Here is a 55,835-nt window from a genome sequence, read left to right as displayed (position 1 = left end):
GGCACCAGTTGGAACAAGGGCAAGCGTCACCCGACCCTGGAAGATGGGGTGGTGGTGGGTGCTGGTGCCAAGGTGCTGGGCCCGTTCACTGTCGGGGCTGGGGCTAAGATCGGCTCCAACGCGGTGGTGACCAAGGCGGTGCCGGCCGGGGCGACGGCAGTTGGCATTCCCGGCAAGATCATCGTCAAGTCAGATGACGAGCAGGAAGCCAAGCGCCAGGCCATGGCCGAGAAGATCGGCTTCGACGCCTACGGCGTGGGTCAGGACATGCCTGACCCGGTTGCCCGTGCCATCGGCCAGTTGCTCGATCACCTGCATGCGGTCGATGGTCGTCTGGAGGGGATGTGCAAGGCGCTGACGGCGCTCGGCAGTGATTATTGCGCCAAGGATCTGCCGACCCTGCGCGACGAGGACTTCGCCGACGTGTGCAAGGATCAGCAGCAGGGCGACAAGCCGGCTGCCTGATGCAGCGGGAGGCGGGCTTTGCTATGATGCCGCCTCCTTTTGTGCGCAAACCTGAGTAAATCAATAGGTCTTATAGTTGACTTAAATACTCGGGAATCGCATACTTCGCGGCACTTCAGTGATTCGTGGTAGAGCCATGCGACTGACTACCAAAGGCCGTTACGCCGTTACCGCCATGCTCGATCTGGCGCTGCACGCGCAGCACGGTCCCGTTTCCCTGGCCGATATTTCCGAGCGGCAGGGCATTTCCCTGTCTTATCTCGAGCAACTGTTCGCCAAGCTGCGCCGTGGCAGCCTGGTTTCCAGTGTGCGCGGGCCGGGCGGCGGCTATCAGCTGTCACGCGACATGCGCGGCATTCAGGTGGCTCAGGTGATCGATGCGGTCAACGAGTCGGTGGATGCCACGCGTTGCCAGGGGCAGGGTGATTGCCATGCCGGCGACACCTGTCTGACCCACCATCTGTGGTGCGACCTCAGCCAGCAGATTCATGAATTCCTCAGTGGCATCAGCCTGGCCGACCTGGTCGCGCGTCATGAGGTGCAGGAAGTGGCCTTGCGTCAGGATCAGCGTCGCTGCTCTGGCAAGGCGCCACGCCTGGATAAGATTGAAGCGTCCGCCGTCGAATGAGCGGTGCGCTTGCCGATAGGAGAAGTCTGATGAAATTGCCTATTTACCTCGATTATTCCGCTACCACGCCGGTCGATCCGCGTGTGGCGCAGAAAATGAGCGAGTGCCTGCTGGTCGATGGTAACTTCGGCAACCCGGCTTCGCGCTCGCATGTGTTTGGCTGGAAGGCCGAAGAAGCGGTGGAAAATGCCCGCCGTCAGGTCGCCGAACTGGTCAATGCCGACCCGCGCGAAATCGTCTGGACCAGCGGTGCAACCGAGTCCAACAACCTGGCGATCAAGGGTGTTGCGCACTTCTACACCAGCAAGGGCAAGCACATCATCACCTCGAAGATCGAGCACAAGGCGGTGTTGGATACGACCCGCCAGCTCGAGCGCGAAGGCTTCGAGGTGACTTATCTGGAGCCAGGCGAAGATGGCCTGATCACCCCGGCCATGATCGAGGCTGCGCTGCGTGAGGACACCGTGCTGGTGTCGGTCATGCACGTCAACAACGAAATCGGCACCATCAACGACATCGCTGCCATTGGTGAGCTGACCCGCTCGCGTGGCGTGTTGCTGCACGTCGATGCCGCGCAGTCCACCGGCAAGGTGGAGATCGACCTGGAGAAGATGAAGGTCGACCTGATGTCCTTCTCGGCGCACAAGACCTACGGCCCCAAGGGTGTCGGTGCCCTGTACGTACGCCGCAAGCCGCGTGTGCGTCTGGAGGCGCAGACCCACGGTGGTGGTCATGAGCGCGGCATGCGTTCCGGCACCCTGGCCACCCACCAGTGCGTCGGCATGGGTGAGGCCTTCCGTATCGCCAAGCAGGAGATGGCGGCGGAAAACCAGCGCATCACTGCGCTGCGTGATCGCTTCTACCGCCAGCTCGAAGGCATGGAAGAGTTGTACGTCAACGGCAGCCTGACGGCGCGTGTGCCGCACAACCTCAACCTGAGTTTCAACTACGTCGAGGGCGAGTCGCTGATCATGGCGCTCAAGGACCTCGCCGTATCGTCCGGTTCGGCGTGCACTTCGGCTTCCCTGGAGCCGTCCTACGTGCTGCGTGCCCTGGGCCGCAACGACGAGCTGGCGCACAGCTCGATTCGCTTCACCTTCGGTCGTTTCACCACTGAAGAAGAGGTCGATTACGCTGCCGCCAAGGTTCGTGAGGCTGTGGATAAGCTGCGCGAACTGTCGCCCCTGTGGGATATGTTCAAAGAAGGTGTCGACCTTTCCACCGTGGAATGGGCAGCACACTGATAGCTGCCTGAAGAGCGGCACCTGATGAGAGAGGAAGTACAGCATGGCTTACAGTGACAAGGTCATCGACCACTACGAAAATCCGCGCAACGTCGGCAAGCTCAATGCCGAAGATCCCGATGTCGGCACCGGTATGGTCGGCGCGCCGGCTTGCGGCGACGTCATGCGTCTGCAGATCAAGGTCAACGAAAGCGGCGTGATCGAAGACGCCAAGTTCAAGACCTATGGCTGCGGTTCGGCTATTGCCTCCAGCTCCCTCGCCACCGAGTGGATGAAGGGCAAGACCCTGGATGAAGCCGAGAGCATCAAGAACACCCAGCTCGCCGAAGAACTGGCACTGCCGCCGGTGAAAATTCACTGCTCCGTGCTCGCCGAGGATGCCATCAAGGCCGCCGTGCGCGACTACAAGCAGAAGAAAGGCTTGCTCTGATACGAGGTTTGTAATGGCCATCACCATGTCTGAAGCAGCCGCTCGTCATGTGCAGCGCTCCCTCGAGGGGCGCGGCAAGGGCGAGGGTATTCGCCTCGGTGTGCGTACTACCGGTTGTTCCGGCCTGGCCTATGTGCTCGAGTTCGTTGATGAACTGGCGGCCGAGGATCAGGTATTCGAAAGCCATGGCGTCAAGGTGATCATCGATCCCAAGAGCCTGGTCTATCTCGATGGCACCGAGTTGGACTTCGTCAAGGAAGGCCTCAACGAGGGCTTCAAGTTCAACAACCCCAACGTGCGCGGCGAATGCGGTTGCGGCGAAAGCTTCAATGTCTGAGGCCATGAATGGGTAATCCCTGCCATTTCGCTCTGTTCGACCTGCAGCCGAGTTTTCGTCTGGATCTGGATCAGCTGGCTGCGCGTTACCGCGAGCTGGCGCGTCAGGTTCATCCTGACCGTTTCGCCGATGCCGGCGAGCGTGAGCAGCGCCTGGCGCTGGAGCGCTCGGCCTGTCTCAACGAGGCGTATCAGATTCTGAAAACGCCATCGCAGCGTGCCCGTTACCTGCTGGCCATGCGTGGGCCGGAGCTTCCGCTGGAAGTGACGGTGCAGGACCCGGATTTTCTCCTGCAGCAGATGCAGCTGCGCGAAGAGCTGGAAGAGCTGCAGGACGACGCCGACCTGGCTGGTGTCGCAGCCTTCAAGCGTCGCCTGAAGACCGCTCAGGAGGCGCTCAATGAGCGCTTCGCGGCATGCTGGGACGACGATGCTCGTCGCGAAGAGGCTGAGCGCCTGATGCGGCGGATGCAGTTTCTCGACAAGCTCTCCCATGAAGTGCGCCAACTAGAAGAGCGCCTCGACGATTAACCTGTGGGTTGCCTCGGCAGCCTGCCTGATGATTTCAAGAAGACCATGGCCTTATTGCAGATCGCCGAGCCAGGACAGAGCCCGCAACCGCACCAGCGTCGGCTGGCAGTGGGTATTGACCTGGGCACCACCAATTCACTGGTCGCTGCCGTGCGCAGTGGTCTGGCCGAGCCTCTGGCCGATGCTGCCGGCAAGGTCATCCTGCCTTCGGCGGTGCGTTATCACGCTGCCAGCATCGAGGTCGGCGAGTCGGCCAAGTCGGCTGCTGCCAGTGATCCGTTGAACACCGTGTTGTCGGTCAAGCGCCTGATGGGGCGCGGTATCGCCGATGTGCATCAGCTTGGCGAGCAATTGCCCTATCGCTTCGTGGCGGGCGAGTCGCACATGCCCTTCATCGAGACCGTGCAGGGTGCCAAGAGCCCGGTGGAAGTCTCGGCGGAAATTCTCAAGACTCTGCGTTTGCGTGCCGAGCAAACGCTGGGTGGCGAGCTGGTGGGCGCGGTGATTACCGTGCCGGCCTACTTCGATGACGCGCAGCGTCAGGCCACCAAGGATGCCGCGCGTCTTGCCGGCCTTAGCGTGCTACGTCTGCTCAACGAACCCACTGCTGCCGCTGTCGCTTATGGTCTGGATCAGAAGGCCGAAGGCGTGGTTGCTATCTATGACCTGGGCGGCGGCACCTTTGATATTTCCATCCTGCGCCTGACCGGCGGTGTTTTCGAGGTACTGGCCACCGGTGGCGACAGCGCCCTGGGTGGCGACGACTTCGATCATGCCATTGCCGACTGGATCATCCAGCAGGCCGGGATTTCCAGCGATCTCGATCCGGCAACCCAGCGCAGCCTGCTACAGGCTGCCTGTGCCGCGAAAGAGGCGCTGACCGAGGCGGACAGCACCGAACTGAGCCATGGCGACTGGCGCGCTGTGTTGAGCCGCGAGCAGTTCGAGACGCTGATCGAGCCGATGGTGGCGCGCAGCCTCAAGACTTGCCGGCGCGCGGTGCGTGATTCGGGTGTCGAGCTGGAAGAGGTCAGTGCCGTGGTCATGGTGGGTGGCTCGACCCGTGTGCCGCGTGTGCGCGAGGCGGTAGGCGAGCTGTTCGGTCGTGCGCCGCTGACCAATATCGATCCGGATCAGGTGGTGGCCATCGGTGCAGCAATCCAGGCCGATGCCCTGGCGGGTAATCAGCGTGACGATGGCGAGGAGTTGCTGCTGCTGGATGTGATTCCACTGTCGCTCGGCCTGGAAACCATGGGCGGGCTGATGGAAAAGGTGATTCCGCGCAATACCACCATCCCGGTGGCGCGTGCGCAGGAATTCACCACCTACAAGGATGGCCAGACGGCCATGATGATTCATGTGCTGCAGGGCGAGCGCGAGCTGATCGCCGACTGCCGTTCGCTGGCGCGCTTCGAGCTGCGCGGCATTCCGCCGATGGTCGCGGGTGCAGCGAAGATTCGCGTGACCTTCCAGGTCGATGCTGATGGCCTGCTCAGTGTCGCGGCGCGGGAGCTGAGTTCCGGCATCGAGTCGAGCATCCAGGTCAAGCCGTCCTATGGTCTGACTGATGGCGAGATCGCGCGCATGCTGCAGGACTCCTTCCAGAACGCCGGCGACGACAAGGCCGCGCGCGTGCTGCGTGAGCAGCAGGTCGATGCCCAGCGCCTGATCGAGGCGGTCGAAGGCGCCCTGGAGGCCGATGGCGAGCGTTTGCTGGACGCCGAGGAGCGCGAGGTCATCGAGCTGCAGGTGCAGGAGTTGCGCGATCTGCTGGCCGGCAGCGACGGTCTGGCCATCGAGCGACAGACCAAACGCCTGTCGCAGGTCACCGACGCATTCGCTGCCAGGCGCCTGGATTCGACGGTTAAAGCCGCGCTTGCCGGGCGCAATCTGAACGAGATCGAGGAATAATTGATGCCGCAGGTAATTTTTCTGCCCCACGAGCGCTTCTGCCCGGATGGCCTGGTGGTCGAGGCTGAGCCTGGTATTTCCATCCTCGAGCTGGCCCATGAGCACCATATCGAGATGGAAAGCGCCTGCGGTGGCGTGTGCGCCTGCACCACCTGTCACTGCATCGTGCGCGAGGGCTTCGACTCGCTGAACGAGGCCGACGAGCTGGAAGAGGACTATCTGGACAAGGCGTGGGGGCTTGAGGCTCACTCGCGCCTGGCCTGTCAGGCTATCGTCGGTGAAGAAGATCTCACCATCGAGATTCCCAAGTATTCGCTTAATCACGCGGCCGAAGCGCCGCACTGATCCAGGAAACATGATCATGAGTCTGAAGTGGGCCGATGTACTGGACATCGCCATCGAGCTGAGCGAACAAAAGCCGGATGTCGATCCGCGCTACGTGAACTTCGTCGATCTGCACCGCTGGGTCGTGGCTTTGCCGCAGTTTTCCGATGACCCGCAGCGCGGGGGTGAGAAGGTGCTGGAGGCGATACAGGCCGCCTGGATCGAAGAGCTTGACTGAAACAGGCGCTTACGGCGCCTGGCCTACGCTTTTAACCTGAACCCGCGTATAATTCGCGGGTTTAATTTTTCGCTTTAACCCTAAAGTTTCTGGAGCTTCACATGGCTGTTCAACGTACTTTCTCCATCATCAAGCCTGACGCCGTTGCCAAGAACGTCATCGGTGAGATCACCACCCGTTTCGAAAAGGCCGGTCTGCGCGTCGTCGCTTCGAAGATGGTGCAACTGTCCGAGCGCGAAGCTGCCGGTTTCTACGCTGAGCACAGCGAGCGCGGCTTCTTCAAGGATCTGGTCGCCTTCATGACCTCCGGCCCGGTCATCGTTCAGGTTCTGGAAGGCGAGAACGCCGTTGCCAAGAACCGCGAGCTGATGGGCGCTACCAACCCGAAAGAAGCTGCTCCGGGCACCATTCGTGCCGATTTCGCCGTTTCCATCGACGAAAACGCCGTTCACGGTTCGGACTCCGAAGCTTCCGCTGCGCGCGAGATCGCTTACTTCTTCTCCGCTACCGAGCTGTGCGCGCGCATTCGCTGATTGGCGAATGAAGCGAGGGTGAAGCCATGACCAATACCTCCGGCAAGATCAACCTGCTGGGCCTGACCCAGCCGGAAATGGAGCAGTTCTTCGAGTCCATCGGCGAGAAGCGCTTCCGTGCCGGCCAGGTAATGAAGTGGATTCACCACTTTGGCGTCGATGATTTCGCCGCCATGACCAATGTCGGCAAGGCCTTGCGCGAGAAGCTCGAGGCCTCTGCCGAGATTCGCGGCCCGGAAGTGGTCAGCGAGAATATTTCCGCCGATGGCACGCGCAAGTGGGTGGTGCGTGTGGCGTCGGGCAGCTGCGTGGAAACCGTGTATATCCCGCAGAACGGCCGCGGCACCCTGTGCGTGTCGTCGCAGGCCGGTTGCGCCCTGGACTGCAGCTTCTGCTCCACCGGCAAACAGGGCTTCAACAGCGACCTGACCAGCGCCGAGATCATCGGCCAGGTGTGGATCGCCAACAAATCCTTCGGCACCGTGCCGGCGAAGATCGATCGCGCCATCACCAACGTGGTGATGATGGGCATGGGCGAGCCGCTGCTGAATTTCGACAACGTCGTCTCCGCCATGCAGATCATGATGGACGACCTCGGTTACGGCATCTCCAAACGCAAGGTGACGCTGTCCACCTCCGGCGTGGTGCCGATGATCGACAAGCTGGCTGAAGTCATCGACGTGTCCCTGGCCCTGTCGCTGCACGCGCCCAATGACGAGCTGCGTAACCAACTGGTGCCGATCAACAAGAAGTACCCGCTGGACATGCTGCTGGCAGCTTGCAAGCGCTACGTCTCCAAGCTGGGCGAGAAGCGCGTGCTGACCATCGAGTACACCCTGCTCAAGGGCGTCAACGATCAGCCTGAGCATGCTGAGCAGATGATCGCACTTCTGGCCGATGTGCCTTGCAAGATCAACCTAATTCCGTTTAATCCCTTCCCCTTCTCGGGGTACGAGCGGCCCAGCAATAATGCCATTCGCCGCTTCCAGGATCTGTTGCACAAGGCCGGGCACAACGTCACGGTGCGCACCACGCGCGGTGACGATATCGATGCGGCGTGCGGCCAGCTGGTTGGTCAGGTCATGGATCGTACTCGGCGCAGCGAGCGTTACATTGCCGTGCGCCAGCTGGGCAACGAGGCACAAGAGCCTCATGCTGCCGCCAATCGAAATTGAAGAGAGGATGTCCATGACCCTGCGCCCTACGCTGCTATTGCTTGTTGCCAGTTTGCTCGGTGGTTGCGTGACCACGGGCGATGTCGACCCCATGCGTACGGCGAAAGGGCGTGACGAAGCACGCGATGCCTATGTGCAACTCGGTATCGCCTATATCCAGCAGGGCGATACCCAGCGTGCCAAGGTGCCGCTGAAGAATGCGTTGGAGCTGGACTCCTCGAACGCGGATGCCCATGCCGCGCTGGCCATGGCCTTCCAGCTGGAGATGGAGTCGAAGCTGGCTGACGAGCATTTTCGCAAGGCGCTGTCGCAGCGCCCGAACGACGCGCGCTTGCTGAATAACTACGGTGGTTTCCTGTTCGAGCAGCAGCGTTATCAGGACGCCATGAACACCTACCTCAAGGCCGCAGAAGACAATCTCTACCCGGAGCGCTCCCGGGTGTTCGAGAATCTGGGGCTCACGGCCCTGCAACTGAACCAGCGTGAGCAGGCCAAGCAATACTTTCAGCGTGCCCTGCGCCTGAGCAGTCGCCAGCCGCGTGCGTTGCTGGAAATGGCCGTCATGTCCTACGAGGACAAGGAATACGTACCGGCTCGTCGTTACTACGACAGTTACAGCGATATGGCGCCGCAGAACGCGCGTAGCCTGTTGCTGGGTGCACGCCTGGCCGAAGTGTTCGAGGACCGTGACCGGGCTGCCAGCCTGGGCCTGCAATTACGGCGCCTGTACCCGGCTTCTCGGGAATATCAGCAATATGTTTCGGGGCAACAATGAACGCGGCACATAGCGAAGTGAATCAGCCGATGCCGACCAATCCTGGTGAAAGCCTGCGTCAGGCCCGTGAAATCAAGGGGCTGAGCATTGCCGAGGTGGCGACGCAGCTCAATCTGACGCCGCAGCGTCTTGCCCAGATCGAGGCCGGTGCCTTCGACAAGCTGCCGGGCCACACCTTTGCCCGTGGCTACATCCGGGCCTACGCCAAATTGCTGGAGATGGATCAGAACCGCCTGGCGATGGAGTTCGATCAGTTCACCGGCGCCGATTCCAGCGGCAGCAGCGTGCATGCGCTGGGCCGTATCGAGGAGCCGGTGCGCTATTCGCAGAGCATCCTGCGTCTGGTCAGCTTTTTGTTGCTGCTGGCGTTGATTGGTGGCGGTTTCTTCTGGTGGCAGGATCAGGGCCGCCCGGTTGCCAGCCTGGCCGATCTGGGGCTCGAGCATGTAGAGGTGGAGGGTGCCGACGGTACGACCCAGGTGCACTCCTTGGCCGAGCCGGAAGATCAGGCAGTTGCCGATGTGCAGGGCCGTGAGCCAAGCAGCCCGCTGCTGTTGCCGGTTGAACCGGGACAGGCTCCGGAAGATGCTGGCGCTGCCGAGCAGCCGGCTGCCGAGGTCGCGCCTGAAAACGCTGCCGCACCCATTGCCGAGGCTGCAAATGCAGCGCCGGCAGCGGTTGCAGCGGAACCTGTCGCTGCTCAGGCTGCAGCGCCTGCAGCCACTGCGCCGGCGCCGGTGCCGGCACCATCGCCTGCGCCGGCTGTGGCCGCTGGGCAGGGCGTAGTCAATGTGCAGTTCACCGCCGATTGTTGGACGCAGGTGACCGATGCCGATGGCAAGGTGCTGCTCAGCGCGCTCAAGCGCAGCGGTGAGCGCATTGAACTGGTCGGTAAGGCACCGCTTGAGTTGCGCCTGGGTTTCGCCCGTGGCGCTCAGGTGACCTATAACGGCGAAAGCGTGGACGTTGCGCCGCACACCACAGGCGAAACCGCACGCCTGAAACTGGGGTTGTAAAACATGCATTGCGAATCGCCGATCAAGCGCCGCCTGTCGCGCAAGATTTGGGTTGGCTCGGTACCGGTAGGCGGCGATGCGCCGATTGCCGTGCAGAGCATGACCAATACCGACACCAACGATGTGGCTGCCACTGTGGCACAGATCCGTCGCCTGGAAGATGCCGGTGCCGATATCGTGCGGGTTTCCGTGCCGGACATGGACGCCGCCGAGGCGTTCGGCCGCATCAAGCAGCAGGTGCGTGTACCGCTGGTGGCCGACATTCACTTCGACTACCAGATCGCCCTGCGTGTGGCTGAGCTGGGTGTCGACTGCCTGCGCATCAACCCTGGCAATATCGGTCGTGAAGATCGCGTCAGGGCGGTGGTTGAAGCCGCTCGCGACAAGGGCATCCCGATCCGCATCGGCGTCAACGCCGGCTCACTGGAAAAGGATCTGCAAAAGAAGTACGGCGAGCCGACGCCCGAGGCCTTGGTCGAGTCTGCACTGCGCCATGTGGAGCATCTGGATCGCCTGAACTTCGCTGATTTCAAGGTCAGTGTGAAAGCCTCCGACGTGTTCATGGCCGTCGAGGCTTATCGCCTGCTGGCCAAACAGATCGAGCAGCCGCTGCACCTGGGTATCACCGAAGCTGGCGGCCTGCGTTCCGGTACGGTGAAATCCGCTGTCGGTCTGGGCATGCTGCTGGCTGACGGCATTGGCGATACCATCCGTATCTCGCTGGCTGCCGACCCGGTGGAAGAGATCAAGGTCGGTTTCGACATCCTCAAGTCCCTGCGCCTGCGCTCGCGTGGCATCAACTTCATCGCCTGCCCGAGCTGCTCGCGGCAGAACTTCGATGTGGTCAAGACCATGAACGAGCTGGAAACGCGCGTCGAGGATCTGCTGGTGCCGCTGGACGTGGCCGTGATCGGCTGCGTGGTCAATGGTCCTGGCGAAGCCAAGGAGGCGCATATTGGCCTCACGGGCGGTAGCCCGAACAACCTGGTCTATATCGATGGCAAACCGGCCTCGAAGCTGACCAACGAAAACCTGGTGGACGAGCTGGAAAAGCTCATTCGCGACAAGGCGGCCGAAAAGGCCGCCGCCGATGCTGCCGTGATCGTGCGCGGCTGATCCGTGCGTAAGGAATACATTTGAGCAAGTCCCTGCAAGCCATTCGTGGCATGAACGACATCCTGCCGGAGCAGACGCCTGCCTGGCGTTACCTGGAAAGTACCCTGGTCAACCTGCTCGACGGTTATGGCTACAAGGAAATCCGCCTACCCATCGTCGAATACACCGAGCTGTTCGCTCGCGGTATCGGTGAAGGCACCGACGTGGTCGACAAGGAGATGTACACCTTCCTCGATCGCAACGAAGAATCCCTGACCCTGCGTCCCGAAGGCACCGCCGGTTGCGTGCGTGCCGTGCTTGAGCATGGCCTGGCCGGTGGCGGTCAGGTGCAGAAGCTGTGGTATGCCGGCCCCATGTTCCGTTACGAGAAGCCACAGAAGGGGCGCTATCGCCAGTTTCACCAGATCGGTGTGGAAGCCTTCAACCTGTCCGGGCCGGATGTCGATGCCGAGCTGATCGTGCTCACCTGGCGTCTGTGGAAAAAGCTCGGTCTGGCCGATGCCGTGACCCTGCAGCTCAACAGTCTGGGTTCCAGCGAGGCGCGCGCGGCCTATCGCGATGCGCTGGTGGCGTACCTGCGTGAGCGCTTCGATCAGCTCGACGAAGACAGCCAGCGCCGCCTGACCACCAACCCGCTGCGCATCCTCGACAGCAAGAACGAGGCGACCCAGGCCGTGCTGGTTGATGCGCCGACTCTGGTCGACTACCTCGACGAGGAATCGCGTCTGCACTTCGAGGGCGTCAAGGCGCGCCTGGATGCGGCCGGTATTCGCTATCAGATCAACCACAAGCTGGTGCGTGGCCTGGACTATTACAATCGCACCGTATTCGAGTGGGTCACCGACAAACTCGGTGCCCAGGGTACGGTGTGTGCCGGTGGCCGTTACGACGGCCTGGTTTCCATGCTGGGCGGCAAGGCTACGCCGGGTGTCGGTTTCGCCATGGGCGTCGAGCGTCTGGTGTTGCTGCTGGAGACTCTCGAGCTGCTGCCGGCCGAACTCAATCGTGCGGCTGACGTGTACGTCTGCGCCTTTGGTGAGGCAGCGGAGCTGGCAGCCTTGACCCTGGTCGAGCGTCTGCGTGATGAGTTACCGGGGCTGCGTCTGTTGCTCAACACCGGTGGCGGCAGTTTCAAGAGCCAGTTCAAGAAAGCCGACAAGAGCGGCGCACGTTATGCGCTGATTCTGGGGGACGACGAATTGGCCGGGCGCGTGGTAGGTTGCAAACCGCTGCGCGACGACAGTGAACAACAAAGTGTTGCCTGGGATGCTCTGGCTGAGCATCTGGCTGCCTGCCAGCAGGCCTGAGCAGGTTCTCGATTAGGAGTACGGGGTTAGACATGCAGACCGAAGACGAACAGATCGCGCAACTCAAGGATTGGTGGGATCGCAACGGCAAGCCTTTGCTCGCTGGTGGCGTACTGGCGCTGGTAGCCGTATTCGGCTGGCAGGGCTGGCAGAAGTACCAGGACAATCAGGCGCAGGGTGCTTCGGTGCTCTATCAGCAACTGCTGGAAACGGCGCTGGACCCGGCCGGCAAGCCCGATGCCGCGAAAGTCGCCGAGTTGGCCGGTAAGCTCGATAGCGAGTTCGCCGGTACTCACTATGCTCAGTACGGCAGCCTGTTCGTCGCCAAGGTCGCGGTCGAAGCGGGTCGCCTCGACGATGCCGCAGCCGCGCTGCAAGCTGTAGTCGACAAGCCGGCCGATGCCACGCTGGGCGAGCTGGCACGTCAGCGTCTGGCACTCGTACTGGCGGCGCAGGACAAGGCCGAAGAAGCCTTGAAGTTGCTCGAGGCTAAGGTCGACGACGCCTACCTGGCCAGCCGTGAAGAACTCAAGGGCGACCTGCTGGTGCAGTTGGGCCGCAGCGATGACGCGCACGCCGCCTATCAGAAGGCCAAGGATGCGCTGGCCGAAGACGCCGCTGTTGGCGGTCTGCAGATGAAGCTGGACGACCTGGCAAAAGGGGATGCGTGACGTGATGCGTTGGAAGAATGCCGCACTGCTGGCTCTGGCCGTTCTGGTCGTGGGTTGCAGCAGCAATAGCAAGAAGGAACTGCCGCCCGCTGAACTGACCAAATTCGACGAAGAAGTCGAGCTGCGTACCGAGTGGAGCCGCTCCGTAGGTGATGGTCAGGGTGAAACCTTCAATATGCTGGTACCGGCCATCGATGGCGAGGTGATCTACGCCGCCGATGTCGAAGGTCTGGTCATGGCCATGGACCGCACCAGCGGCAAGGTCATCTGGCGCAAGAAACTCGATATTCCAGTGTCCGGTGCCATCGGTGTCGGTTACGGCCAGGTACTGCTGGGTACGCTCAAGGGTGAAGTGATCGCCCTCGACACCAGCGACGGTGAAGAGCAGTGGCGTTCGCGTGTGACCAGCGAAGTGCTGGCTGCGCCGGCCAGCAACGGCGATGTCGTCGTGGTGCAAACCCAGGACGACCGCCTGATCGCCTTCGATGCCAGCACCGGCAGCCAGCGCTGGATCGTCGAAAATACTCCGGCCGTGCTGACCCTGCGTGGTACTGGTGCGCCGTTGGTGACCAACCGTCTGGTGGTTGCCGGTCTGTCCAGTGGCAAGGTGATTGCGGTCGACGCCCAGCGTGGCCTGCCGGTCTGGGAGCAGCGCGTTGCCATTGCGCAAGGCCGCTCTGAGCTGGAGCGTGTGGTGGATATCGACGGTGGCCTGCTGTTGTCCGGCGGTACCGTCTATGCCGTGAGCTATCAGGGCCGCGTCGCAGCCATGGATCTGGAATCCGGGCGTGTGCTGTGGCAGCGTGAGGCGTCCAGTTCGGTGGGTGTTGCCCAGGGCTTTGGTAACGTCTACGTCAGCCATGCCAGCGGCACCGTCGAAGGCATCGACGAACGCAGCGCCTCGGCTTTGTGGAGCAATGATTCGATGGCGCGCCGTCAGCTCTCGGGCCCGGCGGTGTTCTCCAGTTATGTCGCCGTAGGTGACTTCGAGGGCTATCTGCACCTGCTGAGCCAGGTCGATGGTCGCTTCGTCGGCCGTACCCGTATCGACAGCGACGGCCTGCGTGCCCAACCACTGGTGGTCGGGGACTGGCTGTATGTCTACGGCAACAGCGGTAAGTTGGTGGCACTGACCATCAAGTGAGGACGCTGTCCAGTACGCTCGCGCGATACTGAACGACTTCCTTGACTATGCTGCCGGTATGTCCGGCAGCACGAAACATCCCGGCCGCTGCCCGTGCAGCGGCCTTTGCATTTTCTGAATTAACCAAGTGGAGAGCCTGATGGTTCCCGTAATTGCCCTGGTGGGCCGGCCGAACGTCGGCAAGTCCACCCTGTTCAACCGCCTCACTCGTAGCCGCGACGCCATCGTCGGCGACCTTTCCGGTCTGACCCGCGACCGCCAGTACGGCGAGGCGAAGTGGCAGGGGCGTACCTATATCGTGATCGACACCGGGGGTATTTCCGGTGACGAGGAAGGCATCGATGCGAAGATGGCCGAGCAGTCCCTGCAGGCCATTGAAGAGGCCGATGCCGTGCTGTTCCTGGTGGATGCGCGCGCCGGCATGACCGCCTCGGACCAGATGATCGGCGAGCACCTGCGCCGTCGGAACAAGCAGAGCTTTCTGGTGGTGAACAAGGTCGACAACCTCGATGTCGACCTGGCCCGCGCCGAATTCAGCCCCATGGGCCTGGGCGAGCCACTGGCGATTGCCGGTGCCCATGGCCGCGGCATAACCCAGATGCTCGAAGTGGTGCTTGGCGCCTTCCCCAAAGACGCCGGCGAGCCGGAAGAGGGCGGCGAAGAGGAAGAAGTGCTGGAAGGCCAGGAGGCCAAGCGTATTCCCGGCCCGAGCGAGAAGGACGGTATCAAGCTGGCCATCATCGGCCGTCCCAATGTGGGCAAGTCGACCCTGGTCAACCGTATGCTCGGCGAGGAGCGGGTCATCGTTTATGACCAGGCCGGCACCACGCGCGACAGCATCTACATCCCCTTCGAGCGTGACGACGAGAAATACACCCTGATCGACACCGCCGGTGTGCGCCGTCGCGGCAAGATCTTCGAGGCCGTGGAGAAGTTCTCCGTGGTCAAGACGCTGCAAGCCATCCAGGACTCCAACGTTGTGGTGTTCGTCATGGACGCCCGCGAAGGCGTGGTCGACCACGACCTCAACCTGCTCGGTTTTGTGCTGGAAAGCGGCCGCGCGCTGGTCATCGCCCTGAACAAGTGGGACGGCATGGATCAGGGGCAGAAGGACTACGTGAAGACTGAGCTGGAGCGCCGGCTGTTCTTCGTCGACTTCGCCGATATCCACTTCATCTCCGCCCTGCACGGCACAGGCGTTGGCCATCTGTACAAGTCGGTGCAGGCCTCGTTCAAGTCGGCTATTACCCGCTGGCCGACCAGTCGCCTGACGCAGATTCTCGAAGATGCCGTCAGCGACCATGCACCACCCCTGGTCAACGGTCGCCGTATCAAGCTGCGCTATGCCCACCTGGGTGGCGCCAACCCGCCGTTGATCGTGATCCACGGCAACCAGGTCGACGCCGTGCCGCGCGCCTACACCCGTTACCTGGAGAACACCTTCCGCCGAGTGCTGAAGCTGGTCGGTACGCCGATTCGCATCGAGTACAAGGGCGGTGAAAACCCCTACGAGGGCAACAAGAACAAGCTCACCGATCGCCAGGTGAACAAGAAACGTCGCCTGATGAGCCACCACAAGAAGGCCGAGAAGAAGCGCAAGGACAAGCGCAAGTAAACGTGGCCGCGCCGTGCATGCCGGACTTCATGCGACATGCACGGCATAAGCTTTGGCTTTCTTTTCATAAGGGCTGCGGGTGCCGTCTATGGCGCCCTTCGGCTATCCTCGCGGCTTGCCTTGTTCTTCGTAGGAAGTCGCGATGCTCATCAGCAAACTGCCCAACGTCGGCACCACCATCTTCACGCGGATGTCCCAGCTCGCGCTGGAGACTGGTGCGATCAATCTGTCCCAGGGCTTCCCTGATTTCGATGGGCCGCAGGCGCTGCGCGAAGCCGTGGCGCGCCACGTCATGGAGGGGCGCAACCAGTATTGCCCGATGACCGGCCTGCCCGCGCTACGCCAGCAGGTGGCGGCGCAGATCGTGCGCAGCTATGGCATGCAACGTGATGCCGACAGCGAGATCACCATCACCCCGGGTGCTACCGAGGCGATCTTTTGCGCGGTGCAGGCGCTGATCCGTCCGGGGTATGAAGCCATCGTCCTCGACCCTTGTTACGACAGTTACGAGCCGTCGGTGGAACTGGCCGGTGGACGTTGCGTGCATGTGCCGCTGGCATTGCCGGACTTCGCTGTCGACTGGCAGCGTCTGGCTGATGCCATCACGCCGCGTACCCGGCTGATCTTCCTCAACTCGCCACACAACCCGAGCGGTGCGTTGTTGACCCGTGCCGATCTGGACAGGCTGGCCGAACTGATTCGTGGCCGCGATATCCATGTGATCAGCGATGAGGTCTATGAGCACCTGATCTACGACGGCGCCCGCCATGCCAGTGTGCTGGTCCACGAGGAGCTGTATCAGCGCGCCTTCGTGGTCAGCTCCTTCGGCAAGACCTACCACGTCACCGGCTGGAAGACCGGCTACGTGGTGGCGCCGCCCGCGCTGACTGCCGAGCTGCGCAAGATTCACCAGTACGTTAACTTTTGCGGGGTGACGCCGCTGCAGTTCGCTCTGGCTGACTTCATGGCAGCCTGCCCCGAGCATGTCGAGGAGCTGCCGGCCTTCTACCAGGCCAAGCGTGATCTGTTCTGCGATCTGCTGTCGGGTTCGCGTTTCACCTTCACCCGCGCGCCGGGGACCTACTTCCAGTTGGCCGACTATTCGGCGATTCGCCCGGATCTGGACGACGTGGCCATGGCCGAGTGGCTGACCCGTGAGCATGGCGTGGCGGCGATCCCGGTGTCGGTGTTCTATCAGTCGGCGCCGAAGGACATGCGTCTGGTGCGCTTCTGCTTCGCCAAGCGTGAAGAAACCCTGCGCCAGGCCGCCGAGAAACTATGCGCGGTGTAAGGGGAGGGCGGGGGCAACCCGCCTGCAAGGCGTTGACGATTACGGCAAGCGAGGTACTGCGATGAGCGATAAACCCGATCTCGAACTGGTGCTGATCCAGACCAGCCTGGCCTGGCATGATCCGGCTGCCAATCGCGAGCACTTCCAGAAACTGCTGGAGCAGGCGCGCGGTGCCGATCTGGTGATCCTGCCGGAGATGTTTAGCACCGGCTTTTCCATGGAGTCGGCCGCATTGGCCGAGCCCGAGAATGGCCCGACCACCCACTGGTTGCGTGAGCAGGCGCAGCGTATCCATGCGGTGATCTGCGGCAGCCTGATCATTCAGGCGGCGGACGGCAGTTATCGCAATCGCCTGCTCTGGGCTCGCCCGGATGGCTCGCTGGCGCATTACGACAAGCGCCACCTGTTTCGCATGGCCGGTGAGCACAAGCATTACAGCGCCGGTAGCGAGCAGGTCGTGCTGGAACTCAAGGGCTGGCGCGTGCGCCCGCTGATCTGCTACGACCTACGCTTCCCGGTCTGGAGCCGTGACGCAGGCGGCACCGACCTGCTGCTGTATACCGCCAACTGGCCAGGCGCTCGCCGACACCACTGGAACAGCCTGCTGCCGGCGCGAGCCATCGAGAACCTGTGCTATGTCGCGGCTGTGAACCGCGTCGGCGAGGACGGCAAGGGCCACGGCTATACTGGCGACTCCCAGGTGTTGGACTTCCAGGGCGAGACGTTGATGGCGGCAGGCGAGGGTGATGGTGTGTTCCGCGCCCGGCTGTCGAGCGAGGCGCTGGCCGCCTACCGCGAGCGTTTCCCCGCACATCTGGATGCCGATGCCTTTACCTTGAACTGATCAGGAGCCAGATGAACATGGACGTACCGCAAAATAATCCCTTCCAGCCGCCGCAAGCCGATCTGCAACAGGCCACTAGCACTCAGGCGCCGCTCTACAGCATCGCCGGTGTCGGTCTGGCCACCTTCATCGGTACACCGCTGGCTGGCGCCTGGCTGCTGGCGCATAACCTGCAAGTGCTTGGCAAGGCAGATCGCGTGGCGATGGTCTGGGGGATTGCGGTTGTCTTTCTGGTCGTCACCCTGGGCCTGGCCTTCCTTTTGCCGGAAGAGGTGCCCGGCATGCCGTTCGCCATCGCCCAGTTGATGGCGATGATCATGTTTGCCAAGAGCCTGATGGAAGCCGATCTCAAGCAGCATGCCGAAGCCAGGGGGGCATTTCTGTCCAACTGGCGGGCGCTGGGCATTGGCCTGATGTTCACCCTCGGCCTGGCCGCGTTGATGTTTGCCGTGCTGATGATCTTCGATATCTGAGCGCATGTTCCCGGATTTCATCCGGGCTACGCATGCAAGTACCTGCAAGGCGGCTGTTCGTAGGAGCCTCGCCTCGGGGCGAAGCCTTTCGCGCCGACGGCGCCGGTGTTCGCGGTGGGGCGCCGCTCCTACGGAATTGCGATAACCCTCCCGTATGCATACAAAAACGCCGGGCATTGCCCGGCGTTGTGCGTTCGGCTCAGGGCTCAGGCCGCTTGCGACTCGGCCTGGCTCAGGGCGCGGTTCAGCGCGCTGAACAGGGCGCGGAAGCTCGCGGTGGTGAGGTTCTCGTCGATGCCGATGCCGTGCAGGGCGCGGCCGCCGTTGACGCGCAGCTCGATGTAGGCGGCTGCCTTGGCATTGGTGCCGGCACCGATGGCGTGCTCGCTGTAGTCCATCACCTCGACGGCAACCGGCAGGGCTGCCGCCAGCGCCTCCAGCGGGCCCTTGCCAATGCCGCGCCAGTGGTGTTTTTCAGCACCTTCGATGACTTCGATATCCACTGCGCTGGTGCCGTTCTCTTCCTGCAGGCGATGGCCTTTCAGGGCGTAGGGGCTGCGTGCCTGCAAGTACTCGGTCTCGAGCAATTGGTAGATCTGCGCGGCCGTCATTTCCAGGCCGAGGCGGTCGGTTTCACGCTGCACCACCTGGCTGAACTCGATCTGCATGCGACGCGGCAGGCTGATGCCGTATTCCTGCTCCAGCAGGAAGGTGATGCCGCCCTTGCCCGACTGGCTGTTGACGCGAATCACCGCCTCGTAGTCGCGGCCAATGTCGGCCGGGTCAATCGGCAGATACGGCACTTCCCACAGGGCGTCTGACTTCTGTTGGGCGAAGCCCTTGCGGATGGCGTCCTGGTGCGAGCCGGAGAAGGCGGTGTGGACCAGATCGCCGACATACGGATGGCGCGGGTGCACCGGAATCTGGTTGCAGTCCTCGACCACCTTGCGCACCGCATCGATGTCGGAGAAATCCAGCTGCGGGTCGACGCCCTGGGTGTAGAGGTTCAGCGCCAGGGTCACCAGGCAGACGTTGCCGGTGCGCTCGCCGTTGCCGAACAGGCAGCCTTCGACGCGGTCGGCACCAGCCATGACGGCCAGTTCCGAGGCGGCGACGCCGGTGCCACGGTCGTTATGGGTGTGCACGCTGATCAGCACGCTGTCGCGGCGGTCGACGTGGCGACCGAACCATTCGATCTGGTCGGCATAGTTGTTCGGCGTGGCGCACTCGATGGTGGCCGGCAGGTTGAGGATCAGCTTGTTCGCCGGGGTCGGCTGGAACACGCCAATCACTGCGTTGCACACCTCGACGGCGAAGTCGATTTCGGTGCTGCTGAACACTTCCGGCGAATACTCGAAGCCCCACTGGGTTTCCGGCGCGGCCTCGGCCAGGCGCTTGATGGTGGTGCCAGCGGCCACAGCGATGGCTTTGACGCCGGCCTTGTCCTGATTGAAGACAATCTTGCGGAAGCTCGGCGCGCAGGCGTTGTAGTAGTGAACGATGGCCTTCTTGGCACCTTTGAGCGATTCGAAGGTGCGCTCGATGAGGTCGTCACGGGCCTGGGTGAGTACCTGGATGGTGACGTCGTCCGGGATGTGGCCACCCTCGATCAGCTCGCGGACGAAGTCGAAATCGGTCTGCGAGGCGGACGGGAAGCCCACTTCGATTTCCTTCAGACCCACAGCGACCAGGCACTTGAAGAAGCGCATCTTCTTCTCGGCATCCATCGGCTCGATCAGCGACTGGTTGCCATCGCGCAGGTCGGTGGACAGCCAGATCGGCGCCTTGTCGATGATCTTGTCCGGCCAGGTACGGTCCGGAATCTGGATCTGAGTAAACGGGCGGTACTTCTTCGACGGGTCTTTGAGCATGGTCATGAGCGGGTCCTGCGAAATGGGAGTCGAATACGAGGCCGGGCGGCCATGAAACGGGGTTTCAGGCGGGGCTTCGCAGTCGCGGGCTGACCAGTCGCAGGCATGCGAGCTGGCGGACGAGAAAGAGGACGTTGACGATTTTCATGGGGGAAACCCTATCCATCGTGCGTGGATATGGCAATGCTTGCCGGAAAAACGCCGATTTATTGCGGATAGGTTTTTATCAAGGGATTTTATTGCTCGAAAAGAGGTTTTTTCAGCGAATCGTGTTTGCTGCATCTGGCCGGCGGTGAATCTCTCCGCTGGCCAGACCTGATCCCGGCTCAGTCGGCGTAGTCGTACGCGCCGCCCTTCTCCAGCGCGCGGCGATAGGCCGGGCGGGCGTGGATGCGTTGCAGGAAGTCGTGCAGGCGTGGATGGTTCGCCAGCACGCCACGGGCAGCGGCCGCTTCCAGCGGGAAGCTGAGCTGGATGTCGGCGGCGCTGAAGGCGTCACCAGCGAACCACTCATGCTCGCTCAGCTGGCTTTCCAGGTAATCGAAATGCAGTTTCAGTTGCGGCGTGATGAAGGCCTGGCCGACCTTGTCCGCGATGCCACGGGCGATGGGCTTGATGAAAAAGGGCATGGGTGAGCTGCGCAGCTTGTCAAACACCAGCTTGAGCAGCAGCGGTGGCATCGCCGAACCTTCGGCGTAGTGCAGCCAGTAGCGGCAGCGCAGGCGCTCCGGGCTGCCGGCTGCCGGTAGCAGCCAGTCGCCATAGCGTTCAGCCAGGTATTCGATGATGGCGCCGGATTCGGCCAGGGTCAGCTCGCCGTCGGTGATCAGCGGTGACTTGCCCAGCGGATGCACCTGGCGCAGCTCGGCGGGGGCCAGCAGGGTCTGCGGGTCGCGCTGGTAGTGCTTGATCTGGTAGTCGATGCCGATCTCTTCGAGCATCCACAGAATGCGCTGGGAGCGCGAGTTGTTCAGGTGATGCAGGGTGATCATGGCAAGCTCCGGCCGATTCTGGGGCAGCGTTCTGTAATACGTCGTTCTGGGACGCACCACTAGCGTTTTATTGCATCGCCCTTGGCTGCTCGGCAATGGTGGGTCGCAATTCGCGCATGTCCGCACCGCTCGGGTGCTGGAACACGCGCAGGCCGAACTCGGGGAGAATGGCCAGCAGGTGGTCGAAGATATCCGACTGGATGCCTTCATAGGCATTCCAGGCGATGGTGTTGGTGAAACAGTAGATCTCCAGCGGCAGACCGTCGGCGGTCGGGCTGAGCTGACGCACCAGCAGGGTCATGTTCTGGTGGATGTTTGGGTTGTGCCGCAGGTAGTGCTCGACATATGCGCGGAAGCTGCCGATGTTGGTGATGCGGCGGGTGTTCACCGCTTCCTTGCCGTGTTCGGCCAGCTTGGCGTTCCAGTCCTGCAGTTCCTGATCCTTGCGGTCGAGGTACTCGTCCAGCAGCATGAAGCGGCGCAGGCGGGCGATTTCCTCGTCGGTGAGGAAGTGCACGCTGGTCTGATCCAGAAACAGCGCACGTTTGATCCGTCGGCCACCTGACTCCTGCATGCCGCGCCAGTTCTTGAACGGATCGGTGATGAAGCGCTTGGTCGGGATGGTGGTGATGGTCTTGTCCCAGTTCTGCACCTTGACCGTGTGCAGGGCGATATCGATCACGTCGCCATCGGCGTTGAGCTGCGGCATTTCCACCCAGTCGCCGACGCGGACGATGTCGCTGGAGGAAATCTGTACGCTGGCTACCAGCGACAGCAGGGTGTCCTGGAAGATCAACATCAGCACGGCGGCCATGGCGCCGAGGCCGGAGAGCAGGATCAACGGCGAGCGGTCGATCAGCGCCGCCACCATGAGGATCGCGGCAATAGCGAAGATGGCGATCTTGATTACCTGCAGGTAGCCCTTGATCGGCTTCAGGTGCGCATTGGGCCGGCGCTGGTAAAGGGTGTTGAGAATGTCCAGCAGGGCGCCGATGGCCAAGGCGATGGTCAGCACGATGAAGGCGCCGCAGACGTTCTGCGTGACCGTCACCACGGCCTCGGGCATGCCCGGCACCACGGCTACACCGGAGGACAGCACCAGCGCCGGGACGATGTGCGACAGGCGCTTGATGATGCCGCTTTCCTTGATCTGGCCATGGCGACCCAGGGTGGTCGCGCCGACCACGCGGTAGAGGGCGCGCACCAGGATACGTTTGACGATCCAGTTCGACAGCCAGGCGGCGACTAGCAGGGCACAGGTGGCGGTGAGGGTGAGCAGTTCAGGCTGTTCGTTCAGCCAGCCCATCCAGGTATCGAACTCATTCGGCATTTCCGGCTCCGAAGCAGGCAGGAGGAAAGACCGACGCTCAAAGCCGGCCATCTTGGCCGCCGTACCCTAACAAAAATACGCCATCAACCCAAACCGCAGGTATTGCAGGCAGCGTAGGTTCAGGGCTTGAACGCACCGATGAAGATCGCCGGGTCAACCCGTGCATCGTTGAGGCTGACGTTCCAGTGCAGGTGCGGGCCGGTCGCGCGACCGGTGGCGCCGACCTTGCCGATATGGCCGCCACGGGCGATCTCGTCGCCGAGCTGCACATCGATCTCGGAGAGGTGGCAGAACATGCTGATCAGCCCCTGGCCGTGATCGAGAAACACCGTCTTGCCGTTGAAGAAGTAGTCGCCGATGAGGATGACCTTGCCTGCCGCTGGCGCCTTGATCGGCGTGCCACGGTTGGCGGCGAAATCCAGGCCCGAATGCGGGTTGCGCTCTTCGCCGTTGAAGAAGCGCCGCAAGCCGAAGGGGCTGGACAGCGGGCCGTTCACCGGCCTGTCGAACAGCAGGTTGCTTGGCTGGCGTGGGCTGAACTGCTGGTAGGCGCGGGTCTGCTCGGCCAGTTCGCGTTCGATGCGCTTGAGGTTGGCGGCGTTGGGGGTGACCTGCTGCTGGTTCTTGATGGTGATGCGCTGCTCGGCGTAGTGCTTGGCGCCGACCTGAAAGCTCAGCCTCTGGCCGCCCTCGACCTCTACCTGCTGGGTACCCGGTTTGACGCTGAGCGGGATGCCGACAATGGCGATCCAGCGCTGGCCGTCTTCATGCACGGTCAGCACCGGCTTGCCCTGATAACGCACCCTGGGCGCCTGCGCCGGATTACCCAGGTCGACCACCGCCACGCCGCCCGGCACCGGCTTATTCAGCAGGCGGGTGATGAAACCTTCGGCATGGGCGGGCAGGGCCAGACACAGCGCTAGGACGAACAGGCACAGCTTGTGTAGGAGCGGGCTCTGCCCGCGAAGCTTTTGGGTCATGAATGTTCGCGAGCAGAGCTCGCTCCTACGCAGGGATGTCGGCATTGGCTCAATCCATTTAGAAGGTAGGGTGGGCTTCAGCCCACCAACAGAAGCTGGGTCTTGGTGGGCTGAAGCGGAGCGCCGCCCGGCCCACCCTGCCAAGTGTTAGTCCAGCAGCGACAAGGTCGCCGGTTGTATGTGGTTGTCCTCGACGCGCACGTCTAGTTCACCTTCGCCCAGGCGCGCCTTGAGACGCTGGCCGGGCTGGGTTTGCGCGGCGCTGCGCACCGCCTGGCCGCGCTCGTCGAGAAGGATGCTGTAGCCTCGACCGAGGGTGGCCAAGGGGCTGACGATCTGCAGTTGCGCAGCCAGGGCACCCAGTTGCTGGCGCTGGCTGCGGAGCTGGCTGTGCATGGCGCGCGGCAGGCGCGTGGCCAGGCCATCGAGGCGCTGGCGCAACAGAGCCAGGCTGCGGCCTGGATGCTGGGCGGTGAGGCGTGCGTCGAAGCGGGCTAGGCGTTCGCGCTGATGGGCCAGTTGCTGGTTAAAGGCGCGGCGCAGGCGCATGTCCAGATCATCCAGGCGCTGGGCCTGCTGGCGCAGGCGTTCGCCGGGGTGGCGCAGGCGTCGGCTGGTGCCTTCCAGGCGCAGGCGTTCGCGGGCTAAGCGGCCTTGCATGTGCAGCACCAGGCGCCGTTGCAGGTTGTGCAGGCGCTGCACCAGCTCGCTGCTGTCCGGGGCCAGCAGTTCGGCGGCGGCCGAGGGCGTCGGCGCGCGCACGTCGGCGACGAAGTCGGCGATGGATACATCGGTCTCATGGCCCACGGCGCTGACGATGGGCGTGACGCAGGCGGCCACGGCGCGGGCCACGGCTTCCTCGTTGAAGCACCAGAGGTCTTCCAGCGAACCGCCGCCACGGGCCAGGATCAGTGCGTCGTAACCTTGCGCATCGGCGCGCTGCAGGGCGCGGACGATCTGCGCCGTGGCCTCGCGGCCCTGCACGGCGGTGGGGATCAGGTTCAACTCCACCTGCGGCGCGCGGCGGCGGAACACGCTGATGATGTCGCGGATCACCGCGCCGGTCGGTGAGCTGACGATGCCGATGCGCTTGGGGTGGGCGGGCAGGGCGATCTTGCGTTCGCTGGCGAACAGGCCTTCGCCGCCGAGCTTTTCCTTGAGTGCCTCGAAGGCCAGGCGCAGGGCGCCGTCACCAGCGGGCTCTACGGCATCGAGAATCAACTGGTAGTCGCCGCGGCCCTCGAACAGCGAAACCTTGCCGCGCACCTTCACCGCCAGGCCGTCGCGCAGCGCCTGGCGCACGCGTGCGGCGTTCTGCCGGAACAGCGCGCAGCGCACCTGGGCCTGGCTGTCTTTCAGGGTGAAATAGATGTGGCCGGACGCCGGGCGGGCGAGGTTGGAGATTTCCCCCTCGACCCAGATGCCGGCGAACACGTCCTCCAGCAGCAGGCGGGCGCGGTTGTTCAGTTGGCTGACGCTGAGCACCTCGCGGTCGAGGTTCAGGCGGGCAAAAGGGTCATTGATCATGGGGCGGCATGATAAGCGCAGAGGCGCTCAACTGTCTTCGAGCAGACGCTCGAGCAGCCAGGCTGCCACCGGGCCAAGTTCACGCTGGCGCGACCAGATGGCGTCCACCGTGACCCGCCGTGGCCAGCCATTGCAGGGCAGCTCATGCAGGCTGCCAAAGCCGTAGGCATCGACCAGTTGCCTGGGCAGTTCGGCCCAGCCGAAGCCCAGGCGGGCCATCTCCAGCAGCATCAGGTAGTCCGGCGCGGCCCAGCAGCGGCCGCCGCTACCAGTCAGGTCATCGCTGTTGGCGTCGTCATGGGCGACGCTGCTCAGGCGCAGCAGGCGCCAGTGCGACAGGTCGTGATGGCGTACCTGGGCCAGCGTGCTCAGTGGATGATCCTTGGCGACGAACAGGCCGAATTCACTGCTCATGTTCAGGCGGGCGTGGGCGATATGCGGCGGATAGGCTGGCAGTGCCGCGATCAGGCCCAGCTGTGCCCGGCCCTGGGTAACCAGGTCGAGTACGTCGGCCTGTTCGGCGATCAGGCTCTCGAACTGCAGATCGGCAAAGCGTTGATCCAGCTCCTGCAGGCGCATCTCGTATTGTTTCGGCTGGTAGGCATCGGACAGTGCCAGGGTCAGGCGCGGCTCCTGACCCTTGGCCAAACTGGCGGCATGTCGCGCCAGGCGGTCGCTGGCGTTCAACACCTCTTCGGCATGGGCCAGCAGGCTGGCGCCGGCGTCGGTCAGTTGCAATTGACGCGGGCCGCGCTCGAACAGCGCCACGCCCAGATCGATTTCCAGGCGCGCGACGGCCTCGCTGATGGTCGACTGACTCTTGCCCAGGCGTCGCGCCGCAGCGCTGAGCGAGCCGCAGTTGGCGGCCTGAGCGAAGGCTTGCAGCGATTCAGGTGAAATATTCATATCGGTTTGGCCGATGGCTATTGGCTTTGGGTTGGCTGGTATTCCGATGATCATAGCGCTCGTTGCCACTTATCACGAGGTCCGCTTCATGAGTCAGCCCCTGCCGCGTTCACTGCGTGAGCGCATCGGTCACGCCCTGGCCTTCGAGGGCATCGCCGTGCTCATCTGTGCACCGGCCATGGCCTGGTTCATGGACAAGCCACTGTTGCACCTGGGTGTGCTGACCCTGATGTTCTCAACCGTGGCGATGCTGTGGAACATGCTGTTCAACTACCTCTTCGACCGCGCGCAGAGTCGTCTGGGTTTCGAGCGCGGCTTGTGGGCGCGGGTCAGTCATGCGCTGCTGTTCGAGGTGGGCCTGATCGTCGCACTGGTGCCATTGGCCGCCTGGTGGTTGTCGATTGGCCTGCTCGAGGCGCTGCTGCTGGATATCGTGCTGATTCTGTTTTTTCTGCCCTACACCCTGGCGTTCAACTGGATCTATGACCTGTTGCGTGCGCGTTGGCTGGCCCAACGTCAGGCGCAGCTGGACGAGGCGGTCTGTCGAGGGGCTTGATTGGCTGGCCGCAGCGGCTAAGCTGCCGCCCTTTCCCTGTCAGCTCCGAGCACCATGACCGCGCAACTGATCCTCGTCCCGCAGATATCCACGCTTCCTGCACATGAGCAAAAGGCCCAGGCCATGCTGCGCTGGCTGGTCAAGCGGGACATCGTCGCGGCGCTGCCGACCACCTGCGGTCAGGGCGGCAACGGCATGGCCTATGCCATCGGGCCAGGCGCTCGGCATATTGCCCAACGTCCCGAGTTGCTGCCTTATGGGCAGCCGCACAATGGTTTGGAGATCATCACCAAACGCTGCATTTATGTACCGACCCGCGACTTTCTCGAAGAGGCGGGCTGTGCCGAATGCCGCAGGGAAGTGGGCGTGCCGCTGTTCGACAGCCTTGAGCTGTGGTGGCCAGGGGAGACCGACAACTTCACCTGCCCGGAATGCGGGCACGAAGACGACATCAACGGTTTCCTATTCCTGCAGCCGTGCGGTTTTTCCAACCTGGGGTTCATCTTCAACGGTTGGGCGGAAGCCGGCTTGCGCCCGGCGTTCGTCGAGGAGTTCGGCGCCCGCCTGGGCTTTGCCGTCAGGCAGGTGCAGGTAGACGATCCGGCCTGAGTCAGAACTCGACGCTGGCCGACAGGCGCAACTCGCGTGGCTCGCCCACTGCAACGCGCAGGTTGCCACCGCTGGAGGGGTAATAGCGCTCGTTGAACAGGTTACGTACGTTCAGTTGCAGGCGCGTCTTCTCGCCGAGCAATTGGCTGTCCCAGGTGACGAAGGCGTCGGCCACCGTGTAGCTGTCCAGCCAGAATGTATTGGCGTTGTCACCGGCACGTTCACCGACATAGCGGGCGCCGCCACCCAGTTTCCACTGACCCAGTTCCTGCGGCAGATGCAGGTGATGGACAAGGTACAGACTGCCGACGTTGCGCGCGGCGTTGACCAGTTCGTTGCCTTCATTGGCCGGGTCATCGAGGATTTCCGTATCGGTGTAGGCGTAGCTGCCGAGCAGTTCCCAGCGCTCGCTCAGGCGGCCGCTGATATCCAGCTCCACACCGCGCGAACCGACCTTGCCGGCCGCCTCGGAGACGTTGTTGTTGCTGACGACCACGTTTTCCTTCTCGATATCGAATAGCGCCAGGCTGGCACCGATGCCTTGAGGCAGATCGAGTTTCACGCCCAGCTCGTAGCTGCGCCCCTCTTCGGGATCGAATGCCTGGCCAGTATCGGCGTCCGAGGCATTGGGCGCGAAGGAGCGGCTGTAGTTGCCGTAGAAAGCCAGCTGGTCGTTCAGTTGGAAGACCAGCCCGCCGAAGGGCAAGAAGGTGGTGTCATTACGGTCAGTGGGGCGTTTGTAGGTGGTGCCGCGACCCTGTTCGACCAGTTGTTCGAAACGTTGGTAACGGCCACCCAGTACCAGGATCCACTGATCGTTCAGGTGCCAGTTGTCCTTGGCATAGATTGAGCGCGAGTGCAGTTCGTCGCTACGGTCACTGTCTTTGAGGCTCAGCGTCGAAGGTGCGGCGAGGTTGCCGTATACCGGGTTGTAGATATTGAAGCCACCCACCGCCGGGCCGCGCCAGGTGTCGCCACGGAAGTTGTCGACTCGCTCGGTGTCGGCACCGATCAGCAGATCATGTCGCTGGCTAAACAGGTTGGCGTTGCCGATCAAGTCCCAGGCCAGATATTGAGTCTGGTTGTCATGCTCGCTACCGTCAGAGCGGCGCCGCAATGCACCGGGAGTGGCGTTGAAGCCTATCGGGTCTGGCCTAGCTTCGGCATAGTCGTAGCGCTCGTTGTTCCAGCCATAGGTGAGGCGGGTCGACCAGTCGTCGCTGAGCTGATATTCGGCGGTGGCAGTGAGCAATTCGTCGATGCCCTCTGCCTTCGACCAGCTCTCGCCGAAGCGGTCGTTGTAGGAAACCTTGGCCGGTTTGCCGTTGATGATCACCGTGCCACGATCCACCGGCGTGCTGTATTCCTTGTATTCATAGGCGATGTTCAGGCGTAGGCGTTCGCCTTCCCAGCTCAGCGAGGGGGCAATCAGGCTGTTTTCCTTGGTGCCGAAGTTGCGCCAGTAGTCCTCGTTCTGCCGCTCGGCGATCAGGCGAAAGGCCAGGCCACTGTCGGCAATCGGACCGGTCACGTCGACTGCCAGGCTGCCACCGCCGAAGCTGGAGCTGTCCGCAGTCAGTTGCGTGCCCCATTGGTACTGCGGTTTCTTGCTGATGACGTTGATCAGGCCGCCCGGCTCCAGCGCGCCATACAGCAGTGAGGCCGGCCCCTTGAGCACTTCCACGCGTTCGGTGGTGGCGCTGAAGTTGCGCGACAGGCTGGAGCGAATGCCGTCTCGCAAAATTGAACCATCGGCGTTGCTACCGAAGCCGCGCTTGATGAAGCCGTCCTGGGTACCGGCCAGGGTGTTGCTCTGGGTTATGCCACTGACGAACTTCATCGCATCGTCCAGCGACTTGACCTGAAAGTCTTCGAGGGTCTGGGGTGTCACCACCTGTACCGACTGTGCTTCATCCCTGAGTTCTACGGAAGATTTGCTCGCCGAGCTGGCGTGTCTGGCCTGATAGCCGTCATCTTCCTGGGTGGGCCTGGCCACCACTTCCTGGCTGGGCAGCTGCAACTCTTGAGCGAGTGGTTGGCTGGCGGGCAGCAGGCAAAGGGTCAGCAGGACGGCGCATGGGCTGCCCAGACAAGAGCGGGTGAAGTTCATTTGATACTAGGGTGCATATGTTTTTGAGAATCATTATTTTATTATTTTCAACACAGGCCTGCCTAGAGGCGCACTTTGCATTGAGTGCGGCGAGGTCGCTGGGTATAATGCCGCGCTTCTTATTTTCCCGCTCGGGAGCCCGCCCATGCTGCGCATCAGCCAAGAAGCACTCACTTTCGACGACGTCCTGCTCATTCCCGGTTATTCCGAGGTACTGCCCAAGGACGTCAGCCTCAAGACCCGCCTGACCCGTGGCATCGAGCTGAATATCCCGCTGCTGTCCGCTGCCATGGATACCGTGACCGAGGCCCGTCTGGCCATCGCCATGGCTCAGGAAGGCGGCATCGGCATCATCCACAAGAACATGACCGTCGAGCAGCAGGCTGCCGAAGTACGCAAGGTCAAGCGCTTCGAGTCGGGCGTGGTGAAAGACCCGATCACCATCGAGGCCGATGCCACCGTGGGTGATCTGTTCGACTTGACCCGGCAGAACAATATTTCCGGTGTGCCGGTGCTGCATCATGGTGATCTGGTCGGCATCGTTACCAGTCGGGATGTGCGTTTCGAAAGCAATATGGCTGCCAAGGTGCGCGACGTGATGACGCCCAAAGAGCGTCTGGTCACCGTCAAGGAAGGCGAAGACACCCAGGTGGTGCGCAAGCTGCTGCACAAGCACCGCATCGAGCGCGTGCTGATCGTCGATGATCAGTACCGCCTCAAGGGCATGATGACAGTCAACGACATTGAGAAGGCCAAGGCCTACCCGCTGGCGAGCAAGGATGACCAGGGTCGTCTGCGTGTGGGCGCTGCCGTGGGTACCGGTGCCGATACCGGTGACCGTGTTGCGGCGCTGGTCGCAGCCGGCGTCGATGTGATCATCGTCGATACTGCCCACGGCCACTCCAAGGGCGTGATCGACCGCGTGCGTTGGGTCAAGCAGAACTTCCCGGAAGTCCAGGTGATCGGCGGCAACATCGCCACGGGCGCCGCTGCCAAGGCGCTGGTTGAAGCCGGCGCCGATGGCGTCAAGGTCGGCATCGGCCCGGGCTCCATCTGCACCACCCGTATCGTCGCTGGCGTTGGCGTGCCGCAGATCAGCGCCGTGGCCAACGTCGCCGCTGCTCTGGCCGGCACCGGTGTACCGCTGATCGCCGACGGTGGTATCCGTTTCTCCGGTGACCTGTCCAAGGCCATCGTCGCCGGCGCCTCCGCCGTGATGATCGGCTCCATGCTGGCCGGCACCGAAGAAGCACCGGGCGAAGTCGAACTGTTCCAGGGCCGTTCCTACAAGGCCTACCGCGGCATGGGCTCGCTGGGTGCCATGGCGCAGGCGCAAGGTTCGAGCGACCGTTACTTCCAGGACTCCTCGGCCGGTGCCGAGAAGCTGGTGCCGGAAGGTATCGAAGGCCGCGTACCCTACAAGGGCGCGATGAGTGCCATCGTTCATCAACTGATGGGCGGTCTGCGTGCCTCGATGGGCTACACCGGCTGCGCCACCGTCGAGGAAATGCGCACCAAGCCCGAGTTCGTGCGTATCACTGGCGCCGGTATGGCTGAGTCGCATGTCCATGACGTGCAGATCACTAAAGAGGCTCCCAACTACAGAGTTGGTTGATTCGCCGCACTTTTATGAATAACGGGGCTGTTCGATCAGCCCCGTGTCATTTGTGAACACCTACGAGAGACGGCCATGGCCCACGACATTCACGCCCACCGCATCCTCATTTTGGACTTCGGTTCCCAGTACACCCAGCTGATCGCCCGCCGCGTGCGCGAGATCGGTGTCTATTGCGAACTGCACCCCTGGGACATGAGCGACGAAGATATCCGCGCCTTCGCCCCGCGCGGCATCATCCTCGCAGGTGGCCCGGAGTCGGTGCACGAAGCCAATAGCCCGCGTGCACCGCAAGCCGTGTTCGACCTGAATGTGCCGGTACTGGGCATCTGCTACGGCATGCAGACCATGGCCGAGCAACTCGGCGGCAAGGTGGAAGGTTCCGATCTGCGTGAGTTCGGCTACGCCCGTGTCGACGTGGTCGGCAAGAGCCAGCTGCTGGCCGGCATTGAAGACCATGTCGACGCCGACGGCGTGCTTGGTCTCGACGTGTGGATGAGCCACGGCGACAAGGTCACCCGCCTGCCGGAAGGCTTCCACATTCTCGCCAGCACCCCGAGCTGCCCGATCGCCGCCATGTGCGACGATACCCGCCACTACTACGGCGTGCAGTTCCACCCGGAAGTGACCCACACCAAGCAGGGCGGTCGCATCCTCTCGCGCTTCGTGCTGGAGATCAGCGGCTGCGAAGCCCTGTGGACCCCGGCCAACATCGTCGAAGACGCCATCGCTGCCGTGCGCGCCCAGGTCGGCGACGCCAACGTCCTGCTCGGCCTGTCCGGCGGCGTGGACTCCTCGGTGGTCGCGGCGCTGCTGCACAAGGCCATCGGCGATCAACTGACCTGCGTCTTCGTCGACAACGGCCTGCTGCGCCTGCACGAAGGTGATCAGGTGATGGCCATGTTCGCCGAGAACATGGGCGTCAAGGTCATCCGCGCCAATGCCGAAGAGCAGTTCCTGTCCAACCTGGCCGGCGAAGCCGACCCGGAGAAGAAGCGCAAGATCATCGGTCGTACCTTCATCGACGTGTTCGATGCGCAGGCCAGCAAGCTGGACAACATCCAGTTCCTTGCCCAAGGCACCATCTACCCGGACGTGATCGAGTCGGCTGGCGCCAAGAGTGGCAAGGCCCACGTGATCAAGAGCCACCACAACGTCGGCGGCCTGCCGGAGGAAATGAACCTCAAGCTGGTCGAGCCGCTGCGTGAACTGTTCAAGGACGAAGTGCGCAAGATCGGTCTGGAGCTGGGGCTGCCCTACGACATGGTCTACCGCCACCCGTTCCCAGGCCCGGGCCTGGGCGTGCGCATCCTCGGTGAAGTGAAGAAGGAATACGCCGACCTGCTGCGTCGCGCCGACCACATCTTCATCGAAGAGCTGCGCAAGGCCGACTGGTACCACAAGACCAGCCAGGCGTTCGTGGTGTTCCAGCCGGTGAAATCGGTCGGTGTCGTCGGTGACGGCCGCCGCTACGCCTGGGTCGTCGCCCTGCGCGCCGTGGAAACCGTGGACTTCATGACCGCTCGCTGGGCGCACCTGCCCTACGAACTGCTGGAGACTGTCAGCGGCCGCATCATCAATGAAATCGAAGGCATCTCCCGCGTCACCTACGACGTGTCGAGCAAGCCGCCAGCGACCATCGAGTGGGAGTGATCCCCGGCGCTGTATGAGGAAACCGGCTTAGGCCGGTTTTTTCATGCCTGCAGATCGGTGCTGCGGCAACCCGTCTCTGTTTGCGGACTCGTTTTTCAAGTTATGAAAATGAGAAGATACCGCAATTGAGTATGGCTACAGATTGCCGAGGATGAAAATGTCGTTTACCCGCAGACAAATGCTCGCCGGCCTGGCTGGCCTCGGTGTTGCCGGCCTGGGCGCCGGTGGTGTGCGTTACTGGCTGGGGCGCCCGGAGAATGTGGCGAGTCACGACTATGAGCTGATCGCCGCGCCGCTTGATCTGGAGCTGGTGCCGGGGCAGGTGACGCCGGCCTGGGCTTATGGCGGGCAGGCGCCGGGTGTCGAATTGCGCTGTCGTCAGGGCGAGCGTCTGCGGGTGCGCTTCATCAATAAACTGGATGTGCAGAGCACCATTCACTGGCATGGCATTCGTCTGCCGCTGGAAATGGACGGTGTGCCTTACGTTTCCCAGGCGCCGGTGTTGCCGGGCGAGTATTTTGACTATGACTTCATCTGCCACGATGCCGGCAGCTTCTGGTATCACCCGCATACAACCAGTGCCGAGCAGTTGGGGCGCGGCCTGGTCGGGCCGTTGATCGTCGAGGAGCGTGAGCTGACCGGCTTTGGTCATGAGCGCACGTTGAGTCTGAAGACCTGGCACATTGACGAGCAGGGCGCCTTCACCGAGTTTCTGGTGCCGCGTCAGGCGGCGCGTGAGGGTACGCGTGGGCGCTTGACTACCATCAACGGTGAACCCAATCCGACTCTCGAGTTGCCGGCAGGGCAGGTGGTGCGTCTGCGTCTGATCAATGTCGACAACACCGTGACTTATCGGCTCAATTTGCCGGGTGGAGAGGCGCGCATCTATGCGCTGGACGGTAATCCGGTGCAGCCGCGCCCCTTGGGCAAGGAATACTGGCTGGGGCCGGGCATGCGCGTCGATCTGGCGCTGAGGGTACCGGCAGTCGGTGAAGCGTTGTCGCTGCGCAATGGGCCGCTGCGTCTGGCGACGCTCAAGGGTGTAGCCACTGGCGAAACGACGGGAAGCTGGCCGCCGCCCCTGCCGGTCAACCCGATTGCCGAGCCGGATCTGGCGCGCGCCGAAACGCTGCGTTTCAACTTCGAGTGGGCGGCGATGCTGTCCGGTAACGTCGAGCGTGGCGGCAGTTACAAGTATTGGCAGATCAACGGTCAGGCCTGGGATATTAATGACAAAACCTGTGCCGAGCGCCCGATTGCCACGCTGAAGAAGGATGGCCACTACATCTTCGTGCTCCGCAACATGGCGCAGTATCAGCACCCGATTCACCTGCACGGCATGACCTTCAAGGTGCTGAGCTCGGACCGACGCAAGATCATTCCCTACTTCACCGACACTTACCTGTTGGGCAAGAACGAGACGGCGCGCATCGCCTTCGTTGCCGATAATCCCGGTGTGTGGATGTTCCACTGCCACGTCATCGACCATATGGAAACGGGGCTGATGGCAGCCATCGAAGTGGTGTAGGGTAGGCGCCGTTTTTCGCCGGCGCCCTACGGATTGATGCAATGAAAAGACCGCAGATCATCGACCGCTCGCGTGACGAGCACTTCATGCGCCTGGCGCTGGCGCTGGCGCATCTGGGGGCTGAGCAGGGCGAGGTGCCGGTCGGTGCCGTGCTGGTGCAGGGCGGTGAGGTGGTGGGGCAGGGGTTCAACTGCCCGATTTTGCGTCACGACCCCAGCGCCCATGCTGAGATGGTGGCGATCCGTGCGGCGGCGCAAAGCGTGCAGAACTATCGACTGCCCGGCAGCACCCTGTACGTCACCCTGGAACCCTGCAGCATGTGCGCAGGTTTGATCGTGCATGCGCGGATCGCCCGCGTGGTGTTCGCCGCCAGCGAGCCGCGTGCGGGGGTGGCGATCAGTCAGGGGCAGTTCTTCGATCAGGCTTTTCTCAACCACCGCGTGCAGGTGGAAGGGGGCTTGCTGGCCGAAGAGAGCGGGGCGCTGTTGAAAGCGTTCTTCAAGGCTCGGCGCGCCTGAATGGCGTAGCCCGGATGCAATCCGGGGCGAATGCGGGCTGCTGTCGAACCTCTTTCAGGATTGCGTCTTGCCACTTGGTGCGAGTGGCGCACCCTACAAGGGCGGGGTTTGTTCTTCTTCGGGTTTACGCTTGTCGATGCCGGGCAGGTGAGCGCCGCTTTCAGCCACTTGCGTGCCTTCCAGTTGCGGCTGGGTCACCCAGGTCAGGATGTCGTAGTAGCGGCGGATGTTGCGCACGAAATGCACCGGCTCACCGCCACGCGCATAGCCGTAACGGGTCTTGCTGTACCACTGCTTTTGCGCCAGACGCGGCAGGATCTTCTGCACGTCGGCCCATTTGTTCGGGTCCAGGCCTTCGGCCTCGGTCAGCTTGCGTGCGTCTTCCAGGTGACCACCGCCAACGTTGTAGGCGGCCAGGGCGAACCAGGTGCGATCCGGCTCCTGAATGCCTTCAGGCAGTTGCTGATGAATCTGCACGAAGTAGCGGGCACCACCGTCGATGCTCTGCTTGGGGTCGAGCCGATTGGAGACGCCGACCGACTGCGCGGTGCGTTGAGTGAGCATCATCAGGCCACGCACGCCGGTCTTGGAGGTGGCATTGGGTTGCCACAGCGACTCCTGATAGCCCATGGCAGCCAGCAGGCGCCAGTCCACCTGATTGGCCTGACCGGCCTGGCGGAACATCTTTTCGTAGCGCGGCAAGCGCTGTTGCAGGTGCTGGGCAAAGGTGTAGGCGCCGACATAGCCAAGCACGTCGACATGGCCGTAGTAGCGCTCTTTCAGGCGCTGCAGGGTGCCATTGGCTTCGGCGCGCTCAAGAAAGGCATTGATTTCCTGCAACAGGCTGTCATCTTCGCCAGCGGCCACGGCCCAGCGCATGCTGTTGGTATCGCCCAGGTCGAAGGCTACGCGCACGTTGGGGAAATACACCTGGTTCATCGCCAGCTCGTTGGAGTCGACCAGGGTCAGGTCGATCTGCCCTTCGTCGACCATGCGCAGCAGGTCGACCACTTCCACCGCATCAGATGCCTCGAACGCCAGCTGCGGCTGCTCCAGCTTGAGCGCTTCCAGCTGTTCGGCATGGCTGCTGCCGGCGAGCACCAGAATGCGTTTGCCAATCAGATCTTCAGGCTTGGTCGGGCGGCTTTCGCCCTGGCGATAGATGATCTGCGGAGTCACTTCCAGGTACGGAATCGAGAAACGCGCCTGGCGCAGGCGCTGGGGTGTGTCGACGAGGCCGGCGGCAGCCATGACCGGGCCGTCGCTGCGAGCCAGGCTGGAAAACAGGCTGTCGAGGTTGTCGGCAGTTTCGATCTTCAGTTCCAGGCCCAGATCGGTGGCGAAGCGTTTGGCCAGTTCGTATTCGAAACCGGTGGCGCCGTTGCGGTCCTGGAAGTAGGTGGCGGGACTGTTGCGAGTAACCACGCGCAGCTCACCCTCCGCCTTTACCTGCTCGAGTACGCTGGGCTTGGGGTCTTCGCCACAGCCAGCAAGCATCAGGAGGGTGCCAATCGCCAACAGCCCTGTGGCGCAACGCATGCGTGTCGCAGGTCGTGCAAACATCGGCGCAGTATACGCAAAGCGCAGGCGGCGCCATATCTCGACAGCGCAGCGCTTCTCTGCTAGCGCTCGCCCGTCTCGAAAGCATCCGGTACGGGTGCTGCGAGCGCGGCTTTAGGCTAGAATGCACGGCCTCCAAGTACACACTCTTGCCCAGAGGCTGTCCCGACGATGTTGATTCTGCGCGGCGCTCCCGCCCTTTCCGCTTTCCGCCATGGCAAATTGCTTGAGCAACTGACCAGCAAGGTGCCGGCCGTGACCGGGCTGTACGCCGAGTTCGCGCATTTCGCCGACGTGACGGGCGTGCTCAACGCCGATGAAGAGCAAGTGCTGGCGCGGCTGCTCAAATACGGCCCGAGCGTGCCGGTGCAGGAGCCCAGCGGCAAGCTGTTCCTGACCATCCCGCGTTTCGGCACCATTTCGCCCTGGTCGAGCAAGGCCAGCGACATTGCTCGCAACTGCGGCCTGAGCAAAATCCAGCGCCTGGAGCGCGGTATCGCTTACTACGTCAGTGGTGACCTGAGCGAAGCCGACAGCGCCGCCGTCGCCAGCCTGCTGCACGACCGCATGACCCAGCTTGTTCTGAATGCGCTGGAGGATGCTGCCGCGCTGTTCAGCCACGCCGAGCCCAAGCCGCTGACCGCCGTGGACGTACTCGGCGGTGGCCGCGCCGCGCTGGAGCAGGCCAACCAGGACCTGGGCCTGGCCCTGGCCGAGGACGAAATCGATTACCTGGTCAAGAGCTTCAATGACCTGGGGCGCAACCCGCACGACATCGAGCTGATGATGTTCGCCCAGGCCAACTCCGAGCACTGCCGCCACAAGATCTTCAATGCCAGTTGGGACATCGATGGCGAAAGCCAGGACAAGTCGCTGTTCGGCATGATCAAGAACACCTACCAGATGCACAGCGAAGGCGTGCTGTCCGCTTACAAGGACAACGCCTCCGTCATCGAAGGTTTCACCGCCGGGCGCTTCTTCCCCAACCCTGAGACCCGCCAGTACGGCGCGGTGCAGGAGCCGGTGCACATCCTGATGAAGGTGGAGACGCACAACCACCCGACCGCCATCGCCCCGTTCCCTGGTGCCTCCACCGGCTCCGGCGGCGAGATTCGTGACGAAGGCGCCACCGGTCGTGGTGCCAAGCCCAAGGCCGGTCTGACCGGCTTCTCGGTTTCCAACCTGAACATCCCCGATTTCCTCCAGCCTTGGGAAAAGCCCTACGGCAAGCCTGAGCGCATCGTCAGCGCGCTGGACATCATGATCGAAGGCCCGCTGGGCGGCGCCGCGTTCAACAACGAGTTCGGTCGCCCGGCGCTCAATGGTTACTTCCGTACCTTCGAACAGGCTGTCAGCAGCCCGCGCGGTGAAGAAGTGCGCGGTTACCACAAGCCGATCATGCTCGCCGGTGGCCTCGGCAACATCCGCGAAAACCACGTACAGAAGGGCGAGATCTCGGTCGGCGCCAAGCTGATCGTGCTCGGCGGCCCGGCCATGCTCATCGGTCTGGGTGGCGGCGCCGCTTCCTCGATGGCCACCGGTGCCAGCTCGGCCGACCTGGACTTCGCCTCGGTGCAGCGCGAGAACCCGGAAATGGAGCGCCGCTGCCAGGAGGTCATCGACCGCTGCTGGCAGTTGGGCGAAGCCAACCCGATCAAATTCATCCACGACGTCGGCGCTGGCGGTATCTCCAACGCCCTGCCGGAGTTGATCAACGATGGTGGTCGCGGTGGCCGTTTCGAACTGCGTAACGTGCCCAACGACGAGCCGGGCATGGCCCCGCACGAGATCTGGTGCAACGAGTCGCAGGAACGCTACGTGCTGTCGGTCGATGCGGCCGACTTCGAGCGTTTCCAGGCCATCTGCGAACGCGAGCGTTGCCCCTTCGCCGTGGTCGGCGAGGCCACCGCAGAGCCGCACCTGACCGTGACCGACAGCCATTTCAGCAACACCCCGGTGGACATGCCGCTGGAAGTGCTGCTGGGCAAGCCGCCGCGCATGCACCGCAGCGTCAGCCGCGAAGCGGAACAGGGCGATGACTTCAACGCCGCCAGCGTCGACATCGAAGAAGCGCTGGGCCGCGTGCTGCGTCACCCGGCAGTGGCCAGCAAGAGCTTTTTGATCACCATCGGCGACCGCACCATCACCGGCCTGGTGGCTCGCGACCAGATGGTCGGCCCCTGGCAGGTGCCGGTCGCCGACTGCGCGGTGACCGCCACCAGCTTCGACGTCTACACCGGCGAAGCCATGGCCATGGGCGAGCGCACGCCGCTGGCGCTACTCGACGCACCGGCTTCCGGCCGTATGGCCGTCGGCGAGACCATCACCAACCTGGCCGCCGCGCGTATCGGCAAGCTGTCCGACATCAAACTGTCGGCCAACTGGATGGCTGCCGCCGGCCATCCGGGCGAAGACGCCCGCCTGTACGACACCGTCAAGGCTGTCGGTATGGAGCTGTGCCCGCAGCTTGGCATCACCATCCCGGTCGGCAAGGACTCCATGTCCATGAAGACCCGCTGGCAGGAAGAGGGCGTCGACAAGAGTGTGACCGCGCCGCTGTCGCTGGTCATCTCAGGCTTCGCTCCGGTGCAGGACATCCGCCAGACCCTGACCCCGCAGCTGCGCATGGACAAGGGCGAGACCGATCTGATCCTGATCGACCTCGGTCGCGGCCAGAATCGCATGGGCGCCTCGATCCTGGCGCAGGTCTATGCGCAGATCGGCCAGCAGGTGCCGGACCTCGACGACGCCGAAGACCTCAAGGCCTTCTTCGCCGTGATTCAGGGCCTCAACGCCGACGGCCACCTGCTGGCTTACCACGACCGCTCCGACGGTGGCCTGCTGACCACCGTGCTGGAAATGGCCTTTGCCGGCCATTGCGGCCTGTCGCTGAACCTCGACGCGCTGGCTGATGACGCTTCCGAGCTGCCGGCCGTGCTGTTCAATGAAGAGTTGGGCGCGGTGATCCAGGTGCGCCAGGACGCCACCCCGGAAGTGCTGGCGCAGTTCAGCGCCGCCGGTCTGGACGACTGCGTCGCCGTGATCGGCCAGGCGGTGAACAACGGCGAGGTCAGCATCAGCTTCAATGGCGAGCCGGTATTCGCCGGCGAGCGTCGTCTGCTGCAGCGCCAGTGGGCCGAAACCAGCTACCGCATCCAGCGCCTGCGCGACAACGCCCAGGGCGCTGACCAGGAGTTCGACCTGCTGCTGGAGGAGGACAACCCCGGTCTGTCGGTCAAGCTCGGCTTCGACGTCAACCAGGACATTGCCGCCCCCTACATCAAGAAGGGCGTGCGTCCACAGATGGCGATCCTGCGTGAGCAGGGCGTCAACGGTCAGGTGGAAATGGCTGCCGCGTTCGACCGCGCCGGTTTCGCCGCCATCGACGTGCATATGAGCGACATCCTGGCTGGCCGCGTCAGCCTGGAAGAGTTCAAGGGCCTAGTGGCCTGCGGCGGCTTCTCCTACGGCGACGTGCTGGGGGCGGGCGAGGGGTGGGCCAAGTCGATTCTGTTCAATGCCCGTGCCCGCGACGGTTTCCAGGCCTTCTTCGAGCGCAAGGACAGCTTCGCCCTCGGCGTGTGCAACGGCTGCCAGATGATGAGCAACCTGCACGAGCTGATTCCGGGTACCGAGTTCTGGCCGCACTTCGTGCGCAATCGCTCGGAGCAGTTCGAGGCGCGTGTGGCCATGGTGCAGATCCAGGAATCGGCGTCGATCTTCCTGCAGGGCATGGCCGGTTCGCGCATGCCGATCGCCATCGCCCACGGCGAAGGCCATGCCGAGTTCGAAAGCGAGGAGGCGCTGCTGGAGGCCGATCTGTCCGGCACCGTGGCCCTGCGCTACGTCGACAACCACGGCAAGGTCACCGAAGCCTACCCGGCCAACCCCAACGGGTCGCCGCGCGGCATCACCGGCCTGACCAGCCGCGACGGTCGCGTGACCATCATGATGCCGCACCCGGAGCGCGTGTTCCGCGCCGTGCAGAACTCCTGGCGCCCGGACGAGTGGCAGGAAGACGGCGGCTGGATGCGCATGTTCCGCAACGCCCGAGTGTGGGTGGACTAAAAGCGGCCGCGTAGCGGCCTTCTGCTGACCCTCTCCCGCTTGCGGGAGAGGGGGGCGGGGCACGTAGCCCGGATGCAATCCGGGGGCAGTTTCCTTCGCACCATGAACCCGGACTTCATCCGGGCTACATGGGCCCGACGATGGCCGATGATCCGCTACACACCCTTCCTGAAGTCCGCCTGGTCAAACCCGGTGAGACCCATCGGCTGTGCCGCTGCGGGCATTCCCCCGAGATGCCTGACTGTCCACCCGGCTGCGCCCAATCCCTGATCCTGCAACCCAAGCGCGAGCAGCGTCTGCTGCTGTGCCGCTGCGGCCGCTCCGCAAGCCTGCCTTACTGCGATGGCAGCCATAATCCGTCAGCACCCGGCATCACCGACAAGTGGCGACGTTTTTTCGGCGGAAGTTGAGAACGCAGTGCCTTCGGCAAGGGTCGAAAGCAGCGTATCGCTGGATGCAACGTATGGATTTGTGCGGGCGATCTCAAGATAAGTGAATGGCGAAATGGCATCATATCGGCGTCATGGCTTGTCTGTTGTTCGGTTGCCCATTTTGCGGAGAACTTGATGTACAAACTGTGTTTCTACGTGCCGGAAGCCCATCTGGAGCCGGTGAAAAAGGCGGTGTTCGCCGCCGGCGGCGGGCGCATCGGGCTGTATGACAGCTGCTGCTGGCAGGTGTTGGGCCAAGGTCAGTTCCGCGCTCTGGAAGGTAGCCAGCCGTTCATCGGGCAGGTCGGCAGTGTCGAGCAGGTTGCCGAGTGGAAAGTGGAAATGGTCGTTGCCGACGAGTTGATCCACGATGCCGTCAAGGCGCTGAAGAAGAGCCATCCCTATGAGACGCCGGCGTTCGATGTCTGGCGTTTGTCCGATCTGCAGTTTTGAATCACCTCAGATAAGGCCTGCAGCGCAGTCTTTGTAGGAGCCCCGCCCCAGGGCGAAGCGGTTCGGTGCTGTGCCGTCCAGTTCGCGGCGGGGCGCCGCTCCTACAGGTTGAATGCTTGGGTTCAGGGCCTGATTTCGATCAGCGTGCCATCCTTGACCAGGCTCCACACCTCGCGCATGTCGTCGTTCTTCATGGCGATGCAGCCCTCCGTCCAGTCGAGGGTGTGGAAGAACCACTCCGGATATTCCTCGTCCAGCGGCGTGCCGTGGATCATGATCATGCTGCCCGGCGGTACCCCGGCTTCCTTGGCCTTGGCCAGGTCGCGTGCGTTGGGGTAGGAGATGTGCAGCGACAGCTGGTACTTGTCGCTCGGCTTGCGCCAGTCGATCCAGTAGAAGCCTTCCGGCGTGCGCAGGTCGCCTTCGCGCTGCTTGGCGCCATTGGGCTGTTTGCCGAGCGAGATGCGGTAGGACTTGATGGTTTCGCCGCGCTGTTGCAGATGCAGTTTACGTTCGGATTTGAGCACCAGTACCTTGTCCACGGTGCGGCTGCTTGGCGCTGGCGAGGTGCTGGCCAGGGCGTTGAAGCTGAGGGTCAGGCAAAGCAGGGGCAGCAGCCAGCGCATCGGGATCGTCCGCAAGGGTCAACGGGGTGTGTAGTGTGCACGCAGTGCTTCGAGTGGCTCATTGCGTACCGGGAAGGCATTTTGCCGACGGTCGGCGAAGAAGCATTCTAAGGTACGGCCGATTGTCGGGAAAGCCAGCTCTGACCAGGGAATTTCGTTCTCCGCGAACAGGCGAACTTCCAGGCTCTCCTCGCCGACGGCGAAGTCCAGATCGACCAGTTCGGCGCGAAACAGCATGTACACCTGGCTGATGTGCGGCAGATCGAACAGCGTATAGAGGCTCAGGTCACGCACGCGAGCGCAGGCTTCTTCCAGGGTTTCGCGCGCCGCCGCCTGCTCGATGGTCTCGCCGTTTTCCATGAAGCCGGCCGGCAGCGTCCAGTAGCCTCGGCGCGGCTCGATCGCGCGGCGGCACAGCAGCACCTGCTCGCGCCATACCGGCAGGCAGCCGGCGACGATGCGCGGGTTGTCGTAATGCACGGTGGCGCAATGACCACAGACATGGCGCATACGGTTGTCACCCTGGGGAATCATGCGGGTGACCGGGTTGCCGCACTGGCTGCAGAATTTCATGCCGCTTCCTCTTCTCTTGCCACTATCTTGGTCGTCTGGACATTGGCCGGCAAGCCCGCAATTACGGCCGGCTTGTCCTGTTTCAGGGTTGGGCGCCTGCTTGCTTTCATGCCATGATGCCTGGCAAAACAAGACTCCGAGTATGCCCATGCTGGACGAGTTGCTCCATCGCGTGCGCGGTTACAGCCCGCGCCCTCTGGAGACCGAGCGCAGCTTCCCCGAGGCGGCGGTGCTGGTCCCGATTACCCGCAGCGATGAACCCGAGTTGGTGCTGACCCTGCGCGCCAGCGGTTTGTCGACCCACAGTGGCGAGGTTGCCTTTCCCGGTGGCCGGCGTGACCCCGAAGATCGTGATCTGGTGCATACCGCCCTGCGCGAGGCCGAGGAAGAAATCGGCCTGCCGCCCGGATTGGTCGAAGTGGTCGGGCCGCTCAGCAGCCTGGTGTCGCGGCATGGCATCCGGGTCACGCCCTATGTCGGTGTGGTGCCCGATTACGTCGAGTACAAGGCCAACGATGCCGAGATCGCCTCGGTGTTCCAGGTGCCGCTGGCGTTCTTCCGCTCCGACCCGCGCGAGATGACCCATCGCATCGATTACCTCGGGCGTAGCTGGTACGTGCCGTCCTACACCTATGGTGAATACCGTATCTGGGGGCTCACCGCGATCATGGTGGTGGAGTTGGTCAACCTGATCTTCGACGATGCACAGATCGCCCTGCACCAGCCGCCCGAACACTTCATCCACCTGCGCTGAGGATTAACCACCATGAAATACCGTCTGGGTAGCGCCCGTGTCGACGCCCATCCTGACAGCTGGGTCGCGCCAAGCGCCGACCTGATCGGCAAGGTTCGCCTGGAAGCTGGTGCCAGCGTCTGGTTCGGTGCCGTGCTGCGCGGCGACAACGAGCTGATCCACATTGGCGAGAACAGCAACGTGCAGGATGGCAGCGTGATGCACACCGACATGGGCTTTCCGTTGACCCTGGGCAAGGGCGTCACCGTCGGTCATAACGTGATGATGCATGGCTGCACGGTCGACGATTACAGCCTGATCGGCATCAACGCGGTGATTCTCAACGGCGCCAAGATCGGCAAGTACTGCATCATCGGCGCCAACAGCCTGATTCCCGAAGGCAAGGTGATCCCCGATGGCAGCCTGGTCATGGGCAGCCCGGGCAAGGTGGTGCGCGAGCTCACCGAGCAGCAGAAGCAGATGCTGGAGGCCAGCGCTGCGCATTACGTCCATAATGCGCAGCGCTATGCCCGAGAGCTGGTTGTTGACGATGAATGACGAGAAACCCGTGCGCTCGCCCTGTGTGCACGTGTGCGCGCTGGACGAGCAGGATATTTGCCTGGGCTGCCAGCGCACCGCTGACGAAATCACCCGCTGGGGCCGCATGGACAATGCCGAGCGCCGCGTGGTGTTGCAATGCTGCCTGGAGCGCGCCCGCGCTTCGGGTCTTTTAATGCCTTCCTGATTCACTGTTCGAGGAATCCTCATGCCCCGTATTGGAACCCCTTTGTCGTCGTCTGCGACCCGTGTGCTGCTGTGTGGCTGCGGTGAGCTTGGCAAGGAAGTGGTGATCGAGCTGCAACGCCTGGGTTGCGAAGTCATCGGTGTCGATCGTTATGCCAATGCGCCGGCCATGCAGGTGGCGCACCGCAGCCACGTCATCGACATGCTCGACGGCGCAGCCCTGCGTGCCGTGATCGAGAAGGAACAGCCGCACTACATCGTGCCGGAAATCGAGGCCATCGCTACTGCCACCCTGGTCGAGCTGGAGGCTGAAGGCTTCAACGTAGTGCCGACCGCGCGCGCCGCGCAGCTGACCATGAACCGCGAGGGCATTCGCCGCCTGGCGGCCGAAGAGCTGGGCCTGCCGACCTCGCCGTATCACTTTTCCGATACCTATGAGGATTACGTCGCAGCGGTGAAATCCGTTGGCTACCCCTGCGTGGTCAAGCCGATCATGAGCTCTTCCGGCAAGGGCCAGAGCGTGCTCAAGAGCGACGCCGATCTGCAGCGCGCCTGGGACTACGCCCAGGAAGGTGGGCGCGCGGGCAAGGGGCGGGTGATCGTCGAGGGCTTCATCGACTTCGACTATGAAATCACCCTGCTTACCGTGCGCCATATCGGTGGCACCAGTTTCTGCGCGCCGATTGGCCACCGTCAGGAGAATGGCGACTATCAGGAATCCTGGCAGCCACAACCGATGAGTCCGAAGGCGCTGGCCGAGTCCGAGCGCGTGGCGCTGGCGGTGACCGAGGCGCTGGGCGGGCGTGGCCTGTTCGGCGTCGAGCTGTTCGTCAAGGGCGATCAGGTATGGTTCAGCGAAGTCTCGCCGCGCCCGCACGACACCGGCCTGGTGACGCTGATCTCCCAGGAGCTGTCCGAGTTCGCCCTGCATGCCCGCGCCATTCTCGGCCTGCCGATTCCAGTGATCCGCCAGATGGGGCCGTCGGCGTCGGCGGTGATTCTGGTGGAGGGCAATTCACAGCAGGCCAGCTTCGCCAACCTCGGCGCTGCGCTGAGCGAGGAAGACACGGCGCTGCGCCTGTTCGGCAAACCCGAAGTCAAGGGCCAGCGCCGCATGGGCGTGGCGCTGGCGCGTGACGAGTCCATCGAGGCGGCGCGTGCCAAGGCGCTGCGCAGCGCGCAAGCGGTTCGCGTCCAGCTGTGAGCCGGCATGCGCTGTGGTGGCTGGCGACTGTGCCACTGCTGCCATTGGCGCTGCCTCTGGCTTTGCATACCCGGCGCACGGCGGTGCGTCTACCGATTGCGCAGGGCGAGCCGAACGGCATCGCTGCTGCGCATTTGCCGGGTGAACCCCTGCGTCTGCTGCTGATCGGTGAGTCGACCGTGGCAGGCGTTGGTGTCACGCATTTTGATCAATCCCTGGCCAATTGCCTGGCTGTCGCCCTGGCCGAGCGTCTGGGGCGACCGGTACGCTGGCGCGCCTGTGGCGAGAACGGTATTACCGCCTCTGAGGCGCATGAGCGCTTGCTGCCATTGGCGTTGGCTGAGCCGGCGGATTTGGCGCTGCTGGTGTTCGGCGTCAACGATACCACCCACCTTACGCCGAGCAGGCGCTGGCAGCAGGCGCTTGCTGCGATGGTCGATGCACTGGGCGGACGTGGCTGTCGCGTGGCGTTCAGCGCTGTGCCGCCGTTGCAGCATTTCAGCGCCTTGCCCTGGTTGCTGCGGCAGTTGCTGGGCTGGCGGGCCAGCTTGCTGGATTGTGAGTTGCAGCGCCTGGCGCAACGTCTGGGCGCATTGCATTGCCAGTTGGATATACCGTTCTAGCCAGCCTATCTCGCCGAGGATGGTTATCATCCCTCGGCATTGGGCTATCGATGCTGGGCCGATGGTCTGGCCGAGCGCCTTACTCCGGCGCTGCCGGGCTCGGCTTGATCTTATCCACCTGCCACACGCGTACGCTTTTCACCCGGTTTTCCGCCGCCTGGAGAATCTCCAGGCGATAGGGGCCGATCCGCAGGCACACGCTGCTGTCGGGGATGCTTTCCAGCGCTTCGGTGATCAGGCCATTGAGGGTCTTGGGGCCGTCGCTGGGCAGATGCCAGCCGAGGGTCTTGTTCACTTCGCGAATATAGGCGGCGCCATCGATGACCAGAGTGCCGTCTGCCTGGGGATGGATATCGGGGCTGCGCAGGCTGCTCTGATTGCTGAAGTCGCCGACGATCTCTTCGAGGATGTCTTCTAGGGTGACGATGCCGATCACGTCGCCATATTCATCGACGACGATGCCGATGCGCCGCTTCTGCTTCTGGAAGTTGATCAGCTGGGTCGCCAGCGGTGTGTTTTCCGGGATGAAATAGGGCGTGTTGCAGGCGGCCAGCAGGGCGTCCTTGGTCAGCTGGTTGTGGCTCAGCAGGCGGGCGATCTGGCGCATGTGCACCACGCCTTCGACCTGGTTGATATCGCCGCGATACACCGGCAGGCGAGTATGCGGCGTGCTGCGCAAGTGACTGACGATGGTCTCCAGATCATCCTCGAGGTCGATGCCGGCCACTTCGTTGCGCGGGATCATGATGTCATCCACCGTGACCCGCTCCAGATCGAGGATGCCCAGCAGCATGTTCTGGCGATTGGCTGGCAGCTCCGAGCCGGATTCGCGTACCACGCTGCGCAGTTCCTCGGTGGACAGGCTGTCGCTGACGCGCTCGGCTGGATCAACGCCGAACAGGCGCAGCAGCCCATTACTGATGGCGCCGGTCAGCCAGACCACCGGGTAGAGCACGCGCAGCAGCAGGCTCAGCACGCGGCTGGCAGGGAAGGCCACCAGTTCCGGGCGTAGGGCGGCGAGTGTCTTGGGGGTGATCTCGCCGAAGATCAGCACGACGATGGTCACGCCGGCGGTTGCAATGGCGATGCCGGCCTCGCCCCAGAGGTTGACTGCCAGTACGGTCGCGATGGAAGCAGCGAGAATGTTGACCACATTGTTGCCGACCAGGATGGTGCCGAGTAGGCGATCCGGGCGGTCCAGCAGGCGAGTGACGCGCTTGGCACCGCTGTGTCCTTCCTTGGCCAGATGCTTGAGCCGGTAGCGATTGACGCTGAGCATGCCGGTTTCCGAACTGGAGAAGAACGCCGAGCAGAGGATGAGAAAAACCAACAGGCCGAGCAGGTAGCCCGAGTGAATGTCGTCCACGACTCTGCCTCAGATATGCAGGATGAACTCGCGTACCAGCTTGCTGCCGAAATAGGCCAGCATCAGCAGGCAGAACCCGGCAAGGGTCCAGCGAATGGCCTTGTGCCCGCGCCAGCCGAGCTGATGACGGCCCCACAGCAGCACGGCGAACACCACCCAGGCGAAGCAGGACAGGAAGGTCTTGTGCGCCAGGTGCTGGGCGAACAGGTCATCGATGTACAGCGCACCAGACAGCAGCGACAGCGACAGAAGCAGCCAGCCGGCGAAGAGAAAACCGAACAGCAGGCTTTCCATGGTCTGCAGCGGCGGGAAGTTGCGGATCAGCCCTGACGGGTGCTTGTGCTTGAGCTGATGGTCCTGCACCAGCAACAGCAGTGACTGGAATACGGCGATGGTCAGCATGCCGTAGGCCAGAATCGAAAGCAGGATGTGAGCGAGAATGCCTGGGTGCTCGTCAATCGGGCTGATGGTGCCGCTGGGCATGAACTCCGCCGCCAATACCGTCAGGGTACCGAGCGGGAACAGCAGCAACAGCAGGTTTTCTACCGGTATGCGTGCACAGGCCAGCAGAATCAGGGTAATGACTGCGCAGGCAATCAGGCTGGCAGCATTGAAGAAGTCCAGATTGAGACCGTGCATATCGTATAGCTGGTAGAACAGGCTGATGCCATGCAGGCACAGGGCGAGCACGCCGAGCGATACCAGCAGGCGTTTGTCAGGGATGCTGCGCTGGGTCAGGCGCAGGCCTTGGTAAGCGGCGGCGCCGGCATAGAGGAGGGCGGCGGCGAGGCTGGGCAACAAAGGGTGCATAAATCCGTATAAGGCGAGCCCGAAAGGCGCTGAGTGTGGCACAGATGGGCGTCGGCACGAAAGACTGCCGGCGGTGTCGGTGGCTCGGGGACTCCGCTATAATCCGCCGCCTGTCGCACACCCGGCGCGCCGGGTCGCACCTATCAAAGGAACGCGCATGTTCGAAAATCTTACCGATCGCCTGTCCCAGACGCTGCGTAATGTCACGGGCAAGGCCAAGCTGACCGAAGACAACATCAAGGATACGCTGCGCGAAGTGCGCATGGCCCTGCTCGAGGCCGACGTGGCTCTGCCGGTGGTCAAGGACTTCGTCGGCAAGGTCAAGGATCGCGCCGTCGGCACCGAAGTCTCCAAGAGCCTGACGCCGGGCCAGGCCTTCGTGAAGATCGTCCGCGCCGAGCTGGAAGAGCTGATGGGCGCGGCCAACGCGGATCTGGCGCTGAACGCTGCGCCGCCCGCCGTGGTGTTGATGGCCGGTCTGCAAGGGGCGGGCAAGACCACCACCGCCGGCAAGCTGGCCAAGTTCCTCAAGGAGCGCAAGAAGAAGTCGGTGCTGTTGGTGTCGGCCGACGTCTATCGCCCGGCGGCAATCAAGCAGCTGGAAACCCTGGCGGGTGATCTGGGTGTCACCTTCTTCCCTTCCGATGCCAGCCAGAAGCCGGTGGACATCGCCAATGCGGCGATCCGCGAAGCCAAGCTTAAGTTCATCGACGTGGTTATTCTCGATACCGCCGGTCGCCTGGCTGTCGATACCGAGATGATGGCCGAGATCCAGGCGCTGCACGCGGCAGTCAATCCGGTCGAGACCCTGTTCGTGGTCGACGCCATGACTGGCCAGGATGCTGCCAATACGGCCAAGGCGTTCGGCGAAGCGCTGCCGCTGACCGGTGTGGTGCTGACCAAGGTCGACGGCGATGCCCGTGGCGGTGCGGCCCTGTCCGTGCGCCATATCACCGGCAAGCCGATCAAATTCATCGGTATGGGCGAGAAGAGCGACGCACTCGAGCCTTTCCACCCGGATCGTATCGCTTCGCGCATTCTCGGCATGGGCGACGTGCTCAGCCTGATCGAGCAGGCCGAGCAGACCCTCGATCGTGAGAAGGCCGAAAAGCTCACCAAGAAGCTGAAGAAGGGCAAGGGCTTCGATCTCGAAGACTTCCGTGATCAGTTGCAACAGATGAAGAACATGGGTGGGCTCGGCGGCCTGATGGATAAGCTGCCGTCCATCGGCGGCGTCAATCTGTCACAGATGGGCAATGCCCAAGGCGCGGCCGAGAAGCAGTTCAAGCAGATGGAAGCCATCATCAATTCGATGACCCCGGCCGAGCGCCGTGACCCGGACATCATCAGCGGCTCGCGCAAGCGCCGCATCGCAATGGGTTCCGGTACCCAGGTGCAGGACATCGGGCGCTTGATCAAGCAGCACAAGCAGATGCAGAAGATGATGAAGAAATTCACCGCCAAGGGTGGCATGGCCAAGATGATGCGTGGCATGGGCGGCATGCTGCCCGGTGGCGGCGGGATGCCGAAGTTCTAGAAAAGTGGCGGCAGGCTGTAGGTTGCGGGCCTCAGGCTATGCTTTGGGTCTGCGTTGCAATTGCCTTCAGCCTGCCGCTTGCAGCCTGCCGCATAAGCTCTTAGAATATGCGGCCTTTCGGGCCCAGGCCCATTTTTAATGTGTGCCTCAAGTTAGCACCGACAACAGGAACGATGTTCTCATGGTAACTATTCGTCTCGCTCGTGGCGGCTCCAAAAAGCGCCCCTTCTACCACCTGACCGTGACCAACAGCCGCAATGCGCGTGACGGTCGTTTCATTGAGCGTATCGGTTTCTTCAATCCGGTCGCCTCGGGTGCTGAAGTCAAGCTGTCCGTCAATCAAGAGCGTGCTGCCTACTGGCTGAGCCAGGGTGCACAGCCGTCTGAGCGCGTTGCTCAGCTGCTCAAGGAAGCTGCCAAGGCTGCTGCCTAAGCGCTTTTATGAGTACGACGCCGGCCGTCGCCGAGGATCTGATCGTTCTCGGCAAGATTGTTTCGGTGCACGGCGTCAAGGGTGAAGTGAAGGTCTATTCCTTTACCGATCCCATCGATAACGTGCTCGATTACCACCGCTGGACGCTCAAGCGTGACGGTGAGGTAAAAAAAGTGGAACTGGCCAGCGGCCGCCTTCAGGGCAAGGTGCTGGTTGCCAAGTTGAAAGGTCTGGATGATCGCGAAGTCGCGCGTACCTACGCCGGTTTCGAGATCTGCGTACCGCGTAGCGAGCTGCCGGATCTGGAAGAAGGCGAGTTCTACTGGTACCAGTTGCAGGGCTTGAAGGTCATTGATCAGGCAGGGCAGTTGCTCGGTGTGGTCGACCACCTGTTCGAGACTGGTGCCAATGATGTGATGGTGGTCAAGGCTTGCGCAGGCAGCCTGGATGATCGCGAACGCTTGCTGCCCTACACGGATCAGTGCGTGCTCTCGATCGATCTGGCAGCTGGCGAGATGCGGGTCGACTGGGATGCGGATTTCTAAGGCTCATGCGCGTAGAAGTCATCACCCTGTTCCCGGAAATGTTTGCTGCCATCGGCGAGTACGGCATCACCAGTCGTGCGGTGAAGCAGGAGCTGCTCAAGCTCACTTGCTGGAATCCGCGGGACTACACGACGGATCGTCACCATACGGTGGATGACCGCCCCTTCGGCGGTGGTCCGGGGATGGTGATGAAGATCAAGCCTCTTGAGGATGCCCTGGCCAGTGCCAAGCAGGCCGCGGGGGAGTCGGCGAAGGTGATTTACCTGTCGCCGCAGGGTCGACGCCTGAATCAGGCGGCGGTTCGTGAGCTGGCGCAGGAAGATGCACTGATCCTGATCGCTGGTCGTTATGAAGGTATCGACGAGCGTTTCATCGAAACGCATGTCGATGAGGAGTGGTCGATTGGCGACTACGTCCTGTCCGGCGGTGAGCTGCCGGCCATGGTGCTGATCGATGCGGTAACGCGCCTTTTGCCTGGTGCATTGGGTCATGCCGATTCGGCCGAGGAGGACTCCTTTACGGATGGCCTGCTCGACTGCCCGCACTACACCCGCCCGGAGGTGTATGCGGATAAACGTGTTCCCGAGGTGTTGCTTAGTGGCAACCACGAACACATCCGGCGCTGGCGTTTGCAGCAGTCCCTTGGTCGGACCTGGCAACGCCGCGCTGATCTTCTGGATAGCCGCTCGCTTTCTGGAGAAGAGAAAAAGCTGCTGGAGGAATACATCCGCCAGCGGGACGATAGTTAACGTATCGATGACGGGCCGGGAGGCTTGTCTTAGGAGCGCAGCATGACCAACAAGATTATCCAGATGCTCGAAGCCGAGCAGATGAACAAAGAAATCCCGACTTTCGCACCGGGCGACACCGTTGTAGTGCAAGTGAAAGTGAAGGAAGGCGACCGTCAGCGTCTGCAGGCCTTCGAAGGCGTGGTAATCGCCAAGCGTAACCGCGGCCTGAACAGCGCCTTCACCGTGCGCAAGATCTCCAGCGGTGTTGGTGTTGAGCGTACCTTCCAGACCTACTCGCCGCTGGTCGACAGCCTGAGCGTCAAGCGTCGCGGTGACGTGCGCAAAGCCAAGCTGTACTACCTGCGCGACCTGTCCGGCAAAGCCGCGCGCATCAAGGAAAAGCTGTCCTAAGTTCGGACGCTTCTCTGACAAAAGCAGCCCACGGGCTGCTTTTGTCGTTTCTGGCCTCCAGTAATCATCAGTGGTAATGGCATGACCCCAAGAGAGCAAGAGATTCAGCGGCGCATCGCGCTGTCGGAAACCCGCGTGACCAAGGCGGTGTTTCCGCCGACCACCAATCATCACAACACCCTCTTCGGCGGCACCGCGCTGGCCTGGATGGACGAAGTGTCGTTCATCGCTGCTACGCGTTTCTGTCGTTTGCCGCTGGTGACGGTGTCCAGTGATCGCATCGATTTCAAGCATGCGATACCCGCCGGCTCCATCGTCGAATTGGTCGGGCGGGTGATCAAGGTGGGCAACACCAGCCTCAAGGTGGAGGTCGAGGTGTTCGTCGAGGGGCTGTATCAGGAAGGGCGCGAGCGGGCGATCAGTGGCAGTTTCAGCTTCGTCGCCGTCGATGAGCAGCAGAGGCCGGTGCCGGTCCTGCCTGGCTTCGTTGACGAGCTGCGGCCTGCCTGATCCTCAGGCTGGCCTGCTGGTGCGTCGGGTGTGGGCTGTGGAACACTTGGCTGCCGTGTAATTGAAGGTCAATCGATGCCTGCGCTGAATCACCCTCTTATCGAGCGCTTCCTTGAGGCGTTGTGGTTGGAAAAGGGCCTGTCGGCCCACACTCGGGCCGCCTATCGCAGCGATCTGGAGCACTTTAATGCCTGGCTCGATGAGCGGGGGGTGGCGTTGCAGCATGTCGGGCGCGATGCTCTTCTCGATCACCTGGCCTGGCGTCTCGAGCAGGGCTATCAGGCGCGATCCACGGCGCGTTTTCTCTCCGGGGTGCGCGGTTTCTACCGTTTCCTGCTGCGTGAATCACTGATCAGTGAAGACCCGACCTTGCAGGTCGAGTTGCCGCAGATCGGTCGGCCACTGCCCAAGTCACTGTCCGAAGCGGATGTCGAGGCGCTGCTGCAGGCGCCTGATCTGGATGACCCTATTGGTTTGCGTGACCGCGCAATGCTCGAAGTGCTGTATGCCTGCGGCTTGCGTGTCACTGAGTTGGTGAGTCTGACCCTGGAGCAGGTCAATCTGCGTCAGGGCGTGCTGCGGGTGTTCGGCAAGGGCAGCAAGGAGCGTCTGGTGCCATTGGGCGAAGAGGCCATCGCCTGGATCGAGCGTTACACGCGCGAGGCACGTCCGCTGTTGCTCGGTGGCAAACCCGGCGATGTGCTGTTTCCCAGTCTGCGTGGCGAGCAGATGACCCGGCAGACCTTCTGGCACCGCATCAAGCACCAGGCGCAGGTCGCCGGTATCAGCAAAGCGTTGTCACCGCACACGCTACGCCACGCTTTCGCCACGCACCTGCTCAATCACGGCGCCGATCTGCGCGTGGTGCAGATGCTGCTGGGGCACAGTAACCTGTCCACCACGCAGATCTACACCCATATCGCACGTGCCCGTTTGCAGGAGCTGCATGCGCAGCACCACCCGCGTGGCTGATGCGCTTGCGGAATGGGGACCGTTGGCTGAGCCATCTGCTAGCTGGTCGGCTGTCCGGTGCTGCATCTGTGGTAGGCTGTTACGATTTTCAACGGTCCGTCGTTCGACAGGAGTATTCATGTCCCTGACCCGTATTTCCCTGGCTCTGGCACTTGTGCTGGGCAGTAGCGCCGCCCTGGCTGCCGATCCTGATCAGGCCATTCGCCAGTCGCTGAAGTCGCTCGACGCCAATTTGCCGATCGAGGCGATTGCCGAAAGCCCGTTGCCGGGTATCTATCAGGTGCAGCTGGAGGGCGGCCGTCAGCTCTATACCAGTGCCGATGGTCAGTTCCTGATCCAGGGTTATCTGTTTCAGGTCAAGGACGGTAAGGCCGTCAACCTGACCGAGCTCGAAGAAAGCCGCGCGGTGGCCAAGCAGATCAATGCCATTCCGGCCAAGGAAATGGTGGTGTTCGCGCCGAAGGCGCCGAAGACCCATATCACCGTGTTCACCGATACCGACTGCGGCTACTGCCAGAAGCTGCACAGTGAAGTGCCCGAGCTCAACCGTCTGGGCGTCGAAGTGCGTTATGTCGCCTTCCCGCGCCAGGGCCTGAACAGCCCGGCGGCCAAGGAACTGGTCAATGTCTGGTGCGCCAAGGATCAGCAGGAGGCGATGAACCGCGCCAAGACCCGCCAGAGCGTAGCCGATGCCTCCTGTGACAACCCGGTGGCCAAGCAGTACCAGCTCGGCCAGATGATCGGGGTCAATGGCACGCCGGCTATCGTGCTGGCCAACGGCAAGATGATTCCGGGCTATCAGCCGGCGCCGCAGTTGGCCAAAATAGCTTTGGAGTCAAACGACTGAGCGCCGATTGACTAACAAACAGCCGCTTCGTAAGGTGCGGCTCTTTATCTGCGGCCGGAGCATGCTCCGGCCGTTTCGTGCAGTGCTGATGGGGAATTGAGTGTGAAACCGGTCAAAGTGGGCATCTGTGGGTTGGGCACCGTCGGTGGCGGTACGTTGAATGTACTCAAGCGCAATGCCGAGGAGATTACTCGGCGCGCCGGTCGCGGCATCGAGATTGCCCAGATCGCCATTCGCTCGCCCAAGCCGCAGTACGACACTACCGGCATTGCCATGACCAGCGACGTGTTCGAGCTGGTCAACAACCCCGAGATCGACATCGTCATCGAGCTGATCGGCGGTTACACCCTGGCCAAGGAGCTGGTGCTCAAGGCCATCGACAACGGCAAGCATGTGGTCACCGCCAACAAGGCACTGATCGCCGTACACGGCAACGAGATCTTCGCCAAGGCGCGCGAGAAGGGCGTGATCGTCGCTTTCGAAGCGGCTGTGGCTGGCGGTATTCCGGTGATCAAGGCGATCCGCGAGGGGCTTGCGGCCAACCGCATCAACTGGCTGGCCGGCATCATCAACGGCACCGGCAACTTCATCCTCACCGAGATGCGCGAGAAGGGTCGTGCCTTCGAGGACGTGCTCAAGGAAGCGCAGGCGCTGGGTTATGCTGAAGCCGATCCGACCTTCGACGTCGAGGGTATCGATGCCGCGCACAAGCTGACCATCCTCGCGTCCATCGCTTTCGGTATCCCGCTGCAGTTCGACAAGGCCTACACCGAAGGTATCACCCAACTGACCACCGCCGACGTCAACTACGCCGAGGCGCTGGGCTACCGCATCAAGCACCTGGGTGTGGCGCGTCGCACCGAGGCGGGTATCGAGCTGCGTGTACACCCGACGCTGATCCCGGCCGACCGTCTGATCGCCAACGTCAATGGTGTGATGAACGCGGTGATGGTCAATGGCGATGCCGTGGCTAGCACCCTGTATTACGGCGCTGGTGCCGGCATGGAGCCGACCGCATCGGCGGTGGTGGCCGATCTGGTGGACGTGGTGCGTGCGCTGACCACCGACCCGACCAATCGTGTGCCGCACCTGGCCTTCCAGCCGGATTCGCTGTCCGATCACCCGATCCTGCCCATCGAAGAGTGCGAGAGCGCCTATTACCTGCGTATCCAGGCCAAGGATCACCCGGGTGTGCTGGCTCAGGTGGCGAGCATCCTTTCCGAGCGCGGTATCAACATCGAGTCGATCATGCAGAAGGAAGCGGAGGAGCAGGACGGCCTGGTGCCGATGATCCTCGTCACCCATCGTGTGGTCGAGGCGCGTATCATCGAGGCCATCGCCGCCATGGAAGCGCTGGATGGCGTGACCTCGCCTGTCATGCGTCTGCGCGTCGAACAGCTCAACTAATCCCGTATCCACCCGCAGGCGCAGGCCTGCGGGTGCAGTCGAACGAAGGTTTATCCCATGCGCTATATCAGTACCCGCGGCCAGGCGCCGGCCCTGAATTTCGAAGACGTGCTGCTGGCTGGTCTGGCCAGCGATGGCGGCCTCTACGTGCCGGAGAATCTGCCGCGTTTCACCGTCGAGGAGATCGCTTCCTGGGCTGGCTTGCCCTATCACGAGCTGGCCTTCCGGGTGATGCGTCCGTTCGTTGCCGGTTCCATCGCCGATGCCGACTTCAAAAAGATTCTCGAAGAGACCTACGGTGTGTTCGAGCACAACGCCGTGGCGCCGCTGCGGCAGCTCAATGGCAATGAGTGGGTGCTGGAGCTGTTCCACGGCCCGACCCTGGCGTTCAAGGACTTTGCCCTGCAACTGCTCGGTCGCCTGCTCGACCACGTACTGGCCAAGTGCGGCGAGCGCGTGGTGATCATGGGCGCCACTTCCGGTGATACCGGCTCGGCCGCCATCGAAGGCTGCAAGGCCTGCGACAACGTCGACATCTTCATCATGCACCCGCACAACCGCGTGTCCGAAGTGCAGCGTCGGCAGATGACCACCATCCTCGGCGAGAACATCCACAACATCGCCATCGAAGGCAACTTCGACGACTGCCAGGAGATGGTCAAGGCCAGCTTCGCCGACCAGGGCTTCCTCAAGGGCACCCGGCTGGTGGCGGTCAACTCGATCAACTGGGCGCGGATCATGGCCCAGATCGTCTACTACTTCCACGCCGCGCTGCAGCTCGGTGGCCCGGCGCGTTCCATCGCCTTCTCGGTGCCGACCGGCAACTTCGGCGACATCTTCGCCGGCTACCTGGCGCGCAACATGGGTCTGCCGGTCAGCCAGTTGATCGTCGCCACCAACCGCAACGACATCCTGCACCGTTTCATGAGCGGCAACCAGTACGTCAAGGAAACCCTGCACCCGACCTTGTCGCCGTCGATGGATATCAT

At 62.7% G+C, this 55,835-nt stretch carries 56 protein-coding genes and 1 pseudogene (2 of these 57 only partly in view); 45 read left to right on the top strand and 12 right to left on the bottom strand.

The genetic code is table 11. The annotated features are described in order from the left end of the window. From cysE to J7655_RS15745, 21 genes are all read left to right on the top strand, one after another. Positions 1–465, top strand: partial view of a serine O-acetyltransferase gene (gene cysE / locus J7655_RS15845; RefSeq protein WP_104727178.1) — the 3' portion only. Its footprint begins 321 nt before the window's first position; only the last 465 of its 786 coding nucleotides appear in the window; its start codon lies beyond the left edge, outside the window; its stop codon occupies positions 463–465. 136 nt (positions 466–601) lie between these two features. Continuing rightward, on the top strand, positions 602–1,093 hold the full coding sequence (gene iscR / locus J7655_RS15840; protein ID WP_003459690.1) for a Fe-S cluster assembly transcriptional regulator IscR: 492 nt from the start codon (positions 602–604) through the stop codon (positions 1,091–1,093). Positions 1,094–1,122: 29 nt separating this feature from the next. Continuing rightward, positions 1,123–2,337: an IscS subfamily cysteine desulfurase gene (locus tag J7655_RS15835; protein ID WP_003459691.1), complete on the top strand. Its 1,215-nt coding sequence runs from the start codon at positions 1,123–1,125 to the stop codon at positions 2,335–2,337. A gap of 43 nt (positions 2,338–2,380) precedes the next feature. Next, positions 2,381–2,767: a Fe-S cluster assembly scaffold IscU gene (iscU, locus tag J7655_RS15830; RefSeq protein WP_003246233.1), complete on the top strand. Its 387-nt coding sequence runs from the start codon at positions 2,381–2,383 to the stop codon at positions 2,765–2,767. A gap of 13 nt (positions 2,768–2,780) precedes the next feature. Then, positions 2,781–3,104, top strand: coding sequence for an iron-sulfur cluster assembly protein IscA (gene iscA, locus J7655_RS15825; RefSeq protein WP_003246232.1), 324 nt, complete (start codon positions 2,781–2,783; stop codon positions 3,102–3,104). A gap of 8 nt (positions 3,105–3,112) precedes the next feature. Beyond that, on the top strand, positions 3,113–3,634 hold the full coding sequence (gene hscB, locus J7655_RS15820; RefSeq protein ID WP_003459692.1) for a co-chaperone HscB: 522 nt from the start codon (positions 3,113–3,115) through the stop codon (positions 3,632–3,634). 45 nt (positions 3,635–3,679) lie between these two features. Then, positions 3,680–5,545 carry a Fe-S protein assembly chaperone HscA gene (hscA, locus tag J7655_RS15815; RefSeq protein ID WP_230927740.1) on the top strand — a complete coding sequence of 622 codons (1,866 nt, stop codon included), beginning with the start codon at positions 3,680–3,682 and terminating at the stop codon, positions 5,543–5,545. A gap of 3 nt (positions 5,546–5,548) precedes the next feature. Continuing rightward, positions 5,549–5,890 (top strand): ISC system 2Fe-2S type ferredoxin, encoded by a 342-nt coding sequence (gene fdx, locus J7655_RS15810; RefSeq protein WP_013716857.1) that lies wholly within the window; start codon positions 5,549–5,551, stop codon positions 5,888–5,890. A gap of 16 nt (positions 5,891–5,906) precedes the next feature. Beyond that, the gene (iscX, locus tag J7655_RS15805; protein WP_024309256.1) at positions 5,907–6,107 is read left to right on the top strand and encodes a Fe-S cluster assembly protein IscX; all 201 of its coding nucleotides are present in this window, start codon (positions 5,907–5,909) and stop codon (positions 6,105–6,107) included. 101 nt (positions 6,108–6,208) lie between these two features. Beyond that, positions 6,209–6,640, top strand: coding sequence for a nucleoside-diphosphate kinase (gene ndk / locus J7655_RS15800; RefSeq protein ID WP_074860801.1), 432 nt, complete (start codon positions 6,209–6,211; stop codon positions 6,638–6,640). 26 nt (positions 6,641–6,666) lie between these two features. Further along, positions 6,667–7,815, top strand: a complete 1,149-nt coding sequence (gene rlmN, locus J7655_RS15795) for a dual-specificity RNA methyltransferase RlmN (RefSeq protein ID WP_230925258.1) — start codon at positions 6,667–6,669, stop codon at positions 7,813–7,815. A gap of 13 nt (positions 7,816–7,828) precedes the next feature. Beyond that, on the top strand, positions 7,829–8,590 hold the full coding sequence (gene pilW / locus J7655_RS15790) for a type IV pilus biogenesis/stability protein PilW (RefSeq protein WP_230925257.1): 762 nt from the start codon (positions 7,829–7,831) through the stop codon (positions 8,588–8,590). Further along, positions 8,587–9,606: a RodZ domain-containing protein gene (locus J7655_RS15785; RefSeq protein WP_230925256.1), complete on the top strand. Its 1,020-nt coding sequence runs from the start codon at positions 8,587–8,589 to the stop codon at positions 9,604–9,606. Before pilW ends, J7655_RS15785 begins: the two co-directional genes overlap by 4 nt. Positions 9,607–9,609: 3 nt before the next feature. Continuing rightward, positions 9,610–10,722, top strand: a complete 1,113-nt coding sequence (gene ispG, locus J7655_RS15780; RefSeq protein ID WP_230925255.1) for a flavodoxin-dependent (E)-4-hydroxy-3-methylbut-2-enyl-diphosphate synthase — start codon at positions 9,610–9,612, stop codon at positions 10,720–10,722. A gap of 20 nt (positions 10,723–10,742) precedes the next feature. Then, positions 10,743–12,029 carry a histidine--tRNA ligase gene (hisS, locus tag J7655_RS15775; protein WP_230925254.1) on the top strand — a complete coding sequence of 429 codons (1,287 nt, stop codon included), beginning with the start codon at positions 10,743–10,745 and terminating at the stop codon, positions 12,027–12,029. Between the two features lie 32 nt (positions 12,030–12,061). After that, positions 12,062–12,700 (top strand): tetratricopeptide repeat protein, encoded by a 639-nt coding sequence (locus J7655_RS15770; protein ID WP_230925253.1) that lies wholly within the window; start codon positions 12,062–12,064, stop codon positions 12,698–12,700. Beyond that, a complete protein-coding gene (bamB, locus tag J7655_RS15765; RefSeq protein WP_230925252.1) occupies positions 12,693–13,844 on the top strand; it encodes an outer membrane protein assembly factor BamB in 1,152 nt (383 codons plus the stop codon). The genes J7655_RS15770 and bamB overlap by 8 nt, the downstream gene beginning before the upstream one ends. Before the next feature lie 139 nt (positions 13,845–13,983). Further along, a complete protein-coding gene (gene der, locus J7655_RS15760; RefSeq protein WP_108235247.1) occupies positions 13,984–15,459 on the top strand; it encodes a ribosome biogenesis GTPase Der in 1,476 nt (491 codons plus the stop codon). 142 nt (positions 15,460–15,601) lie between these two features. Continuing rightward, a complete protein-coding gene (locus J7655_RS15755; RefSeq protein WP_230925251.1) occupies positions 15,602–16,750 on the top strand; it encodes a pyridoxal phosphate-dependent aminotransferase in 1,149 nt (382 codons plus the stop codon). A 61-nt stretch (positions 16,751–16,811) separates the two neighbouring features. After that, positions 16,812–17,594: an amidohydrolase gene (locus tag J7655_RS15750; protein WP_230925250.1), complete on the top strand. Its 783-nt coding sequence runs from the start codon at positions 16,812–16,814 to the stop codon at positions 17,592–17,594. A gap of 17 nt (positions 17,595–17,611) precedes the next feature. Continuing rightward, a complete protein-coding gene (locus J7655_RS15745) occupies positions 17,612–18,067 on the top strand; it encodes a hypothetical protein (protein ID WP_230925249.1) in 456 nt (151 codons plus the stop codon). Positions 18,068–18,273: 206 nt separating this feature from the next. Here the strand turns inward: J7655_RS15745 and leuA are convergent, their stop codons facing one another. The 6 genes from leuA to J7655_RS15715 all read right to left on the bottom strand — a co-directional run bounded on the left by leuA (position 18,274) and on the right by J7655_RS15715 (position 25,673). After that, complete coding sequence (leuA, locus tag J7655_RS15740; protein WP_230925248.1) at positions 18,274–19,944, bottom strand: 2-isopropylmalate synthase; 1,671 nt, start codon at positions 19,942–19,944, stop codon at positions 18,274–18,276. A 320-nt stretch (positions 19,945–20,264) separates the two neighbouring features. Further along, on the bottom strand, positions 20,265–20,930 hold the full coding sequence (locus J7655_RS15735; RefSeq protein WP_147811546.1) for a glutathione S-transferase family protein: 666 nt from the start codon (positions 20,928–20,930) through the stop codon (positions 20,265–20,267). A gap of 67 nt (positions 20,931–20,997) precedes the next feature. Beyond that, positions 20,998–22,260 carry a mechanosensitive ion channel family protein gene (locus tag J7655_RS15730; protein WP_230925247.1) on the bottom strand — a complete coding sequence of 421 codons (1,263 nt, stop codon included), beginning with the start codon at positions 22,258–22,260 and terminating at the stop codon, positions 20,998–21,000. 119 nt (positions 22,261–22,379) lie between these two features. After that, positions 22,380–23,240 carry a peptidoglycan DD-metalloendopeptidase family protein gene (locus J7655_RS15725; protein WP_230925246.1) on the bottom strand — a complete coding sequence of 287 codons (861 nt, stop codon included), beginning with the start codon at positions 23,238–23,240 and terminating at the stop codon, positions 22,380–22,382. 147 nt (positions 23,241–23,387) lie between these two features. Continuing rightward, positions 23,388–24,767, bottom strand: a complete 1,380-nt coding sequence (xseA, locus tag J7655_RS15720; RefSeq protein ID WP_230925245.1) for an exodeoxyribonuclease VII large subunit — start codon at positions 24,765–24,767, stop codon at positions 23,388–23,390. A gap of 27 nt (positions 24,768–24,794) precedes the next feature. Further along, the gene (locus J7655_RS15715; protein WP_420850889.1) at positions 24,795–25,673 is read right to left on the bottom strand and encodes a LysR family transcriptional regulator; all 879 of its coding nucleotides are present in this window, start codon (positions 25,671–25,673) and stop codon (positions 24,795–24,797) included. Positions 25,674–25,761: 88 nt separating this feature from the next. On the opposite strand from J7655_RS15715, the gene J7655_RS15710 reads away from it, so the two are divergent. Both J7655_RS15710 and J7655_RS15705 read left to right on the top strand, forming a co-directional pair. Continuing rightward, positions 25,762–26,229 (top strand): multidrug/biocide efflux PACE transporter, encoded by a 468-nt coding sequence (locus tag J7655_RS15710; RefSeq protein WP_230925243.1) that lies wholly within the window; start codon positions 25,762–25,764, stop codon positions 26,227–26,229. Between the two features lie 54 nt (positions 26,230–26,283). After that, the gene (locus J7655_RS15705; RefSeq protein WP_230925242.1) at positions 26,284–26,838 is read left to right on the top strand and encodes a sugar ABC transporter ATPase; all 555 of its coding nucleotides are present in this window, start codon (positions 26,284–26,286) and stop codon (positions 26,836–26,838) included. 1 nt (position 26,839) lies between these two features. Here J7655_RS15705 and J7655_RS15700 read toward each other — a convergent pair whose 3' ends face one another. After that, a complete protein-coding gene (locus J7655_RS15700; protein ID WP_230925241.1) occupies positions 26,840–28,948 on the bottom strand; it encodes a TonB-dependent siderophore receptor in 2,109 nt (702 codons plus the stop codon). 145 nt (positions 28,949–29,093) lie between these two features. Between J7655_RS15700 and guaB the strand changes: the two genes are divergently transcribed. The 4 genes from guaB to tadA all read left to right on the top strand — a co-directional run bounded on the left by guaB (position 29,094) and on the right by tadA (position 34,262). After that, positions 29,094–30,563, top strand: a complete 1,470-nt coding sequence (gene guaB, locus J7655_RS15695) for an IMP dehydrogenase (RefSeq protein WP_003462762.1) — start codon at positions 29,094–29,096, stop codon at positions 30,561–30,563. Between the two features lie 75 nt (positions 30,564–30,638). After that, positions 30,639–32,216, top strand: coding sequence for a glutamine-hydrolyzing GMP synthase (gene guaA / locus J7655_RS15690; protein ID WP_230925240.1), 1,578 nt, complete (start codon positions 30,639–30,641; stop codon positions 32,214–32,216). Between the two features lie 157 nt (positions 32,217–32,373). Continuing rightward, a complete protein-coding gene (locus tag J7655_RS15685; RefSeq protein ID WP_230925239.1) occupies positions 32,374–33,744 on the top strand; it encodes a multicopper oxidase family protein in 1,371 nt (456 codons plus the stop codon). 41 nt (positions 33,745–33,785) lie between these two features. Then, entirely contained in the window at positions 33,786–34,262 is a 477-nt protein-coding gene (gene tadA, locus J7655_RS15680; protein ID WP_230925238.1) for a tRNA adenosine(34) deaminase TadA, read from the top strand. A 93-nt stretch (positions 34,263–34,355) separates the two neighbouring features. On the opposite strand, the gene mltF is transcribed toward tadA, so the two are convergent. After that, positions 34,356–35,825, bottom strand: coding sequence for a membrane-bound lytic murein transglycosylase MltF (gene mltF, locus J7655_RS15675; RefSeq protein WP_230925237.1), 1,470 nt, complete (start codon positions 35,823–35,825; stop codon positions 34,356–34,358). Positions 35,826–35,993: 168 nt separating this feature from the next. On the opposite strand from mltF, the gene purL reads away from it, so the two are divergent. The 3 genes from purL to J7655_RS15660 all read left to right on the top strand — a co-directional run bounded on the left by purL (position 35,994) and on the right by J7655_RS15660 (position 40,774). Continuing rightward, positions 35,994–39,890: a phosphoribosylformylglycinamidine synthase gene (gene purL / locus J7655_RS15670; RefSeq protein WP_230925236.1), complete on the top strand. Its 3,897-nt coding sequence runs from the start codon at positions 35,994–35,996 to the stop codon at positions 39,888–39,890. A 140-nt stretch (positions 39,891–40,030) separates the two neighbouring features. Further along, entirely contained in the window at positions 40,031–40,300 is a 270-nt protein-coding gene (locus J7655_RS15665) for a CDGSH iron-sulfur domain-containing protein (RefSeq protein WP_179591790.1), read from the top strand. Between the two features lie 156 nt (positions 40,301–40,456). Then, the gene (locus tag J7655_RS15660; RefSeq protein WP_181565078.1) at positions 40,457–40,774 is read left to right on the top strand and encodes a YqfO family protein; all 318 of its coding nucleotides are present in this window, start codon (positions 40,457–40,459) and stop codon (positions 40,772–40,774) included. Positions 40,775–40,896: 122 nt separating this feature from the next. Here the strand turns inward: J7655_RS15660 and J7655_RS15655 are convergent, their stop codons facing one another. Further along, on the bottom strand, positions 40,897–41,400 hold the full coding sequence (locus J7655_RS15655; protein WP_179591792.1) for a L,D-transpeptidase family protein: 504 nt from the start codon (positions 41,398–41,400) through the stop codon (positions 40,897–40,899). An 18-nt stretch (positions 41,401–41,418) separates the two neighbouring features. Beyond that, positions 41,419–41,973 carry an NUDIX hydrolase gene (locus J7655_RS15650; protein WP_230925235.1) on the bottom strand — a complete coding sequence of 185 codons (555 nt, stop codon included), beginning with the start codon at positions 41,971–41,973 and terminating at the stop codon, positions 41,419–41,421. 148 nt (positions 41,974–42,121) lie between these two features. Here J7655_RS15650 and J7655_RS15645 point away from each other — a divergent pair, with 148 nt between their 5' ends. The 5 genes and pseudogenes from J7655_RS15645 to J7655_RS15625 all read left to right on the top strand — a co-directional run bounded on the left by J7655_RS15645 (position 42,122) and on the right by J7655_RS15625 (position 45,385). Then, positions 42,122–42,727, top strand: coding sequence for a CoA pyrophosphatase (locus tag J7655_RS15645; protein ID WP_147810020.1), 606 nt, complete (start codon positions 42,122–42,124; stop codon positions 42,725–42,727). Positions 42,728–42,739: 12 nt separating this feature from the next. Then, positions 42,740–43,264 (top strand): gamma carbonic anhydrase family protein, encoded by a 525-nt coding sequence (locus J7655_RS15640; RefSeq protein WP_230925234.1) that lies wholly within the window; start codon positions 42,740–42,742, stop codon positions 43,262–43,264. Continuing rightward, positions 43,257–43,451, top strand: coding sequence for a DUF1289 domain-containing protein (locus J7655_RS15635; protein WP_230925233.1), 195 nt, complete (start codon positions 43,257–43,259; stop codon positions 43,449–43,451). Before J7655_RS15640 ends, J7655_RS15635 begins: the two co-directional genes overlap by 8 nt. 21 nt (positions 43,452–43,472) lie before the next feature. Beyond that, the gene (gene purT / locus J7655_RS15630; protein ID WP_230925232.1) at positions 43,473–44,654 is read left to right on the top strand and encodes a formate-dependent phosphoribosylglycinamide formyltransferase; all 1,182 of its coding nucleotides are present in this window, start codon (positions 43,473–43,475) and stop codon (positions 44,652–44,654) included. After that, positions 44,651–45,385 (top strand): annotated as a pseudogene (locus J7655_RS15625) (SGNH/GDSL hydrolase family protein). The gene purT and the pseudogene J7655_RS15625 overlap by 4 nt, the downstream one beginning before the upstream one ends. Here the strand turns inward: J7655_RS15625 and J7655_RS15620 are convergent. Together J7655_RS15620 and J7655_RS15615 are read right to left on the bottom strand one after the other, a co-directional pair. Next, a complete protein-coding gene (locus J7655_RS15620) occupies positions 45,357–46,643 on the bottom strand; it encodes an HlyC/CorC family transporter (protein WP_230925231.1) in 1,287 nt (428 codons plus the stop codon). The pseudogene J7655_RS15625 and the gene J7655_RS15620 sit on opposite strands and share 29 nt — an antisense overlap. A 9-nt stretch (positions 46,644–46,652) precedes the next feature. Next, the gene (locus tag J7655_RS15615) at positions 46,653–47,453 is read right to left on the bottom strand and encodes a cytochrome C assembly family protein (RefSeq protein WP_230925230.1); all 801 of its coding nucleotides are present in this window, start codon (positions 47,451–47,453) and stop codon (positions 46,653–46,655) included. A gap of 157 nt (positions 47,454–47,610) precedes the next feature. Between J7655_RS15615 and ffh the strand changes: the two genes are divergently transcribed. From ffh to thrC, 10 genes are all read left to right on the top strand, one after another. Further along, the gene (ffh, locus tag J7655_RS15610) at positions 47,611–48,990 is read left to right on the top strand and encodes a signal recognition particle protein (protein ID WP_230925229.1); all 1,380 of its coding nucleotides are present in this window, start codon (positions 47,611–47,613) and stop codon (positions 48,988–48,990) included. A gap of 181 nt (positions 48,991–49,171) precedes the next feature. Continuing rightward, the gene (rpsP, locus tag J7655_RS15605; protein WP_230925228.1) at positions 49,172–49,423 is read left to right on the top strand and encodes a 30S ribosomal protein S16; all 252 of its coding nucleotides are present in this window, start codon (positions 49,172–49,174) and stop codon (positions 49,421–49,423) included. Between the two features lie 8 nt (positions 49,424–49,431). Further along, entirely contained in the window at positions 49,432–49,968 is a 537-nt protein-coding gene (gene rimM, locus J7655_RS15600) for a ribosome maturation factor RimM (protein WP_230925227.1), read from the top strand. A gap of 5 nt (positions 49,969–49,973) precedes the next feature. Then, positions 49,974–50,717, top strand: coding sequence for a tRNA (guanosine(37)-N1)-methyltransferase TrmD (trmD, locus tag J7655_RS15595; RefSeq protein WP_230925226.1), 744 nt, complete (start codon positions 49,974–49,976; stop codon positions 50,715–50,717). 42 nt (positions 50,718–50,759) lie between these two features. Further along, positions 50,760–51,110, top strand: coding sequence for a 50S ribosomal protein L19 (gene rplS, locus J7655_RS15590; RefSeq protein WP_003246155.1), 351 nt, complete (start codon positions 50,760–50,762; stop codon positions 51,108–51,110). Between the two features lie 81 nt (positions 51,111–51,191). Beyond that, entirely contained in the window at positions 51,192–51,620 is a 429-nt protein-coding gene (locus tag J7655_RS15585) for an acyl-CoA thioesterase (protein ID WP_143511205.1), read from the top strand. A gap of 75 nt (positions 51,621–51,695) precedes the next feature. After that, entirely contained in the window at positions 51,696–52,592 is an 897-nt protein-coding gene (xerD, locus tag J7655_RS15580) for a site-specific tyrosine recombinase XerD (RefSeq protein WP_230925225.1), read from the top strand. Between the two features lie 118 nt (positions 52,593–52,710). Beyond that, a complete protein-coding gene (gene dsbC, locus J7655_RS15575; RefSeq protein ID WP_230925224.1) occupies positions 52,711–53,439 on the top strand; it encodes a bifunctional protein-disulfide isomerase/oxidoreductase DsbC in 729 nt (242 codons plus the stop codon). Positions 53,440–53,541: 102 nt separating this feature from the next. Beyond that, a complete protein-coding gene (locus tag J7655_RS15570) occupies positions 53,542–54,846 on the top strand; it encodes a homoserine dehydrogenase (RefSeq protein WP_230925223.1) in 1,305 nt (434 codons plus the stop codon). Positions 54,847–54,903: 57 nt separating this feature from the next. After that, positions 54,904–55,835 carry the 5' portion of a threonine synthase gene (gene thrC, locus J7655_RS15565; protein WP_230925222.1) on the top strand. 478 nt of this gene lie beyond the right edge of the window, so the window shows 932 of its 1,410 coding nt (coding positions 1–932); it begins with the start codon at positions 54,904–54,906; its stop codon lies off the right edge, out of view.

It is taken from the genome of Pseudomonas wenzhouensis (genome assembly GCF_021029445.1).
Lineage (GTDB): Bacteria > Pseudomonadota > Gammaproteobacteria > Pseudomonadales > Pseudomonadaceae > Aquipseudomonas > Aquipseudomonas wenzhouensis.
The sequence above is the reverse complement of the archived record's forward strand: the minus strand, read 5'-3'. Positions and strand labels throughout refer to the sequence as shown.

Excerpts from the sequence above, each read along its gene's own strand:
- iscR (WP_003459690.1), top strand. The coding sequence starts at position 602 with ATGCGACTGACTACCAAAGGCCGTTACGCCGTTACCGCCATGCTCGAT.
- J7655_RS15835 (WP_003459691.1), top strand. The coding sequence starts at position 1,123 with ATGAAATTGCCTATTTACCTCGATTATTCCGCTACCACGCCGGTCGAT.
- iscU (WP_003246233.1), top strand. The coding sequence starts at position 2,381 with ATGGCTTACAGTGACAAGGTCATCGACCACTACGAAAATCCGCGCAAC.
- iscA (WP_003246232.1), top strand. The coding sequence starts at position 2,781 with ATGGCCATCACCATGTCTGAAGCAGCCGCTCGTCATGTGCAGCGCTCC.
- hscB (WP_003459692.1), top strand. The coding sequence starts at position 3,113 with ATGGGTAATCCCTGCCATTTCGCTCTGTTCGACCTGCAGCCGAGTTTT.
- hscA (WP_230927740.1), top strand. The coding sequence starts at position 3,680 with ATGGCCTTATTGCAGATCGCCGAGCCAGGACAGAGCCCGCAACCGCAC.
- fdx (WP_013716857.1), top strand. The coding sequence starts at position 5,549 with ATGCCGCAGGTAATTTTTCTGCCCCACGAGCGCTTCTGCCCGGATGGC.
- iscX (WP_024309256.1), top strand. The coding sequence starts at position 5,907 with ATGAGTCTGAAGTGGGCCGATGTACTGGACATCGCCATCGAGCTGAGC.
- ndk (WP_074860801.1), top strand. The coding sequence starts at position 6,209 with ATGGCTGTTCAACGTACTTTCTCCATCATCAAGCCTGACGCCGTTGCC.
- rlmN (WP_230925258.1), top strand. The coding sequence starts at position 6,667 with ATGACCAATACCTCCGGCAAGATCAACCTGCTGGGCCTGACCCAGCCG.
- pilW (WP_230925257.1), top strand. The coding sequence starts at position 7,829 with ATGACCCTGCGCCCTACGCTGCTATTGCTTGTTGCCAGTTTGCTCGGT.
- J7655_RS15785 (WP_230925256.1), top strand. The coding sequence starts at position 8,587 with ATGAACGCGGCACATAGCGAAGTGAATCAGCCGATGCCGACCAATCCT.
- ispG (WP_230925255.1), top strand. The coding sequence starts at position 9,610 with ATGCATTGCGAATCGCCGATCAAGCGCCGCCTGTCGCGCAAGATTTGG.
- J7655_RS15770 (WP_230925253.1), top strand. The coding sequence starts at position 12,062 with ATGCAGACCGAAGACGAACAGATCGCGCAACTCAAGGATTGGTGGGAT.
- bamB (WP_230925252.1), top strand. The coding sequence starts at position 12,693 with ATGCGTGACGTGATGCGTTGGAAGAATGCCGCACTGCTGGCTCTGGCC.
- der (WP_108235247.1), top strand. The coding sequence starts at position 13,984 with ATGGTTCCCGTAATTGCCCTGGTGGGCCGGCCGAACGTCGGCAAGTCC.
- J7655_RS15755 (WP_230925251.1), top strand. The coding sequence starts at position 15,602 with ATGCTCATCAGCAAACTGCCCAACGTCGGCACCACCATCTTCACGCGG.
- J7655_RS15750 (WP_230925250.1), top strand. The coding sequence starts at position 16,812 with ATGAGCGATAAACCCGATCTCGAACTGGTGCTGATCCAGACCAGCCTG.
- J7655_RS15745 (WP_230925249.1), top strand. The coding sequence starts at position 17,612 with ATGGACGTACCGCAAAATAATCCCTTCCAGCCGCCGCAAGCCGATCTG.
- leuA (WP_230925248.1), bottom strand. The coding sequence starts at position 19,944 with ATGACCATGCTCAAAGACCCGTCGAAGAAGTACCGCCCGTTTACTCAG.
- J7655_RS15735 (WP_147811546.1), bottom strand. The coding sequence starts at position 20,930 with ATGATCACCCTGCATCACCTGAACAACTCGCGCTCCCAGCGCATTCTG.
- J7655_RS15730 (WP_230925247.1), bottom strand. The coding sequence starts at position 22,260 with ATGCCGAATGAGTTCGATACCTGGATGGGCTGGCTGAACGAACAGCCT.
- J7655_RS15725 (WP_230925246.1), bottom strand. The coding sequence starts at position 23,240 with ATGACCCAAAAGCTTCGCGGGCAGAGCCCGCTCCTACACAAGCTGTGC.
- xseA (WP_230925245.1), bottom strand. The coding sequence starts at position 24,767 with ATGATCAATGACCCTTTTGCCCGCCTGAACCTCGACCGCGAGGTGCTC.
- J7655_RS15715 (WP_420850889.1), bottom strand. The coding sequence starts at position 25,673 with ATGAATATTTCACCTGAATCGCTGCAAGCCTTCGCTCAGGCCGCCAAC.
- J7655_RS15710 (WP_230925243.1), top strand. The coding sequence starts at position 25,762 with ATGAGTCAGCCCCTGCCGCGTTCACTGCGTGAGCGCATCGGTCACGCC.
- J7655_RS15705 (WP_230925242.1), top strand. The coding sequence starts at position 26,284 with ATGACCGCGCAACTGATCCTCGTCCCGCAGATATCCACGCTTCCTGCA.
- J7655_RS15700 (WP_230925241.1), bottom strand. The coding sequence starts at position 28,948 with ATGAACTTCACCCGCTCTTGTCTGGGCAGCCCATGCGCCGTCCTGCTG.
- guaB (WP_003462762.1), top strand. The coding sequence starts at position 29,094 with ATGCTGCGCATCAGCCAAGAAGCACTCACTTTCGACGACGTCCTGCTC.
- guaA (WP_230925240.1), top strand. The coding sequence starts at position 30,639 with ATGGCCCACGACATTCACGCCCACCGCATCCTCATTTTGGACTTCGGT.
- J7655_RS15685 (WP_230925239.1), top strand. The coding sequence starts at position 32,374 with ATGTCGTTTACCCGCAGACAAATGCTCGCCGGCCTGGCTGGCCTCGGT.
- tadA (WP_230925238.1), top strand. The coding sequence starts at position 33,786 with ATGAAAAGACCGCAGATCATCGACCGCTCGCGTGACGAGCACTTCATG.
- mltF (WP_230925237.1), bottom strand. The coding sequence starts at position 35,825 with ATGTTTGCACGACCTGCGACACGCATGCGTTGCGCCACAGGGCTGTTG.
- purL (WP_230925236.1), top strand. The coding sequence starts at position 35,994 with ATGTTGATTCTGCGCGGCGCTCCCGCCCTTTCCGCTTTCCGCCATGGC.
- J7655_RS15665 (WP_179591790.1), top strand. The coding sequence starts at position 40,031 with ATGGCCGATGATCCGCTACACACCCTTCCTGAAGTCCGCCTGGTCAAA.
- J7655_RS15660 (WP_181565078.1), top strand. The coding sequence starts at position 40,457 with ATGTACAAACTGTGTTTCTACGTGCCGGAAGCCCATCTGGAGCCGGTG.
- J7655_RS15655 (WP_179591792.1), bottom strand. The coding sequence starts at position 41,400 with ATGCGCTGGCTGCTGCCCCTGCTTTGCCTGACCCTCAGCTTCAACGCC.
- J7655_RS15650 (WP_230925235.1), bottom strand. The coding sequence starts at position 41,973 with ATGAAATTCTGCAGCCAGTGCGGCAACCCGGTCACCCGCATGATTCCC.
- J7655_RS15645 (WP_147810020.1), top strand. The coding sequence starts at position 42,122 with ATGCTGGACGAGTTGCTCCATCGCGTGCGCGGTTACAGCCCGCGCCCT.
- J7655_RS15640 (WP_230925234.1), top strand. The coding sequence starts at position 42,740 with ATGAAATACCGTCTGGGTAGCGCCCGTGTCGACGCCCATCCTGACAGC.
- J7655_RS15635 (WP_230925233.1), top strand. The coding sequence starts at position 43,257 with ATGAATGACGAGAAACCCGTGCGCTCGCCCTGTGTGCACGTGTGCGCG.
- purT (WP_230925232.1), top strand. The coding sequence starts at position 43,473 with ATGCCCCGTATTGGAACCCCTTTGTCGTCGTCTGCGACCCGTGTGCTG.
- J7655_RS15615 (WP_230925230.1), bottom strand. The coding sequence starts at position 47,453 with ATGCACCCTTTGTTGCCCAGCCTCGCCGCCGCCCTCCTCTATGCCGGC.
- ffh (WP_230925229.1), top strand. The coding sequence starts at position 47,611 with ATGTTCGAAAATCTTACCGATCGCCTGTCCCAGACGCTGCGTAATGTC.
- rpsP (WP_230925228.1), top strand. The coding sequence starts at position 49,172 with ATGGTAACTATTCGTCTCGCTCGTGGCGGCTCCAAAAAGCGCCCCTTC.
- rimM (WP_230925227.1), top strand. The coding sequence starts at position 49,432 with ATGAGTACGACGCCGGCCGTCGCCGAGGATCTGATCGTTCTCGGCAAG.
- trmD (WP_230925226.1), top strand. The coding sequence starts at position 49,974 with ATGCGCGTAGAAGTCATCACCCTGTTCCCGGAAATGTTTGCTGCCATC.
- rplS (WP_003246155.1), top strand. The coding sequence starts at position 50,760 with ATGACCAACAAGATTATCCAGATGCTCGAAGCCGAGCAGATGAACAAA.
- J7655_RS15585 (WP_143511205.1), top strand. The coding sequence starts at position 51,192 with ATGACCCCAAGAGAGCAAGAGATTCAGCGGCGCATCGCGCTGTCGGAA.
- xerD (WP_230925225.1), top strand. The coding sequence starts at position 51,696 with ATGCCTGCGCTGAATCACCCTCTTATCGAGCGCTTCCTTGAGGCGTTG.
- dsbC (WP_230925224.1), top strand. The coding sequence starts at position 52,711 with ATGTCCCTGACCCGTATTTCCCTGGCTCTGGCACTTGTGCTGGGCAGT.